At 47.3% G+C, this 50,112-nt stretch carries 48 protein-coding genes and 1 tRNA gene (1 of these 49 cut by a window edge); 25 read left to right on the forward strand and 24 right to left on the reverse strand.

The genetic code is table 11. The features are described 5' to 3' along the window. The 5 genes from M3P05_RS01250 to M3P05_RS01270 all read right to left on the reverse strand — a co-directional run. On the reverse strand, positions 1–389 hold the 5' portion of the coding sequence (locus M3P05_RS01250; protein ID WP_249697411.1) for a TetR-like C-terminal domain-containing protein. 238 nt of this gene lie to the left of the window's left edge; the window shows 389 of its 627 coding nt (coding positions 1–389); the start codon lies at positions 387–389; the stop codon falls past the left edge of the window. A 242-nt stretch (positions 390–631) separates the two neighbouring features. Continuing rightward, positions 632–1,447 (reverse strand): hypothetical protein, encoded by an 816-nt coding sequence (locus tag M3P05_RS01255; protein ID WP_249697412.1) that lies wholly within the window; start codon positions 1,445–1,447, stop codon positions 632–634. A 110-nt stretch (positions 1,448–1,557) separates the two neighbouring features. Further along, positions 1,558–2,115 carry a carboxymuconolactone decarboxylase family protein gene (locus M3P05_RS01260; protein WP_249697413.1) on the reverse strand — a complete coding sequence of 186 codons (558 nt, stop codon included), beginning with the start codon at positions 2,113–2,115 and terminating at the stop codon, positions 1,558–1,560. Positions 2,116–2,139: 24 nt separating this feature from the next. Next, a complete protein-coding gene (locus tag M3P05_RS01265; protein ID WP_249697414.1) occupies positions 2,140–2,652 on the reverse strand; it encodes an NUDIX hydrolase in 513 nt (170 codons plus the stop codon). Between the two features lie 55 nt (positions 2,653–2,707). Beyond that, positions 2,708–3,466, reverse strand: a complete 759-nt coding sequence (locus M3P05_RS01270; protein WP_249697415.1) for a sulfite exporter TauE/SafE family protein — start codon at positions 3,464–3,466, stop codon at positions 2,708–2,710. A 149-nt stretch (positions 3,467–3,615) separates the two neighbouring features. Here M3P05_RS01270 and M3P05_RS01275 point away from each other — a divergent pair, with 149 nt between their 5' ends. The 3 genes from M3P05_RS01275 (at position 3,616) to M3P05_RS01285 (ending at position 6,871) form a co-directional block, all read left to right on the forward strand. Further along, on the forward strand, positions 3,616–4,905 hold the full coding sequence (locus M3P05_RS01275; protein ID WP_249697416.1) for a 2-hydroxycarboxylate transporter family protein: 1,290 nt from the start codon (positions 3,616–3,618) through the stop codon (positions 4,903–4,905). Between the two features lie 78 nt (positions 4,906–4,983). Beyond that, a complete protein-coding gene (locus M3P05_RS01280) occupies positions 4,984–5,520 on the forward strand; it encodes a YaeQ family protein (protein ID WP_249697417.1) in 537 nt (178 codons plus the stop codon). A gap of 349 nt (positions 5,521–5,869) precedes the next feature. Further along, positions 5,870–6,871 carry an adenosine kinase gene (locus M3P05_RS01285; RefSeq protein ID WP_249697418.1) on the forward strand — a complete coding sequence of 334 codons (1,002 nt, stop codon included), beginning with the start codon at positions 5,870–5,872 and terminating at the stop codon, positions 6,869–6,871. 502 nt (positions 6,872–7,373) lie between these two features. Here M3P05_RS01285 and M3P05_RS01290 read toward each other — a convergent pair. Beyond that, a complete protein-coding gene (locus tag M3P05_RS01290) occupies positions 7,374–8,306 on the reverse strand; it encodes a hypothetical protein (RefSeq protein WP_249697419.1) in 933 nt (310 codons plus the stop codon). 191 nt (positions 8,307–8,497) lie between these two features. Between M3P05_RS01290 and M3P05_RS01295 the strand changes: the two genes are divergently transcribed. After that, positions 8,498–10,495 carry a cytochrome P450 gene (locus M3P05_RS01295; protein ID WP_249697420.1) on the forward strand — a complete coding sequence of 666 codons (1,998 nt, stop codon included), beginning with the start codon at positions 8,498–8,500 and terminating at the stop codon, positions 10,493–10,495. On the opposite strand, the gene M3P05_RS01300 is transcribed toward M3P05_RS01295, so the two are convergent. Continuing rightward, positions 10,422–11,162, reverse strand: coding sequence for a TrmB family transcriptional regulator (locus M3P05_RS01300; protein WP_249697421.1), 741 nt, complete (start codon positions 11,160–11,162; stop codon positions 10,422–10,424). The genes M3P05_RS01295 and M3P05_RS01300 overlap by 74 nt on opposite strands. A 457-nt stretch (positions 11,163–11,619) precedes the next feature. Between M3P05_RS01300 and glmU the strand changes: the two genes are divergently transcribed. Then, positions 11,620–12,987 carry a bifunctional UDP-N-acetylglucosamine diphosphorylase/glucosamine-1-phosphate N-acetyltransferase GlmU gene (gene glmU / locus M3P05_RS01305; RefSeq protein WP_249697422.1) on the forward strand — a complete coding sequence of 456 codons (1,368 nt, stop codon included), beginning with the start codon at positions 11,620–11,622 and terminating at the stop codon, positions 12,985–12,987. A gap of 80 nt (positions 12,988–13,067) precedes the next feature. Then, on the forward strand, positions 13,068–14,897 hold the full coding sequence (glmS, locus tag M3P05_RS01310) for a glutamine--fructose-6-phosphate transaminase (isomerizing) (RefSeq protein ID WP_249697423.1): 1,830 nt from the start codon (positions 13,068–13,070) through the stop codon (positions 14,895–14,897). Between the two features lie 66 nt (positions 14,898–14,963). Here the strand turns inward: glmS and M3P05_RS21175 are convergent, their stop codons facing one another. Continuing rightward, entirely contained in the window at positions 14,964–15,392 is a 429-nt protein-coding gene (locus M3P05_RS21175) for a GFA family protein (RefSeq protein WP_408635836.1), read from the reverse strand. A 224-nt stretch (positions 15,393–15,616) separates the two neighbouring features. Between M3P05_RS21175 and M3P05_RS01315 the strand changes: the two genes are divergently transcribed. Genes M3P05_RS01315 through M3P05_RS01325 form a run of 3 tightly spaced genes read left to right on the forward strand, consistent with a single transcriptional unit; the run spans position 15,617 to position 18,994 of the window. Beyond that, positions 15,617–16,627, forward strand: a complete 1,011-nt coding sequence (locus tag M3P05_RS01315) for an extracellular solute-binding protein (RefSeq protein WP_249697424.1) — start codon at positions 15,617–15,619, stop codon at positions 16,625–16,627. Next, positions 16,627–18,327, forward strand: coding sequence for an ABC transporter permease (locus M3P05_RS01320; RefSeq protein ID WP_249697425.1), 1,701 nt, complete (start codon positions 16,627–16,629; stop codon positions 18,325–18,327). The genes M3P05_RS01315 and M3P05_RS01320 overlap by 1 nt, the downstream gene beginning before the upstream one ends. After that, positions 18,314–18,994 (forward strand): ABC transporter ATP-binding protein, encoded by a 681-nt coding sequence (locus tag M3P05_RS01325; protein ID WP_249697426.1) that lies wholly within the window; start codon positions 18,314–18,316, stop codon positions 18,992–18,994. Before M3P05_RS01320 ends, M3P05_RS01325 begins: the two co-directional genes overlap by 14 nt. Positions 18,995–19,051: 57 nt before the next feature. Here M3P05_RS01325 and M3P05_RS01330 read toward each other — a convergent pair whose 3' ends face one another. The 3 genes from M3P05_RS01330 to M3P05_RS01340 form a co-directional block, all read right to left on the reverse strand. Further along, entirely contained in the window at positions 19,052–20,662 is a 1,611-nt protein-coding gene (locus tag M3P05_RS01330; protein WP_249697427.1) for a BCCT family transporter, read from the reverse strand. Between the two features lie 62 nt (positions 20,663–20,724). Beyond that, on the reverse strand, positions 20,725–21,849 hold the full coding sequence (locus M3P05_RS01335) for a mandelate racemase/muconate lactonizing enzyme family protein (protein WP_249697428.1): 1,125 nt from the start codon (positions 21,847–21,849) through the stop codon (positions 20,725–20,727). Positions 21,850–21,951: 102 nt separating this feature from the next. Continuing rightward, positions 21,952–23,307 carry an FAD-dependent oxidoreductase gene (locus M3P05_RS01340; RefSeq protein WP_249697429.1) on the reverse strand — a complete coding sequence of 452 codons (1,356 nt, stop codon included), beginning with the start codon at positions 23,305–23,307 and terminating at the stop codon, positions 21,952–21,954. A gap of 190 nt (positions 23,308–23,497) precedes the next feature. On the opposite strand from M3P05_RS01340, the gene M3P05_RS01345 reads away from it, so the two are divergent. The 5 genes from M3P05_RS01345 (at position 23,498) to M3P05_RS01365 (ending at position 27,801) form a co-directional block, all read left to right on the forward strand. Continuing rightward, a complete protein-coding gene (locus M3P05_RS01345; protein WP_249697430.1) occupies positions 23,498–23,764 on the forward strand; it encodes a CBU_0592 family membrane protein in 267 nt (88 codons plus the stop codon). Positions 23,765–23,863: 99 nt separating this feature from the next. Continuing rightward, a complete protein-coding gene (locus M3P05_RS01350; protein ID WP_249697431.1) occupies positions 23,864–24,502 on the forward strand; it encodes a GntR family transcriptional regulator in 639 nt (212 codons plus the stop codon). A 99-nt stretch (positions 24,503–24,601) separates the two neighbouring features. After that, the gene (locus M3P05_RS01355) at positions 24,602–25,240 is read left to right on the forward strand and encodes a paraquat-inducible protein A (protein WP_249697432.1); all 639 of its coding nucleotides are present in this window, start codon (positions 24,602–24,604) and stop codon (positions 25,238–25,240) included. Next, a complete protein-coding gene (locus tag M3P05_RS01360; RefSeq protein WP_249697433.1) occupies positions 25,233–25,823 on the forward strand; it encodes a paraquat-inducible protein A in 591 nt (196 codons plus the stop codon). The genes M3P05_RS01355 and M3P05_RS01360 overlap by 8 nt, the downstream gene beginning before the upstream one ends. Next, positions 25,816–27,801, forward strand: coding sequence for a PqiB family protein (locus M3P05_RS01365; RefSeq protein WP_249697434.1), 1,986 nt, complete (start codon positions 25,816–25,818; stop codon positions 27,799–27,801). Before M3P05_RS01360 ends, M3P05_RS01365 begins: the two co-directional genes overlap by 8 nt. A gap of 241 nt (positions 27,802–28,042) precedes the next feature. Here the strand turns inward: M3P05_RS01365 and M3P05_RS01370 are convergent, their stop codons facing one another. Further along, positions 28,043–29,596, reverse strand: a complete 1,554-nt coding sequence (locus M3P05_RS01370; protein ID WP_249697435.1) for an SGNH/GDSL hydrolase family protein — start codon at positions 29,594–29,596, stop codon at positions 28,043–28,045. 116 nt (positions 29,597–29,712) lie between these two features. Here M3P05_RS01370 and M3P05_RS01375 point away from each other — a divergent pair, with 116 nt between their 5' ends. Continuing rightward, a complete protein-coding gene (locus M3P05_RS01375; RefSeq protein WP_249697436.1) occupies positions 29,713–29,991 on the forward strand; it encodes a Lar family restriction alleviation protein in 279 nt (92 codons plus the stop codon). A gap of 52 nt (positions 29,992–30,043) precedes the next feature. Here M3P05_RS01375 and M3P05_RS01380 read toward each other — a convergent pair whose 3' ends face one another. The 4 genes from M3P05_RS01380 to znuA all read right to left on the reverse strand — a co-directional run bounded on the left by M3P05_RS01380 (position 30,044) and on the right by znuA (position 33,790). Further along, positions 30,044–31,096, reverse strand: coding sequence for a pyridoxal phosphate-dependent aminotransferase (locus M3P05_RS01380; RefSeq protein ID WP_249697437.1), 1,053 nt, complete (start codon positions 31,094–31,096; stop codon positions 30,044–30,046). Between the two features lie 103 nt (positions 31,097–31,199). Further along, positions 31,200–32,204, reverse strand: coding sequence for a hypothetical protein (locus tag M3P05_RS01385; RefSeq protein ID WP_249697438.1), 1,005 nt, complete (start codon positions 32,202–32,204; stop codon positions 31,200–31,202). Next, on the reverse strand, positions 32,204–32,722 hold the full coding sequence (locus M3P05_RS01390) for a hypothetical protein (RefSeq protein ID WP_249697439.1): 519 nt from the start codon (positions 32,720–32,722) through the stop codon (positions 32,204–32,206). The genes M3P05_RS01385 and M3P05_RS01390 overlap by 1 nt, the downstream gene beginning before the upstream one ends. A gap of 126 nt (positions 32,723–32,848) precedes the next feature. Next, complete coding sequence (gene znuA / locus M3P05_RS01395; RefSeq protein WP_249697440.1) at positions 32,849–33,790, reverse strand: zinc ABC transporter substrate-binding protein ZnuA; 942 nt, start codon at positions 33,788–33,790, stop codon at positions 32,849–32,851. A 108-nt stretch (positions 33,791–33,898) separates the two neighbouring features. On the opposite strand from znuA, the gene M3P05_RS01400 reads away from it, so the two are divergent. Then, positions 33,899–34,402, forward strand: coding sequence for a class I SAM-dependent methyltransferase (locus M3P05_RS01400; protein ID WP_249697441.1), 504 nt, complete (start codon positions 33,899–33,901; stop codon positions 34,400–34,402). On the opposite strand, the gene M3P05_RS01405 is transcribed toward M3P05_RS01400, so the two are convergent. Together M3P05_RS01405 and M3P05_RS01410 are read right to left on the reverse strand one after the other, a co-directional pair. Further along, the gene (locus M3P05_RS01405) at positions 34,384–34,575 is read right to left on the reverse strand and encodes a PA3496 family putative envelope integrity protein (RefSeq protein WP_249697442.1); all 192 of its coding nucleotides are present in this window, start codon (positions 34,573–34,575) and stop codon (positions 34,384–34,386) included. The two genes, M3P05_RS01400 and M3P05_RS01405, sit on opposite strands and share 19 nt — an antisense overlap. A 92-nt stretch (positions 34,576–34,667) precedes the next feature. Next, a complete protein-coding gene (locus tag M3P05_RS01410; RefSeq protein WP_249697443.1) occupies positions 34,668–35,516 on the reverse strand; it encodes an SIS domain-containing protein in 849 nt (282 codons plus the stop codon). Positions 35,517–35,801: 285 nt separating this feature from the next. Here M3P05_RS01410 and uvrD point away from each other — a divergent pair, with 285 nt between their 5' ends. Together uvrD and M3P05_RS01420 are read left to right on the forward strand one after the other, a co-directional pair. Beyond that, positions 35,802–37,985 carry a DNA helicase II gene (gene uvrD, locus M3P05_RS01415; protein ID WP_249697444.1) on the forward strand — a complete coding sequence of 728 codons (2,184 nt, stop codon included), beginning with the start codon at positions 35,802–35,804 and terminating at the stop codon, positions 37,983–37,985. A gap of 167 nt (positions 37,986–38,152) precedes the next feature. Further along, positions 38,153–39,268: a TRAP transporter substrate-binding protein gene (locus M3P05_RS01420; RefSeq protein ID WP_249697464.1), complete on the forward strand. Its 1,116-nt coding sequence runs from the start codon at positions 38,153–38,155 to the stop codon at positions 39,266–39,268. Positions 39,269–39,658: 390 nt separating this feature from the next. Here M3P05_RS01420 and M3P05_RS01425 read toward each other — a convergent pair whose 3' ends face one another. The 6 genes from M3P05_RS01425 to M3P05_RS01450 all read right to left on the reverse strand — a co-directional run bounded on the left by M3P05_RS01425 (position 39,659) and on the right by M3P05_RS01450 (position 44,555). Further along, positions 39,659–40,903: a B12-binding domain-containing radical SAM protein gene (locus M3P05_RS01425; protein ID WP_249697445.1), complete on the reverse strand. Its 1,245-nt coding sequence runs from the start codon at positions 40,901–40,903 to the stop codon at positions 39,659–39,661. Positions 40,904–40,925: 22 nt separating this feature from the next. Next, complete coding sequence (locus M3P05_RS01430; protein WP_249697446.1) at positions 40,926–41,354, reverse strand: DUF2141 domain-containing protein; 429 nt, start codon at positions 41,352–41,354, stop codon at positions 40,926–40,928. A 27-nt stretch (positions 41,355–41,381) separates the two neighbouring features. After that, positions 41,382–42,236, reverse strand: a complete 855-nt coding sequence (locus M3P05_RS01435) for a sterol desaturase family protein (RefSeq protein ID WP_249697447.1) — start codon at positions 42,234–42,236, stop codon at positions 41,382–41,384. 335 nt (positions 42,237–42,571) lie between these two features. Continuing rightward, a complete protein-coding gene (locus M3P05_RS01440; RefSeq protein ID WP_249697448.1) occupies positions 42,572–43,177 on the reverse strand; it encodes a TetR/AcrR family transcriptional regulator in 606 nt (201 codons plus the stop codon). Between the two features lie 145 nt (positions 43,178–43,322). Next, on the reverse strand, positions 43,323–44,126 hold the full coding sequence (gene murI, locus M3P05_RS01445) for a glutamate racemase (RefSeq protein WP_249697449.1): 804 nt from the start codon (positions 44,124–44,126) through the stop codon (positions 43,323–43,325). 69 nt (positions 44,127–44,195) lie between these two features. Continuing rightward, positions 44,196–44,555, reverse strand: coding sequence for a TraR/DksA family transcriptional regulator (locus tag M3P05_RS01450; RefSeq protein ID WP_249697450.1), 360 nt, complete (start codon positions 44,553–44,555; stop codon positions 44,196–44,198). 198 nt (positions 44,556–44,753) lie between these two features. On the opposite strand from M3P05_RS01450, the gene cdd reads away from it, so the two are divergent. The 7 genes from cdd (at position 44,754) to M3P05_RS01485 (ending at position 49,730) form a co-directional block, all read left to right on the forward strand. Continuing rightward, positions 44,754–45,656 (forward strand): cytidine deaminase, encoded by a 903-nt coding sequence (gene cdd, locus M3P05_RS01455; protein ID WP_283777622.1) that lies wholly within the window; start codon positions 44,754–44,756, stop codon positions 45,654–45,656. Positions 45,657–45,716: 60 nt separating this feature from the next. Further along, positions 45,717–46,964 (forward strand): FAD-dependent monooxygenase, encoded by a 1,248-nt coding sequence (locus M3P05_RS01460; RefSeq protein ID WP_249697452.1) that lies wholly within the window; start codon positions 45,717–45,719, stop codon positions 46,962–46,964. Positions 46,965–47,015: 51 nt separating this feature from the next. Beyond that, positions 47,016–47,091: transfer RNA gene (locus M3P05_RS01465), tRNA-Gly, on the forward strand. Between the two features lie 298 nt (positions 47,092–47,389). Beyond that, positions 47,390–48,355 carry a hypothetical protein gene (locus tag M3P05_RS01470; protein WP_249697453.1) on the forward strand — a complete coding sequence of 322 codons (966 nt, stop codon included), beginning with the start codon at positions 47,390–47,392 and terminating at the stop codon, positions 48,353–48,355. 128 nt (positions 48,356–48,483) lie between these two features. After that, positions 48,484–49,035, forward strand: coding sequence for a hypothetical protein (locus tag M3P05_RS01475; RefSeq protein ID WP_249697454.1), 552 nt, complete (start codon positions 48,484–48,486; stop codon positions 49,033–49,035). A 27-nt stretch (positions 49,036–49,062) separates the two neighbouring features. Next, the gene (locus tag M3P05_RS01480) at positions 49,063–49,497 is read left to right on the forward strand and encodes a hypothetical protein (protein ID WP_249697455.1); all 435 of its coding nucleotides are present in this window, start codon (positions 49,063–49,065) and stop codon (positions 49,495–49,497) included. Then, a complete protein-coding gene (locus M3P05_RS01485; RefSeq protein WP_249697456.1) occupies positions 49,497–49,730 on the forward strand; it encodes a hypothetical protein in 234 nt (77 codons plus the stop codon). The genes M3P05_RS01480 and M3P05_RS01485 overlap by 1 nt, the downstream gene beginning before the upstream one ends. Positions 49,731–50,112: the final 382 nt, after the last annotated feature.

Consider the following 50,112-nt stretch of genomic DNA (forward strand, 5'->3'; position numbering starts at 1 on the left):
CGGTCTATACGCATCTGGTGCCACTCAGGAAGAGCTTTGTGAACTGGTATTCGGTGTTCAAAGGCCAGTTGCCAGCGGTGAGGATATTTGCGGGCAAAACCCAGCTGAATTCTGGCCAGCTTTCGCAGCGCAACCTGTGGATAAACCTCCTCCCTCACTGCAACGTTAGAGAGCAAATGCAGCTCATCCAGAGTTTCAGCGTTTGCAGCAAGCAAAAGATCACCGTAACTGCCAAAACAGTTGATAATCGTTGCGGGCGAATAACCAATAAGCTTGGCAACCTTTCTCAGGCTGAGATCCTGTGAGGGATACAGGTTCAGAAAATCCTTAACGGTTGCGAGAGCCAGGCGCTGAAGTTCATCTTTACTGTGATCATTCCGGCGAGCCATATCCTTTGTCTCTTACTGGAACAGTTTATGAATACTGTTAAATATTTACAGCCTGTTAACTCAACAGTGTTCAAATCAGTTTGGAAGCTCTACGGAGGGGGAGTCAAGAAAATGGTCGAAAAACTACTGAACAGTGTTTAGTTAAATCGGAAAGAACCAAACACTGTTCGAACTGCAAATGAAAAACAGTGTTTGGTATGTTCCCTTTGTAAACGGTGTTCAGGATAACAACCTAAACAGTGTTAGATTTCATCTTCCGGCACCTCTCTTTCTTTGAGGTCTGATAATGTGAGGACCTTGATCATTGATTCAAAGTTATTCTTGAAAGAGAATACTGTTACATTCACCTGCGCCCCAATATTAGCAACAGCCTTTGCACCAATACCAAGACCAACACCAAAATTGTTTGGCATCAACTGTCTGTAACTGGAAACCTTACCTCCAACCAGCTTGGCACCCTCAACTTCGACACTGGCCCTTGGGGTGATAGAAACCGGAAGGGAGGTATAGTTGACTTTGTCATCCCATCCATAACTCATTCCTCCACCAAGGTAGGCCCCCACTCCAACACCATGATCAGCAAACGGGCGAAGCTCTATCCAGCTTTCTCCTAAGGTGCTGCTGCAGTACGCAATTTCAGCCCCGGCAGCCCAGTTAAGTTTCACCAGAGCCAAACTCCAGTAAGCACCAACCTTGGAGCAGCTATATGTTGGGTTAATAAACTCATGAAAGAGTTTCTTGATGGCAGGAGCTGTATCCAGGTTGTTAACAGATTCCTCATAAGCAATCTGTTCCTCAGCTACGGCTGTCTCAAACATCTTATGGTAGGTTCTGCACTGGTTGGTATGTTGAGCAATCTGTTCTTTGTCTTCCGGGTTCTCAATTGCGTACTGAAGACTATTGGAAAGATCAGCTAATACCTCAAAGCCTCCTGCTCGGTTGTAGAGAATATCCTTAGTACAGTCCATCAGGTCATGGATATCTCCATTTGCCTGAACACCTGCAGTTGCAAGGCACAGAGACAAACACCCAAAATAGTTTTTGATATTATTCTTCATTGCTGTCACTCAAATTCACCGCTTAGGAGGTGCGAACATTAAAGAAATAATCCAGTAACAGCAGTAACATTTTGGTCAAAAAGTGTACAGTAATACTGTGCAAAAAGTGATCAATTGTTTCTTCTTGCAGGTATTTTACACAATCCCTGAGAAGGTATATCCAAAGCAGCATTAAATCGGGCTGACATATTCTGAAACGAAATCAATGCGGTCAGCTCCATGATTTCCTGTTCAGAAAAATATTCTTTTAACCCCAAATGGAGCTCTTCTGTTACCTGGCACCCTGAACCAGACATAGCTTCTGTCCAGGCCAGTGCGGCTTTTTCCTGGGGAGTAAAAACATCGCTGTCTTTCCAGTTATCTAGTTCCGCCAGCTTTTCTTCACCACTGTGTTCTTTGGCGAGAGTCTGTCCGTTCAGGTCGATACAGAACTCGCACCAGGTCAGTTTGGCTACATAAACCTGTATCATAGCTCTGAGGACGGGAGAGAGAGGAGAGGATTTGTGGCTGAGCGCTCCCCAAAGACTGGCAAACAAGACGAAAAAGCGGGGGCGTCTGGACCATACCAGAGCTGGCTGAAGAACCTGGCCGTAGCGTTTTTCCTGTTTATTAAAAAACCAGCGCAGCCAGAAGGGTAGAGCTTCTCTATCTGCAGGTGTAACTCTCATGTAAGACCTCTAAGCAAGGGGATATCATTCCAGTTCCTTGCTTATGCCTGTAATTTGCTCACGAATCAAGCGTCTGGTCTTGATAAAGAACTCGGGATAGCGCCAATTATCCGTGTTAAGAGATAACCACGAGCGCCAGGAAACATCGCTTATTTCGTCCGGATTCAGGGGGGAAGACTCCACCGCGATAGGTTTACACCTATAGAGTTGAAAGCCATTGGAAAACTCAGCCAGCATTTCATGAACTGAAACCCGGATGCCTGTCTCCTCAAATGTCTCTCTGTAAGCAGTACAGCGCGCTGTTTCACCTTTCTCAGAGGTGCCACCCGGAATAGTCTGTTTACCGGATCGCCTCATTGTCACAATGACAACCTCATCCTCTTTGGTAATCAAGCAGCCTGCATTAGCTGGTTGATATTCATCTGTAGAATAAGGGCAGCTATCCAGAGATGGTTTCTGACAACCAGCAAGAATAAATGTAATGGGAAGAAGAGCTGCTAGAAGGGAGAAAGGTATCATCGTTTTGTAGTTGTTCATGGATTCTGCGCCGGTCGCTTTATGTAAGAGGACAATGACCTTTGACCTCTCTCCATCAAAACAGTTCCCTAACTCCCTGAAAAAATAATACAGAACCAAGGCTGAACAGGGATAGGTAACAAAACCCATAGATGATTTTCTGAGAGAGCCGATTCAGCAGGTAATAACCCAGGAAAACGCCCGCTGGAGCCGCCGGAACCAGGAACAAAGAAAACACAAGATTGCTGAAATCCAGCTGACCCAGCCAGCTATATGCCGCAACCTTACTGAAATTCAAGCCAGCAAATATCCATGCCTGAGTACCCATAAGCAGATGGCTGCTCAGACCGAGAGGTAGAAGATATATGGAAAGTGGAGGTCCTCCGGCATGAATACCAAAACTGGTAAAACCGGTAAGGCATCCCCAGAAACTGCCTTTAACTGCTGATGACTTGCTTCTGGAAGTTGAGTTTCTCTGTAACCACAGTAACAGGCAAAAACCAAGAGAGACCAGCCCAATCAATAGCCTGATGCTGGCATCGGAAAGCTGGTTAAAAATCATTGCGCCAATGGCGACACCAACAATCCCCGCAGGGAGGCAGTGGATGAATGCTGGCCAGTAAATCTGTCCCCTGAATTTCCACATGGATATGAAATCCATTAAAAGAAGGAGCGGTAACAGAACCGCAGCTGCCTGAACCGGATCCATAGCCAGAGACATTAATGGAACAGACAGGGAGCCAACAATGCTTCCAAGCCCACCCTTTGCCATACCGTTAATAATGACAGCAAGGAAGGCTAGAAGGTAAACAACAATATCCATGCTTTCAGGCATGCAGCGAGTTTCCTGCCTGTTGATGAGATCATAAAGAGTGCTTGTATTCCCCAGGAAATGAAAGAACACGCTCAACAAAATAAAAGTGACTAAACCATCAACACTTCTTACTTTTATCTGTTTCCCCAAACAAGAAGAAGGTGGTTCAAATGTTTGCCGGGCGTATATCTGGATTACCCTTGGGGCTCTTTACTGCATCTTTCCTTATTCTCTGCCTGGCGCATGTCTTTGGAACATTGCCTGCCGGTTTACCGGGAGCTTTGGCTTTTACGCTTATGCTTGGAGGCATTCTTGGGTATGTGGGTGACAGGATTCCTGTCTGGAACAAGTATATTGGTGGCGGCCCTGTTCTGGTATTTCTGGGCGCAGCATGGATGGTTTATGCTGGCATTCTTAACGAGGCTGAAGTTAAGTCAGTCACAAACCTGATGAAGAGCAGCCACTATATTGACCTGTTTATAGGTATTTTAATTGTTGGAAATATTCTTGCTTTAAAACGGACTCTTCTGATTCAGTCTCTTATTGGATATATCCCAACCATATTAATCGCGCTGGCTATGGCGACTCTTTTCGGGATATGTGCAGGAACGCTTGTTGGAATACAGATGGAAGATATTCTGATGCTTTATGTTCTTCCGATCATGGGAGGGGGAAATGGCGCGGGTGCAATCCCGCTTTCGGAAATATATGAATCTGTGACGGGTAATTCCCGGGAAACCTATTATTCAAAAGCCGTTTCAATTCTCACCATAGCCAACATTATCAGTATTATTCTGGCTGCATTACTGAACAGGGTTGGAAATATATACCCTCTGTTCAGTGGACAGGGACAGTTGGTTCGCAATGGTCTGCGAGACTTAAGAAGTGGAGCAGGCAGGGAAAGTATTGCACGGGAAGATCTTCTTGGAGGCCTGACACTTGCCGTTGTTTTCTGCGTTATGGCTGAAGTGTTTTCAAAAGTATTACTGCCGGGTTGGGGAAATATCCAGATTCACCGTTATGCCTGGCTGGTCGTGCTTGTTACATTGCTGAATGTTTCAGGAGTTATTCCAGAAAACCTGAAAGCAGGAGCAAAAAAAACTGCGGACTTTTTAAGTAAAGAACTGTTGTGGGTTCTTATGGTTGGTGTGGGAATCGCCTACACAAACCTTGGTGAAGTCATTGAAGCCATCAATCCCATCACTTTGTTTGTAGCAATATTTATTGTCGTTGGCGCAACTCTTGGAGCTGCGTTTGGAGGGAGACTGTTTGGTTTCTACGAGATCGAGTCAGCCATCACTGCCGGATTGTGTATGGCTAACCGGGGCGGTTCCGGTGATCTGGAAGTTTTGGCGGCATCAAAACGGATGAACTTGCTTTGCTATGCCCAGATATCCTCACGACTGGGGGGAGGAATTGTTCTGGTTATTGGCGCTGTGATATTTGGTGCTTATGGGTAATACCCTTCTTGTTTTGAAGATCAGGAAACAGTTAGGCTCAGCTCCATTGAAAATATTGCAAAATCATCGGGATTAAATATGGCGCTGAAAGCCACTATCTTCAAAGCCAGCCTCCAGGTGGCGGATATGGATCGTCACCATTATCAGGACTACAACCTGACTATTGCCAGGCATCCCTCTGAAAATGATGAACGCATGATGATGCGTGTTTTGTCCTTTGCCCTGAATGCTGGCGATGACCTTCAGTTCACCAAGGGCTTAAGTACTGATGATGAACCTGACCTGTGGGAAAAGGATCTGACTGGAGCGGTTAACCTGTGGATTGAAGTTGGTCTGCCGGATGAGAGACGTATTCGCAAAGCCTGCAATCAATCCAGGCAAGTGATTATTTATGCTTATGGTGATCGAGCTGCCCCAATCTGGCGGGAACAGAATGATCCTACATTTAAACGGTTTTCAAACCTGAAGGTGAATTTTGTGTCTGGAGACCAGCTATCTTCCCTGGCAGAGCATACTGAGCGAACGATGAGTTTACAGAGCACAATTCAGGATGGACATATTCTGGTTTCCAGTGATTCCGGCTCTACCGATATCGAACTCCAACACTGGGTTTGATACAAATAGATAAAAGCGAAAGGGATAACGGTCAAATTTGCAGAAGAGTTGAGAATATGTCGGAAAATACAGGGATGTATGTACGGCTGTTACTGAACTTTTAGGTTTTACTTGGAAGTTTGGGGAATATAGCCTGAGGTTCCCCCAATATACACTTCTTATAAAACTGGCGAATAATTCACCTTTGGTTTAGTGAATTTTACCTGCTTGTGGTATCGTTACCCGTTTCGCCTTTTGTAACAACTGGCAGTTGTTTACAAAAAACGTAGTCTGAATGGCTGAGCGATAGCCAGGCAATCACTGTCTGTGGCGATCTACAGCCCGTTATTCATCTATGAAAGAACACCATATGAAAAGCTACCACATCTATGGAGTAGGTGCGGCTTTGGTTGATACTGAGATTGAGGTTGATGATACCTTTCTCGCAACCAACGGAGTGGAAAAAGGTCATATGACCCTGGTCGATCAGCAACGTCGAGACGAGCTGATGGAGGCGCTGAAGGATCACCTTGTACACTCCTGCCGAGCAAGTGGCGGTTCAGGAGCAAACACAGCGATAGCAGCCAGTTACTTTGGAAGTAACGTGTTTTACTCCAGCAAGGTAGCAAATGATGATTTCGGGCAGTTCTACCTAAAGGACATGAAAGAAGCAGGAGTCACAACCTGCAAATTAAATGGAAACAATGAAGGCATTACCGGCAAATGCCTGGTTCTGGTCACCCCCGACGCAGAACGTTCCATGAACACCTTCCTCGGTATCAGCGAAACCCTCTCCACAAATGAAATTGATGAAGATGCTTTGAAACAGTCAGAGTACATCTACATTGAAGGCTATCAGGTCACTTCAGAAACTGGTCGTGCTGCAGCTATTCATGCCCGTGAGCTGGCAGAAAAGCATGGTGTAAAAACAGCCTTAAGTCTTTCTGATCCTGGAATGGTGAAGTTCTTCCGCGAAGGTCTTGAGCAGATGATCGGTGATAAAGGCGTCGATATGCTGTTCAGCAACCGAAGGGAAGCGCTGTGCTGGGCTGAAACCGATGACCTGGATGAAGCTATTGAGGCAATGAAGAAAGTTGCCCGCGCATTTGCAATTACTCTCGGCCCAAGAGGTGCGATCGTATTTGATGGCGAGAAACTGTTGAAGATCGAGCCTTATCCCGCAGAACCTATTGATACCAACGGTGCTGGCGACTCTTTTGCCGGTGCGTTCCTGTATGCAATAACTGCAGGCTACAGTTACCAGCAGGCTGGTGATCTGGCTAGCTGTGCATCTGCCAACGTTGTTTCCTCCTACGGCCCCCGCCTGTCCCCAAAAAAATACACCGCTATTCTGGAAGAGATTCTGGGCTAAAAACTATTATCTATAAGCAGTACTGTCTGGTTAATGACGTGTGATGGTATTGCTTATAGAAAGACAAACCTGAATAAAGAGGGGGTTATTCCCTGATAAAAAATAATTGGTGTGTGACTGGAGTTCTGAAAAGAACTTGAGTGATGTGGAATGTTTGCTTGTGGTTAAGGGTCTGATTTTCCTTATCAGACCCACAATCCATGTTCCCTGTTTGTAGTCATCCTGGCTATCGGTCTTTCCCTGACCTGAACCTGCTTTCCTTGCAGGTTACGTCCTTGGGATGCAGAAGGCGATCCGTGCCATTTCCTTGTCTCGTACTTGAAACATAACTGCGAAGCGGAGAATATCTCTTTGTACAAAACCTGAACAGTCGTTAACCCCGCCTGAAATAGCAGGCGAATTCTTACAAGCTTTCAGGCTCCTACCGCTAATAGTTTCGGTTATCAGCTCTAACAAAAGGTTACACAAATACTTACCGAAGTTCTTATGTGTTTCCTCCAGGTTATTCATCTTCATCTTCATCTTCATCTTCATCAAACGGGTCAGTGAGAAAACCAGAGGCAAATTCATCCTCCATATTAATCGGATTAGTTGGGACGGGTTTGGTTGTAGAGGCAAGATTATTACGTTTCAGCCATTCGCAAATATCTGGTACCTGCATCCTGAAACTATCTGGGGAGGCTTCATACCACGGCTTGAGGCTCCTAAGCTCTTTGTCGAGTTCTGAGCTGTCAAACGCCTTACCTTCACTCTCAGCCAACTTATTCATGAGAGCTTTCAAAGCACCTGAAAAGCGATCCAGATAACCTTGAAACTGTTCAGCCAGAACCATCTCACTTAGTACGATGTAACCGGGCAGATCAATATCATCTTCATCATCTGTTTCCAGATAAAAACCATTTTTCTTTAAGGCTGATATTGCTCTATAGAGGCTCTGCAGCTCATTTTTGAATTGTTCATCCCCCTTCTCCGCACCTGCTCTTAGCTGATCAATTCGAGCCTGGGCGACAAGCCTCAGGGGTTCTGTGAGGTAAGAGTCTGCGCGTATTCCCTGGGAGCTTATGAGTGCAGTTTTTTCTTCTGGAAACTCGTTTTCATCCAAATTATCCAAGTCATAGTCCCGGTCTGTAACAACGACCCGATAACCATTATTAATCATAAAAGAAACCAAATTACCCTCAGCAGAGTTAGCTGTACCTTGGTCAAGAAGTTGGTTAAGAGACTCTTCAGCCAGCATGAGTGTTTTGGGTGTTGTGCCATAACTTTTTAAAACTGGAAGGCCATGAATACTCTGATGGAGAGATAATGAAGCTTGCTGATAACTATTTGATGAATCAGAAGAAATAAGAGAATCTTGCTGAGCGACACAATAAAGAGGAAATGATAAGGACACCACTGTTGCAATAATAGTCAGTAAATTATTAGCTTTTGGCATGAGATTCTCCAAGATCAACAACTAATTTGCCTCATATTGAAAGCAAATTGGTAATCCAGATTAGCTCATCTTTATTTAATGGTTACTTGAAAGATTTAGATTACTGTAACTTTTTGTTCTTAATAAGTATGACGGTTTGATCTCTGGGTACTAGTCTTGGCTTGGTTACTTGAGCAGGCTTGGGTATAAGTATGAAGATAATCAGGATCAGGCTGTTAGCAAAGGTTATATCTGTAATCTGGTTATTGCATGCTGTCCCTGTTTTTGCCGGAGTAGAAAATGAACCTAAGAGTACACCTCCCTCTTCAATTCCTGATAAAACAAAAAAAGATAAAGTACCGGCTCCTGAGAAACGATATGTTGTTATTGAGGAAAGTGACATATCACCGCAAGAAAAGGAAAGAGCAGAATTTTTACCCCTGCCTCTTGTTGGGGAGTACGATGAAATAATAAGGAGAGTCACTCCAAAAGGAAGTGAAGCCGTAGATGTAAAACTATTGGCAGATTATTTACTTGAAAAAAGTAAAGATCACCCGATATGCAGAATGAATACCCACCCCTCTAACTGTATGTTGAGATGGCTTCTCACAACGGTATCAAGGGAATCATGGTTATACCCCTGGCTTACATATCTTAAAGACAATATGTGGGTCTGGGACTACGATATTGCATCAGGAATTCTTGCAAAGTCATTTGGTACCCATCTCGTCAAACAAGACATTTTTACGATGGTGAGAATAATCCTTGGGGAGTTCTCTCTATTTGGAACAGATGCAGGTGAAGTTCATACTGGTAAACGTCAGGTGTTTAAAGTAGCTTTTGGCCCACAATCTCTAAAGTTAATAACCTCTCAGCTTGATAAATTTTCTAAACGGTTTGTAAGTCAGTTGAGCGACTCGCTTACCGGCTCTAGTATAAGGCTGGAAGTTGGTAAGTTTTTGATGTCATCAATTATCAGTACGGTTTTTGGTTTTGATGTAAGTGCCGATGAACATCGAACGAAATTTGATGAAATAAGAGAACATTTTCAAGGGGTTGTTGAGGCTTCAGTTAAGTTACCTTTCGATTATGGTTTTCAAATGAGGCCCAGAGCTATGCGTGATTCTTACCTCAGGCAACACTATGGGGCGATTTATGATAAAAAAATCCTATTGCTAGAAGATATTAAGTGGTTGGTAGAAACAGCAAAATCTAAAGGTGTTCTGGACAACATTGACTATATGGGAGAAGCAGAAAGTGGAGAGCCTTTATTACGTGCTGTTGTTCGAAATGCTGGGGGGCACGATAAACTGACAGAGGAGGATTATCAGGATCTACTAAATCCAATGATTGCAGGAACAGATACTGGGTCGTTTTTTCAGATGGCTGTTATATCAGAGCTTGCAAGAGACAGGGAGTCATTAGAGAAAATAATAATAGAAATGAAGCAGGTTTTAACAAAGTTTGGCGTTCCTATGACTGGGTTTGGTTCTCATGAGTGGACAGATGATCAAATGACAGAAGAAAACATGCCAACACTTCATCTTCTGATAGAGAAAATCTTAATGGAGTTACCACCTGTTCCTGTCGATTCAAGGAGAGTAAAAGATGATTTTGTTATTTATTTTCTTGATCGGGAAGCAACCAAAAAACAACCTCAAGGAAGAAGGGTATTCAGAAAGCTCTTTTTAAGAGCAGGGGAAACTATGACGCTTCCAATTTATTATCTAAACCCAAGAGAGGGATCTACAAACCCTCATATATCACCAGAGTTAATGGGGCTGCCTCTCAAAGAACGTGTTAAATACAAACATACCTTTGTTAACAGAAGTCAGTTTCATGCATGTGTAGGGCAGCACTTCATAAGAAAGCTTGAAAAGCTGCTTATTCTAAATTTGATTTCTTCAGGAAGGAAACCTGTACTCGAACAGGAAATTGAGCATTTTGAGTTATCGTTTAAAGGCACTATTGCAATAGAAGATGACCTAACTATTAGATTTGAGCGGTTGAGTTTCGACGATATTCCAATCCCCCCTCAACATCAGGAAGAGGAAATGGAAGCTGAAATAGAAGATGAGGATATGAATGAACTTACAGGCCAAGTTGAAAGGTTGTCTTTAACCTCCTCCACTAGCTCTACAGGAACCCCCACAGCGCATCAAACACAACCTGTTGCGACCTTGCCACTTCTGGAGCCTCCAGAACAGTAGCAACAGGGTAGTTTTCTGAAGCCATGGAAATCATGGCAACCTTGGGCGGGTAGATAGCAATATAACTGGCATCTACCGGCCCATCTGTTTTCAGCCACTTCCGCTCTGAGTACTCGGCATCTTCACCGCCATCACCGACTGCAATCACGCGGACTTTTATCTTGCGACGAATACGCTGAAGGGTGTAGTTCGGGAAAGGCCGGTAGAGGTGATGACGAATACTTTTTGTGGAGAAAACACAGTATTCCTTATCTGTTTGCTGGCCGACAGTTGCCAGAATATCCTTCAGCACCGTCTCAATCCCATCGTCACCCTCATAAAACCGGACATTGCCAGCAGAGAAGTCCGGCTTCAGGTGATGCAGGCCTGGAATAATATTTGTTTTCAGGGAATCGATCGTTCCTTCCAGGGCTGATTTTTTCTCTTCAGCGAGAAGTAAAAGTTTGTCAGGGTCTTCTGCACGAAAGACACGACGTTTTCCTTTTGGGGCATAACTGATCAGCCCCCGGGCTGCCATCTGCTTAAGAGACTCGTAGGTTGTTCCCCTGTTTATCCCGGTGTGACTGGCTATATCGCGGATTGAGGAAGGGCCAAGCTGGAACAGAGCAAGATACAGATTGATCTCTCTGTCATCCATTCCTAGTTGTTTGAGGGCGCTGAGATCCATAGAGAAGCAGACCTTTGTCAAAAAATTAATGACAAAAACTATTGTTATCTGAAAATAACAGATTACATTGTGTAACGCTTGAGAATAATGTGTATTTTTGAAATATCCCAGTAGATAGCCTTTGAAGTAAGGTGCTGAGAAGTTATTGCTGGCTGACAGGGTTTGTCAGCCATGAATTGACAGGGTTGCATTTTACCTGATGGGCTCAACGCCCGCTCAAGGTTGTTTAATTGTCTCTGTCAGGCAGGTTTGCAGAAGTACTTGCCTTATAAGTTTGCCGAGTTAGTTTTACGGCTCTGCATCAGGCTTTTTCCACTGAAATCGCTTCAACTCGTATCTGAGTGAATCTAGTGGAAAGTGTCTGGGCTGAGCCATTTTTATTTTTCATAGCCGACCGCCAAGTATCAGCATAACGAGCCTTGGCTGGAAAGAAGCCGGTGGTTGGAAAGGATACGAAATGAAAACCGAAGTAATTATTCTTGCTGCTGGCCAGGGAAGCCGGATGAAGTCCTCGTTGCCCAAGGTTCTGCATCCCATTGCTGGTCGCTCCATGTTGGAACATGTTATCGGTTCTGCTGAACAGACCCTTGACGGACAGGAAGATATCCATGTTGTGATCGGACATGGTGCTGATACGGTTCGAGAGAGACTGGCACATTTTCCGGTGAACTGGGTTGAGCAGACAGAGCAGCTTGGCACTGGGCATGCTGTTATGCAGGCAGCACCTGCCTGCTCCCAAGCTGATGTTGTACTGGTTCTTTATGGCGATGTACCAATGATTCTGCCAAGCACATTGCAATCTCTGGTATCTGCTTGTGATGGCAAAAACCTTGCTTTGCTGACAATTGATTTGGCCAATCCCAGCGGTTACGGACGTATTGTTCGCGACACTATGGGAGCAATTCAGGCCATCGTAGAAGATAAAGATGCCACGCCTGAGCAAAAAGCTATTACCGAAACCAATACAGGTATCATGGCGATTCCGGGCAAGCGTATGGCTGAATGGCTGAACAATCTGAATAACAATAATGCTCAGGGTGAGTTTTACCTCACGGACATTGTTGCCATGGCTGTTGAAGAGGGAACCAGCGTCGTTAATGCGCGCCCCAGCAGTGAAATGGAAGTTCAGGGTGTAAACAACCGTATGCAGCAGGCTCAGCTTGAAAGATTGCTGCAGAAGCGTCAGGCAGAACAGTTAATGAACGACGGTGTTACTATTCTAGATCCTGCCCGCCTGGATATCCGAGGCAGTCTCGCATGTGGCAATGATGTGGTTATTGATATCAACTGCATTTTTGAGGGCGAAGTAAAGCTGGAAGATAACGTCCAGATCGGCCCCAACTGTCATATTCAAAATGCTGTTATCAAGGCTGGTTCTATTATAAAAGCCAACTCTGTTATTGAAGATGCTGTTGTTGGTGAAGACTGTGATGTTGGGCCTTTTGCACGTCTGCGTCCTGGCACCCGCCTCGAAACCAAAGCTAAAGTCGGTAACTTTGTAGAAACCAAAAAGGCTCATATTGGTGAAGGCAGCAAAGTTAATCATCTGAGCTATGTTGGAGATGCTGAAGTTGGCGAGGGTGTAAACGTGGGAGCAGGAACAATCACCTGTAACTACGACGGTGCCAACAAGTTCAAAACAACAATTGCTGACGGTGCCTTTATTGGTTCCAACACAGCTTTGGTTGCCCCGGTGACTGTTGGTAAAGATGCAGTCGTTGGAGCTGGCTCCACTGTGAATGATGATGTACCAGACGGTCATCTGGGTATTGCCCGTGGCAAGCAGCGCAATATTCCAGGTTGGAAGAAGCCGGCTAAAAAGTAATTCGCAATAACCCTTTATATAGGCAGCAATTCACAATTACTGCCTCGATTGAAGCTTCTGGGATTTAAGGAAAACATTCTATGTGTGGCATTGTTGGTGCGGTAGCGCAGCGTGATGTGGCGCCTATTCTGATCGAAGGATTGAAACGTCTGGAATATCGTGGCTATGACTCTGCAGGTCTGGCTGTTATCGATCGTCATAGTGTTCTCGGGCGTCTGCGCCGTATCGGCAAGGTGAGTCAGCTGGAAGATGCGCTGAATCACGAACCTGTTCGTGGCGGTACTGGTATTGCTCACACACGTTGGGCAACTCACGGTGAACCCTCTGAGCGCAACGCCCACCCACATATGTCTGGCGATATTACCGTTGTTCACAACGGTATTATCGAGAATCACGAAGAGCTTCGTGCAGAGCTGAGAGGTAAAGGCTACGTTTTTGAATCTGAAACAGATACAGAAGTGATTGCCCACCTTATTCATCATGAGCGCAAGAGTTCTGAAACCCTTCTGGAAGCCTTGCAAAAAGCAGTTACTCAATTGGACGGTGCTTATGGCACAGTCATTATGGATCGTAATGATCCCGATCTGATTGTTGTTGCGCGTTCCGGCAGCCCTCTGGTTATCGGTCAGGGTATTGGTGAAAACTATGTTGGTTCAGACCAGCTGGCTCTGCTGCCTGTTACCCACCGATTCCAGTATCTGGAAGAGGGTGATGTTGCAGAAATTACCCGGGACAAGGTTTCCATCTTCAACTTTGCCGGAGAACCTGTTGAACGCGAGCTGATTGATAGCGATCTTGATCACCAGGCCGGTGACAAAGGTGAGTTCCGTCACTTTATGCTCAAGGAAATTTTTGAGCAGCCTCAGGCTATTGCCAGCACTCTGGAAGGTCGCCTGACAGATTCTCATGTCGCAGTTGAAGCATTCGGCCATAACGCACGGGAAATCTTCGAGAAGGTTGGAGCTGTTCAACTGATTGCGTGTGGTACCAGCTACAACGCCGGTATGGTTGCCCGTAACTGGTTTGAAGATCTGGGGATTCCCTGCCGTGTTGAGATCGCCTCCGAGTTCCGCTACCGCCGTGCATTTGTTCCTGATAACTGCCTGTTTGTGACTATTACCCAGTCTGGTGAAACGGCAGATACTCTGGCAGCGCTGCGTCTTGCAAAAGAACAGGGTTTTATGAACTCCTTGACAATCTGCAACGTACCAGGCTCTTCCATGGTTCGTGAATCCGATATGGCATTTATGACCCGTGCCGGTGCTGAGATTGGTGTTGCCTCCACCAAGGCGTTCACAACTCAGCTGACTGCACTTCTGATGCTGGTGACTGCCATTGCGCGCAGCCGTGGTCGTATGACTGAAGAGCAGGAATCACAGATTGTCAGTGATCTGCGAGGTCTGCCCCATGCTATTAATGAAGTGCTGGAACTGAAAGATACAATTACTGAGCTGTCTGAGGACTTCGCTGACAAGCATCACAGTCTCTTCCTTGGCCGTGGAACCATGTATCCTATTGCTATGGAGGGTGCACTGAAGCTGAAGGAAATCTCCTACATCCACGCAGAAGCTTATGCCGCTGGTGAATTGAAGCATGGACCTTTGGCACTGATCGACAGTGATATGCCGGTAGTGGTTGTTGCCCCTAACAATGAGCTGCTGGAAAAACTGAAGTCCAATATGGAAGAAGTGCGCGCCCGTGGCGGACAGCTTTATGTCTTTGCAGACCGTCATGCACGACTGGTTGCCGGTGAAGGTGTGAAAGTGATTCCTCTGGGAGAGATCAGCGATCAGATTGCTCCGATTCTCTACACTATTCCTCTGCAACTGCTCTCTTATGATGTGGCACTGATCAAGGGAACCGATGTTGACCAGCCCCGTAACCTGGCAAAATCTGTAACCGTTGAATAGAAGCATCAAATATAACTAAGAAAGCCTGGGAGTGTCCCAGGCTTTTTCTTTTCTGAAAAAAAATGCTTAAGCCAAATATTTCAACACAGCTCTGGGCGGACCCGGTTCCTGTGACAGGTTGTCAGATATTGCAAAATGAAGGTTGAGCGAGCTGACCCACACATGAGTTTCCGGGGAAAACTGTGAAGGGTTATTTAGTGTGGATGCCGGTATCGCAAGGATATCCTGCAAAACCTTTAGTTCAGTGAAAACCGTGGTGCCACATATAGAGCAGTGATGCTCAATCATAGGTTTTCCAGATCCCCCAGTGTCTTTGAACTGTTGACTTTGACCAGTAATATCCAGCTGCTCTTTTTTAACCATTAGAAAGCCAGCGCAGGGACCACTGGTGCGCTTTTGGCAGGCATGGCAGTGGCAGAAGCCACTAAGCACAGGTTTACCTGAAATTGTGAACTGAAGTTGGTCGCAGCGGCAGCTTCCAGACATCTGACTCATGACATCATTCTCTTATTCTTCTTGGGAGGTCAGAAGTTTACCTTGCCATTTAACGGCCTAACACCCCCCTCTATAACACTGCTTTCAGCTAATACATCACCACATTGTTGTTTAGCAATCTGGTATCAGATCAAAACATCGCTAACTTGCCATTGAATTTTAAAAACACATATGTAACATGCAAATGATAATGTTTATCATTAAGTTTTGCGTTTGGTGCTTCGATGAAAAAAACAACTGTTCTCCTCGCCGGTACTGCCTTAACAATGGCTTCCTTCTCTTCTCTGGCTGCAGAGGAAGTTAATGTTTATTCCTATCGTCAACCGTTTCTGGTTGAACCTATGTTTGAGTCTTTCACAAAAGATACCGGCGTTAAGGTGAACGTTGTGTTTGCCAAGAAAGGACTGGATGAGCGTCTGGTTCGTGAAGGCAAGTACAGCCCGGCTGACGTTGTACTCCCAACGGATATCAGCCAGATGGTGAAGTTGGTAGAGAAAGGTGTGACCCAGCCTGTACAAAGCGATGCGATCAACAAATCAATTCCTGAGCAGTATCGTGACCCTAACGGTCACTGGTATGCTCTGACACTGCGCATCCGTAACATCTACAGCGCCAAGCGTAACGGCAAGCCTGAAGATATCTCCTATGAAGATCTGGCAAAGCCTGAGTTCAAAGGCAAGGTCTGCACCCGCAGCGGCAAGCACCCATACAACCTGTCTCTGGTTTCTTCCATGATCGCCTATAAGGGTGAGCAGCAGACCAAAGCCTGGCTTGAAGGTGTGAAAGCTAACCTCGCACGACGCCCACAGGGTAATGACCGTGCCCAGGTAAAAGCCATCAAGGAAGGCGTTTGCGATTACTCTCTGGGTAACAGCTACTACTTCGGACAGATGATGAAGCGGGACGATCAGCGTGAATGGGCTGAATCTGTTTACATCAACTTCCCCAACCAGGGTAATCGTGGCGCAAACGGTAACGTGAGTGGCATGGTGATGGCCAAGCATGCTCCTAACAAAGCTAATGCACAGACGTTAATGGAATATCTGGCTGGTGAGAAAGCACAATCAGTTTATGCTGAAGTGAACATGGAGTACCCAATTAACAAGTCTGTACCTGTGTCCAAAACCGTTGCAGCCTGGGGGGATTTCAAAGCTGAAGATATGTCTCTTGTTCAGATCGCTGCCAATCAAGCTAAAGCTCAGAAGCTGATTGATGAAGTCCAGTTTGATCATTAATGAAACATAATCTTCCTTACGCATGGAGAGTCGGCAGCTGGCTGCTGGCTCTTCTTCTCTTCCTTCCCGTTATTGCTCTTATTGTTGAAGCCTTTGCTCCGAGTGGAGATATCTTCAACCACCTTTGGCGCACAGTACTTGGCAACTATATTGCCAATTCTGCTCTGCTGGTCGCAGGTGTTGGTGTTCTGGGAACAGTATTGTCTGTCCCTGCAGCCTGGATTATGGCCCGTACAGATATTCCCGGGCGAAAAGTCCTCCAGTGGTTGCTCATATTGCCGTTGGCCATGCCAGCCTATGTGATTGCCTATATCTACACTGATCTTCTGGAATTCTCCGGACCCATTCAGGGATTATTGCGTCATGTAATGGGGTGGGAATCTGCGGCAGATTACAGTTTCCCAGAAATCAGAAGTTTGCCTGGGGCTGTGATAGTTCTTTCCCTGGTTCTCTATCCTTATCAGTATCTTCTGGTACGAACAGCATTTCTGGAACAGTCCCAAACTCAGGCAATGGCGAGCCGCCTGCTTGGCTGTACTCCTCTTCAGAGTTTTCTTCGAGTTGCCATTCCCATGGCCCGCCCGGCAATCATCACAGGGCTTGCCTTGATGGGGATGGAGACATTGGCTGACTTTGCCACCGTCAGTTATTTTGCCGTGCCGACGATGACTACGGCTGTTTATGACACCTGGCTCGGCTACGGAAGCTTAAGTGCGGCAGCAAGATTATCAGCACTGATGCTGCTTGCCGTTGTTCTCCTGATCTCAATGGAAAAATACAGTCGCCGTCGCCAGTCTCTGTTTCAAAGAGATTCTGGTTACGATAAGGCATTGCTGATAAAACTCAGTGGCAGTAAGAAGTTTCTGGCTCTGATATGGTGCTGGATGCTTGTCGTATTCGGGTTTGTCCTTCCTGCGTTTATGCTGCTGAAGTACCTGCTCAGTTTTTATAAAGTCAGCTCGATCTCAGATCTTCTAGTTGATGGCACCAACAGCCTTATCGTGGCTGGAAGTACTGCCCTGGCTGCTGCAGCCGCGGCCATTCTCTTTGGTTTTTACCAGCGTTTTCAGCCTGGCATGGTTTCCCGTATTCCCGGGCGGCTGATTTCAACTGGCTATGCTTTGCCCGGAACAGTGCTGGCTATAGCTGTTTTGATTCCTTTGTCTTTGGCAGACACAGGAATTAATGAACTGCTTATAGCTTTAGGGCAAAAACCGGTTGGCCTGGTTTTCAGTGGCTCAATCTTTGCTGTGGTGCTTGCCATGGTTATTCGTTTCTCAGCAATAGCTGTCGGGAGCGTTGAGGCCAGCCTGGAACGAATATCTCCTTCTCTCGATATGGCAAGCCGTACGCTGGGGTGCACTATTCCAGGGATGGTGCGGCGGGTTCATCTGCCACTTATGCGCAAAGGCATACTCACAGGTCTGCTTCTGGTTTTTGTTGAAGCCATGAAAGAACTGCCAGCCGTACTGCTGTTAAGGCCTTTTAATTTTGAAACGCTGGCGACATCTGTCTTTCAGTATGTATCGGATGAAAAACTGGAGTATGCCGCTCCTGCCGCAATCGCTCTGGTTGTCGCCGGATTAGTGCCGCTGATAGTTATGAACTGGTCTATGGATAACTCCATGGGTTCTAATTCCCCAGAACCATCACCGCAGCAAACAAAGCAACAGGAGGCGGGGCATTTTGAGTGCGCTTGATATTAAGGGATTAACCTGCAGTTATGGTCTGACCAGGGTTATTAGCGATCTCAATCTCAAGATTGCTAATGGTGAAATCATCTGCCTGCTGGGGAAGAGTGGTTGCGGAAAAAGCACGCTGCTTAAAGCCATATCTGGTTTGCTCCAGCCTGAAAATGGAAGTATCACTGTTCACGATACTCTGGTGAGCTCTTCTGAAATGATGGTTTCTCCCGAGAACAGAAACATTGGTATGATCTTTCAGGATTATGCTTTGTTTCCTCATCTGGATGTTTTCCATAACGTGGCTTTTGGGTTGAAAGGGCAGCCTCGCTCAGACATTAAAAAGAGAGTGCAGGAAATGCTTGAGCTGGTAAGCCTGGAAGGGCTTGAGAAAAGATATCCTCACGAGCTTTCCGGAGGACAGCAGCAGCGGGTGGCCATAGCCCGTTCTCTTGCAAGAAAACCTTCTCTTCTTTTGCTGGATGAGCCTTTCTCCAACATCGACAGCGAAGTACGCCAGCGACTGATCAGAGATATTCGTCAGATCCTGAAACAACAACATGTTGCCGCATTGTTTGTAACTCATAGCAAGGAAGAGGGTCTGGATTTTGCGGATTCAGTTGCCACTATGGAGCAGGGTCGTATACGGCATGTGACCACAGCAAAAGAAGTTTCCTCCATATAAAAAAGGCCATGCTATGCATGGCCTTTCCAAGTAGAGAAAACTGAAAACGGGTAAAGTTTACGCCGCTACAGCCTCCTTGAGAGGCTCTTCACCCTCAGCAGTTTCAACAGCTGTGTCAGTCAGCTTGTGCATGTTCTCAATTTCCATGGAAGTCATGTGGCCGTAGTCTTCACGCATGTACACGAAAGTCTTGTACAGCATGTAGGAAGTGAGAAGGAGCAGAGGTAGTGCGAAGATCAGAATTGCAGCCTGCATGGAGCCTACCGGCGCATTTACCGATATAAACACAGCCGGGATAGCAACAATTACCAGACACCAGAAAATCTTCAGAGCGGTAGCCGGGTTATTGTTCTTATTCAGTTTCTTCTGTGTCTGACAGGCCACTGTAAATACGGAACCGTCCAGGGTGGTTACCAGAAGCAGGAAGGTTGCAACGATAAACAGGCACAGAATTATTGAAGAGAGAGGAAGCGTATTCAAAGACTGAACAATGGACTGGCTGGCCTGACCGTCGGAAACCATCTGGCTGATATTCACCTTACCGTCCAGCTGCGTCTTCATCATGAAGGAACCTACGATGGAGAACAGCGCTGCAATACCGGCAGTACCACCACCAATCATGCAGACGATAACTTCACGGATGGTGCGGCCTTTGGAAACCTTGGTGGTGAACACACACATCAGCGGAATGAAGATCATCCAGTAAGCCCAGAAGTAGGCAGTCCAGTTCTGTGGGAAACCAGCTTTCTCAATAGCGTCTGTGTACAGACTCATCTTCACAAAGTTGGAAGCCCAGATCGCGATGGAGGAACTGGTGTTTTCCAGGATGAACTGGGTTGGACCCATGATCAGGATGTAAACCGCAAGGGCAACAATGCAGTAAGTGCCGTAGCTACTGATGTTCTGCATACCTTTCTCAATACCGAGGAAGGAGCTCATGATCAGCAGAGCTGCAACAATTGCTACCATTCCCAACTTCAGCGCCAGCGTGTCTGCAATACCGGTCAGCAGAGAAACCGCAGCAGAAATAATGGGAACACCCAGGGAGAGAACGATAATCAGGCCGAATACCAGGGCGATCGGGTAAGTGATATCGATGATGCGTGCAACAACGGAACCGGAGCTGCTGTTACCCATCATGTTTTTCACAATATCACTGATCTTGAGAGAGCCTGATTTACGGATATAAAACGCATACATAACCGGAATGGCTGTAATCGCGTAAATCGCCCAGGCAGTTATGCCCCAGTGGTGCAGGCTGTAGGTGACAGCCCATTCGTGCGCCAGGGTGCTGCCGGCTTCAATGGCGAATGGAGGAGTCTTGATATAGTAAGACCATTCCAGGAAGGCCCAGTAAACAGTACCGGAACCAACACCCGCCAGCGCCATCATGGTGATGTAGGCAAAGGTAGAGAACTCGGGCTTCTCATTACCCATACGGATGCTGCCGTATTTACTGAAGCAGAAGAAAGCGCCAATAATCACCAGGCCAAAGGCATACCACAGGATTGGGGTACCCAGGTTACTGGCAATCAAAGTAAAAATATCACCGGCAACGCCAATGGCGGTTTCAGTGTTTGTCAGAAAGAACCAGGAGATCGCACTCACAATTACCATTGAGACCGCGATCGTGACCTTATCGAAATTTCCGCTCGTCTGTGTCGTCATGTTTAACTCCTATGCATTCACCCACTTCCCTGTAAGCAAATACGGGGACAGCCTTTTGGTAGTTATTCGATGATGTAACTCAGAATGGATGCGTCACGTACCGCAGCCCAATCCATCTCAACGCCCAGACCATCGCCTTCAGGGGCGTGAACAAAGCCTTCTTTGTCGGTGCGAATCACATTCTTGGCACCGTACTCGAAGTTCTCGTAAGGGAATGCCTGCTCGAAGTACACACCGTTGTTGTGTGCCAGGGCCACATGCAGGTTGGCCGCCTGGGTAATGGTGTAACCCCAGGATTGGATTTCCAGAGGCTTGCCGTGAGCTTCAGCGATAGCGAAGCACTTGTTCAGAGGAGTAATACCGCCGCAGACAGTGGCGTCCTGACGAACATCGGACCACATGTCGTTTGCCAGAGCATATTCAACTTCAGGCAGGGTCAGCAGGCAGTTACCGTGGCTGGAAATTTCGATATTGGTTTCTTTAACCAGCTTCTGGTAAGTCTTGAAGTCGTAGTCGGAGCAGGGCGCTTCGTACCAGTACCAGCCCAGTTCGTCGAGCAGTTTGGCCATCTTCAGGGACTGCTCGCCGTTGTAGTACATGGCAGTGTCGAGCATCAGCTCAATGCCGCGCCCCTTGAAGTGTTCATCAACAGCCTTTACCAGAGGAACATCTTTCTCAAAGACACAGTGACAGTGCAGCTTAACGGCAGTGAAGCCTTCATCAATACACTTCTCGATGAAGTCGAAGTATTCCTGATGGCTGTGGAACAGAGGAGTAGATGCGTAAGACAGCATCTTGTTGCGAGCGCCGCCCAGCATCATGTAGATAGGCATGCCGAACTTCTTACCCTTGATATCCCAGGCGGCGATATCGAAAGGAGATTTGGCAACCAGGCCACCCCAGGTGCAGCGACCCTGCAGCCAGGTATGGAACTGCTCAGTCATCAGAGCGTTCTTGCCGATCATGCCGGGAGTAACGCTCTTCATGGCTTCCAGCACACACTTGTCGAAGTCTTCTTCGGTGTAGCTGATGGTTGCGCCAACACCTTCCAGACCATCATCAGTGATCAGGCGAACGATGTTGTTGGTGTAGTACAGAGGCTCCTGGTCATCCGCCCAGGGTACTGGGTCAGCTTTGCGGTCAGCGACAGCGTACAGTTCAATTCGTTTTATATTGCTTTGTTTCACTCTTATACTCCAGGTCGTGCTGGGAGAGATCTCCCGATCCAGCGGCGCAACTCTGTGGAAGGGGGGGCGTGAACCGCTGGCGAAAAAGAGGTCTTAAAGCGCTCAGATGTGGCTGCCTGCAGCCACCATCTGATCTCTAACGTCCTTGCCACTCAGCTCACGGAAGCTGATGTTGTTTTTCAGGGACAGCACACAGGCCTGACCGGCTGCGTGGCCATATTCAAAGGTCTGTGCGGTAACACGGGCAGAAGCGAGAGCTTCGTGCTCTGCAGAGAGACAGCGGCCGGCAACAATGATGTTTTCGCCAAACCTGGGCAGCAGTGTGCCGTAAGGTACGTCGTACCAGTCTTCAATCAGCCAGTGCAGTTTGGGTTTGGTGCCGGAGTGCAGTTCGATCGGCCAGGGGCTGCGGCAGATGCTGTCTTCATATTTACGACAGTTGACGACATCGTCGTTGCTGAGCTTGTCGACACCTTCAATAGAACGGGTCTGGCGGATACCAACTTCAACACTGGTATCAACCACGTAGGATTCTTCACAACCTGGAACAAAGTTTTTCAGGAAACGGGCATATTCCCGCATCTGCTTACGGCCGAAGACTTCAGCTTCAGTGAAATCAACCGGATCAATTACGTTCAGTACACGTCCATCCTGTCCGGCCAGACGGGTTGCGTTGACCATCAGTTCGCCAGGACGTGTGGTTGGGAAGATCCAGATTTTGTGGCGGGGCAGGGCGTATTCACCGGAGGCGTTCAGCTCAAGGATCTTGGCGGTCATATCCGGTGGACAGATGGTGTCTTCGCCGTAGTAATCGAGGTAGGTGTTCATATCGACACCACCCAAGCGGAAGAACATGGTGGGATTCTGGATAACACCGTTATCCCCGAAGAAGTATTCACCACCTGCACGGGCAACAACAGCAGCGTCGCCGCTGGCATCAATAATGCGTTTTGCCAGAATAATGGTGCGGCCGGCGTTGGATTCAACGACAACACCTTTATAGGTTTGGTCATCCATGACCACGCCTGTTACGGCGGAGTGGTAAAAGATTTCTACCCCAGCTTCCATTAGCATTTCATCTGCGACTTCACGCCACATTAAAGGGTCGTGGGTTACGGTGAAGGTTTTGCCGTAACGCAGCGGTTCGGTGACACCACCCTTTGCTTTTAAGTTCTGACGGAACTCTTCGGTGAATCCGAATACAACCTGTTCCGGGGCTTTAGCGGGATCATCGCTTCCGAGATACATGCCACAGATTGTGCCGGACATACCGGCTACCGCTGAACCGCCACAAAAGCCATATTTCTCAATCAGAGCTGTTTTCAGTCCGTTGCGGCCACAGGTTGTTGCGGCTGCCACACCAGCTGAACCTCCGCCAACAACCAGAACATCCAGCTCCCGCAGTACCGGCAGGTCTGAAATTTCGTTAAGCCGGCTTTCTAGTTTCCAGCCTTTCATGACAACCTCTTATTCTAAAATGCATCTGATATATCAGTGGTGTACAAATAATATTCTGCTGGTCGTATCAGTGGCTTGACGCATATCAACAAACGAGAAAAGAGGACTGGTTAATGTCTAATCGCCTTGGAGTGGAAGGCTCTTTTAAAGCGTTTAGTCGTTTGAAACTCGGGACAGGAGTTAAGAATTCGTGAATCCCTATGATGCAGTCGGGCTGGTAGGTGTTATTACGTACCTCACACCTTTCGTTTTGGTGCAGATGAAAAAGATGGAACCGAATGAACTGTCTTATTCGCTACTGAACCTGTGCGGCTCTTCATGTTTTCTTATTTCTTTGACCAATGACTTTAACCTTTCAGCAGCCATTGCTAATACAATATGGGTCTGCTTCAGTTTGCTGGGGATTTTCCGTTTCTTTAGGGACCGAACCAGAGAAAAGCAACTGCAGGTCTCCTAGCGTTATCTGGCACGGCAGGTAGTAGTTGTGCTGTCAGAATAAATAAACCTGTATGGAACAGCTGCCATACAGGTTGGCATTGTGATTAATTGAGAATTTATGGGTCCTGAAAAGTCGTTGACAGATATTGCCTGTGAACAACTGGAGAGAATGATTGTTTTCCAGGAGTTGAAACCAGGCATGATGTATTCAGAAAAAAAACTGGCAGAGCTGATGGATGTCGGGAGAACACCCGTCAGGGAAGCTCTGCAGAAACTGGCGTGGGAGCAAATGGTGGTTATCCACCCTCGCAGAGGAATTCAAATACCGGTTGTTTCTGTTGAAAGTCAGTTGAAGCTTCTTGAAGTGCGGCGTCCACTGGAAGCTCTCTGTGTGAAGCTTGCTGCACAGCGGGCCACACTGGAACAGAAAGCTGAGATGAAAAATCTGGCTGATGGCATTATGCAGTGTGCCAAGTACCATGAAGACGAACACTTCATGGATCACCTGCGCGGTTGCCATGAAGCGCTGGTTGAGGCTGCCCGAAACGAATACATCAGCAAGGTTATGCGCCCGCTGCAGGGACCATCCCGATTGTTCTGGTTCCGTCACCGTGAAAGCAATACCGACCACCCGGCCAGTCTGCACGCCGCGATCATGAACCGGGTTGCTGCTGGTGACAGTGAAGGTGCTGAAGATGCATCAAACACCCTGATTCAATATCTGTCTGACTTTGCTGTTGCCCGCCTGAGGATGTGATTTTAAGTCGACCGACATTGGGGCCGTTGGCTTGCCTAAACAAAAGCTGAAGCTATAAATACAAAGCAAAGTGGCAAGCCATGGCTTCTGGTCATCTGAATGTCGGTGGATGAAAACTCTGATTTCAACAAAACGGCAAATGGGAATCATCTCTGTCCCGATTGTGATCTTCTTCTCAGTTATGATGATCTGCTTCCTGGTAATGCCGGGAAAACTCTTCGCTGCCCCAGGTGCCACCACCACTTTCGCTGTTTGAGTGGCTCTCTTTCTACATGTCGCGCTTTAACTCTGTCCGGGTTGATTCTCTACATTCCTGCCAACCTGGAACCCATTCTTGAGATTGAATTAAGCGGTCAGCCTAGTGCTAATACTGTGATATCGGGCGTTGCTGCTCTCTGGGAAGGAGGGCTTTTCCTTGTTGCTGTTGTGGTGTGTTTATTTGCATTGGTTGTTCCCCTTCTTCGGCTGGTTATTCTGGGCTTAGTCCTTCTTCCTCAAAACGTTTTTGATCGTGAAACCGGTTGTTCCCTGATGCGATGTCATCACCTTCTACATGGCTGGGGGATGATGGATATCTTTTTGCTGGGTTCTCTTATAGCAATTATCAAAATTCAGGACTTTGCCGAGGTTATGCCTGGACCTGGAATGCTTTGCCTGGGCCTGATGATGTTTATGGAAATGCTGGCTTCGCGAAAACTGCCTGTTGAACAGCTGTGGGCAGGGTTTAGTCATGAATAAACCTGCCCGCATTTGCAGTACCTGTCACCTGACAAGTATCACCAGCAATGCATTTTGTCCCCGTTGTCGACAAAAGCTCTATGTTCGAAAACCGGACAGCCTGAAAAGAACCTTGGCTCTACTTTTGAGCGCAACTCTGCTCTATATCCCTGCTAATGTGCTTCCCATCATGATCATCGAAAAAATGGGACAGGGGAAAAGCGACACAATCATGACTGGAGTTATAGCTCTGGCTGGCAGCGGCATGGTTCCTATAGCGATTGTGGTCTTTGTGGCAAGTATCGTGGTGCCGCTGTTCAAGATTATTGGGATAACCCTTTTGCTCCTGCATGCTTCGGGTTTATGGCATGGCAACACATTAAGGCTGCAGAAACTCTACCGCTTTATTGACTGGGTTGGTCGCTGGTCCATGCTGGATATTTTCATGATTTCCGTACTTATCTCTTTGGTGCAGTTCCGGATTCTGAGCATCTATGCGGGGCAGGGAGCAACAGCTTTTGCGGCTGTTGTCGTATTAACCATGTTGGCCAGTCACACTTTTGATTCCCGTCTGCTTTGGGATAGATGGCAAGCCCATGAGTGAATCATTTCAGACAGAAGAAGAGGGGAAAAAGTGGTCGCCGGTATGGCTGATGCCAATCATAGCCTTGATGATTGCAGCCTGGCTGGGCTGGAAAGCCTGGGAAGAGCGGGGGATCACAATCAAGGTCGTCTTTATTGATGGCAATGGTATTGAGGCTGGGCGAACTCCTGTCAGATTTAATGGCCTGCAGGTAGGAAGAGTTGAGTCGGTAAAGCTGAAACCTGACCTAAAAGGGATCACTGCAAGAATACAGATGCAGAAGGAAATGGAGCCATGGCTGACAAAAAAGACCCGGTTCTGGCTGGTGCATCCGGAAATATCCATGGCTGGAATAACCGGATTGGATACGTTGCTTTCCGGTAACTACATCACTCTTAAGCCTGGGGCGGGGCAGTTAACCCGGGAGTTTCAGGCGCTGGAAGATGCTCCTCCCCTGGCAGAAGGAAAGGAGGGACTGCATATCAGGCTGCTAGCGGATGATGCCAGCTCTCTGATACCGGGAAGTCCAGTTTACTACCGGCGAATTGCCGTTGGTGAGGTTGAAGAAGTAGCTCTGGCCAGCAAAGGGCATATGGTTCGTATTGATGTCTACATTAAGCCTGAGTACGCAAACCTTGTTCGCAAAAACAGCCGGTTCTGGAACATCAGTGGCGTTCATATCAGTGGTGCCATATCTCGCCTGCAGATCCAGACAGACTCTCTACTTTCAATTCTGAAAGGAGGCATCGCTTTTTCAACGCCAGGGTGGGAGCCGGAGTATGAGCCTGCTCCCCAGGGTGAAAAATTTCATCTCTACTCCGACTATGACTCGGCAAAAAGCGGTATTCCCATCCAGATAGAGTTTCCCCTTGGCTCGGATATTGTGCAGGAAGGTGCGCGCATAATGTTTCATGGCGTTGAGGCTGGGATGGTAAAAAGCTATTCGATCAAGAACGACCTGTCTGGTTTTATTGTTGATGCATCCATGAATCCTCAGGCTCATCCGGCACTGGTGAAAGGAACATCATTCTGGATTGTTGAACCAAGAATAACTCCCAGGGGCGTTGAGGGAATGGATGCACTTCTGTCAGGTCGTTATGTCGCAATGGATGTGACGATTGAAGCTATTAGAAAAGGAGAGCAACTACGGACGTTTGCCGGTTCAATGTCTCGGCCTGCGATTGGGATAGATACACCGGGCCTGCACCTGAAGTTGTTTTCAGATGCGCTGGAGGGAATTTCTGAAGGGAGTGAAGTCTGGTTGAGAGGGATCACTATTGGCAGTGTCAGTAGAGTCAAGCTTCACCCTGATAAAACAAAAATGCAGGTAGAAGTCTCTGTCCATATAGAGCCTGAGTATCAGTCATATATTCGGGAAGGTATTCGGTTCTGGAAAATAGCAGGGTTTAGTTTTTCTGGAGGTTTGTCAGGCTTTGAATTTACCAGCCGCCCTCTGGACTCAATGATATCGGGTGGGATCAGCTGCGATATCCCCAACCTGAATGCCGGGCCTATTAACCACGAAACCAGTTTCACTCTTTATCCAAGCAAATCAGAAGCATTTAACAAAGGCAGAAAAATTATCCTCTACAGTGGTGATTTGGGTTCTATTCAGACTGGAAACCCGGTTCTGTATCGGGGTGTACAGGTTGGGGAAGTGGCAGGAACCCGGCTGGCCAACCCTGCAGACCGTGTTGAGATAGAGCTGAATATTGAAGACGATTTTGTTCCCCTGGTCACAAAGTGCAGTCGTTTCTGGAATGTCAGCGGAATTGATATTGATATCGGTCTTTTCCGGGGAATACAGGTTCAGACTACTTCCATTCTGTCCCTATTACGTGGAGGAATAGCGTTTGCTACCCCTCATTGTGATAGTCCTGCCCCCCAGGGAGCCACATTTGTTCTTCATGACAAACCCAAAGGAGAGTGGTCAAACTGGAATCCTCCGATTGAGTTGAAAAAAGATGCTCAGCTCTCCAGTCTGTCTGCCGATAAGTAACCCTCCTGTTTATGATTTCAGGAACTTTAAGGGAGAGATAACGGTCAAATATCGTCTCCCGAAAAAACTTTCATAAAAACATCAAGATACGGAGTCACCTTTTATGTTGACCAAGCTAGAAGAAAAGAAAAGCAAGCAAGGCAACCGTTCCTCGTCCCTGTTCAAGTTTGGGACACTACGAAGAAAAGTTGCTGAGCAAAAGAAAGGAGGCCAGCAGTAGCTGGCCTCACTGTTTTCAGCTTCAGAAAAAAGCTTTCCTGCACGAAATTTTATAACCTTGTTCTTCCAGTCTTCTGCAAACAGCACCGGCAATCAGACTGTGTGCTTTGTCTGTCAGATTAAAGCCGTCGTAAAAGTAGTACTGGTTGGGTTTGTTGCAACGGGCAACAGTTCTACCAATAAAACGGCTGGCAGCACTGAGTGAAGAACCATCCTGGACAATGGTATCTGTCAGCTGTGTTTTCTTGCTCATAGATGGAATCTTTAAAACGGTATGTGTTGGTGAACTTCTTTCTTTGTGCTCGGCCAGCCTCAGGCAGGGTTCACTTGACAGGTTGTTTTTTCTGATAAGTTCTGAGTGGTTGGCTTTGTCTGAAATAAGCGTGATAGCAACACTTGGAAAGGTGTCCATTAAGCGTCCGATCATATCTTCGAGCAGGTCGTTATGGCGGTTGACCTTTTCCTGAATATCCTGCTTTCGGCTATCCAGAAAGTTTCGGGTAGAAGGGAACTGCAGAGGATCCTGCAATTCGGTAATCAAAAAGTGTTGGGCATTATCCCGGGCTATTAGTTTTTCTATTCCATCCCTGAGGCTATCAATAACATCCTGGGGATCAGCCTCATCAATAACGTAGTCATCAGCGCCGTAGCTGATCACATAGAGTGTTGATTCTGGTTCCCTAACATCCGCGTATTCACTGCGGTCGCCATAATCTTCGACCATAAACTCAAAGCTGGGAGGAATACCGTCTTTAAGAAGGTTTTTAAAACGTGACTGTCCTTCCGGAGTCATGTTGTCTGCAACCTGCCCCCAGAAACCTTCACGCTCAGATGAAGAGGCTCCCTTTTTAAAGAGGGTTGAAGCGATGGTCATTCCCATATCAATGTTTGCCAGCAGGGCGCTGAATGAAATCATGTCATCTTCAGAAAGGCGCTGGCGGACATGGCTTCCGGCATAAGCCATGCAGACAAAGTCACTCTGTTTATCCGGATCAAGCCCAAGCTGCTTTGCCAGAACTTCTGCCCAGACCCTTGAGCCATTAGTGAAACGGCCTGACTTGTCGTAAAGCTTTCCTGGAGGAAGTACCGGTAAACCTATTGATGGGTAAAGCCAGAGAATAGCGTTCAGAAGGATCTGCGAGCGATCAATAAATAGATCAAGGGGACGGGAGAGGATGTGACCTAGCCCCGTCTGGTTTAATAACAATGATGCCCCGGTAATCGCCATAAGACGTTTGGAAACGGTGTAGTCAGCAAGAACAGGAATACTGTCGAGCCAGAAGTCCCAGCCGTAATACCAGATGGGAACCCAGGCGATGGAAGTCATGGCAAGGGACGATGCAGCATCAATAACATCCGGACCATGATAACGGATGTCCTGCCTCAGGCGGGATGGTTTCTTTCTTCCGGCAAGTTCATCAAACAACTCCCGCGTATTTCCGGTGTCACTGTGTGCATTTCCAAAGACAACCATATGTTTGATGGTGACAGGAGAAAACGGCTGATCATCTGACCATGCAGGTACCAGGAACCAGAGGGTGAACAATGTCACTAATACAGAGCGTACAGTTGTCATGGCAGCCTTCACCTGAAAAACGCAGGACAGTGTAGATAGGGTGCGCACGCTGTCTCGTTGAATCGCTATGCTGGTTAGATAAAGACTAAATAACGGAACGACTCGTGAGAGCATTCGTGAGAGCACTGCAGGAGTGCCCCTCCTGCGGAGGGCGAGCGGAAATTCTCGACTTTGACGTGTCAGGCGACAAGCTCTGGCAGGTTTCCTGCGGGAAGTGTGGTTTGGCAACTGAAATGGACGATGAACGCGCTATCTGCATTCAGCATTGGAACAGGCGTGATGGTGAGGAAAAACTGCGTACCAAAGTCACAATTCTGGGTGTGCTTGTTCCTTTGGGAATGGCGATGTCTTTTCTGGTGGGATTATTGTTTGGCTTACTGGGAGGGGGGCTTTAACAATGCCGCAAGCTTGCAGCATTGTTAAAAAAAGAACCCGATCAGAACAGGCTTATGCAAACTTGTTCAGGCAACTGATCAGCTTTTCGGTTTGCGCAAGGGTTCCAATCGTTATTCTCAAACCAGGATTTCCATCCCTGTCAGCTTTTGGCCTGACAAGAATATTTTCCTTAATCAGTTCTTTATTTATATCTTCCGGGTTTTTAAAGAAGATCCATAGATAGTTGGCAGAACTGGGCCAGAAAGTAATGTTTCTTTCCTTAAGCCAGCCTTCCAGCATCGGCTTTGATTTGTTCATGACTTCGCTGACATAGCTGTGCGTGTATTCAGGGTGATCAAGCGCCGCCCGGGCAGCAACAAGTGCTAACTGGTTTACGTCATAGGGGCCTCGGATATTCAGCAGCGCAGAAATATTTTCTGCGGCAGAAAGAACGTAACCAAAACGAATAGAGGGCAATCCCCATGTTTTGGAAAAGGTTCTGGTAACCAGAATATTTCTGTGCTGCTCCAGAGCGTCACTGACGGTTGCGCGGGTGTACTCGAAGTAGCATTCATCTACCAGAACCGTGCAACCTGGAGCAGCAGAAGCAATTTTCAGAATATCTTCCCGGCTGACTTCAGTACCGCTAGGGTTGTTTGGATTGGAAATAACAATCACTCGGGTTTTGTCAGTAATAGCTGCCAGAACTTCCTGGGTGGGAAAACCATTTTCTCTGGAATACTGGGGTTCAATAATGTGCAGGTTTTCTACTTTTGCGCATTGGGTGTACATGGCAAAAGAAGGCCCTGGAATAATTGCTTCATCCCCTGCAGAGCATGAGGCACGAATAATCAGATCAATACCCTGGTCTGAGCCGTTGGTGATCATGACCTGTTCCGGATTGACACCACAGTAATTTGCGAGCTGTTCTGTGATATCGCCATAATGGGGGTAGGTCTGCAGTGAGCCACTATGAATATAATCAGTCAGTGCCTGTACTACATGTTCGCTGACAGGAATGGTTCTTTCATTAAAATCAAGCAGGGTGTGACGCTGTGGACTGCGTCCTTCCAGGGGCGGCCTATATGCACCCATCTGACTTAAGTGTGCCTTGAAAATACTCATTATTGGCTCGTTGTTGTGGTTCTATCTGGACAGGCAGATTGTTGTAATGCGTGAGGCCAGTAACTGCATCATATGCATCATGATGCAGTATTGCCAGCCTGGATTAAGGTCCTTCCGCTGGGGGAACAAGAGGAGGGTTGGGGTTAGGATTATTCAATGCCTGCCTTTCAGCAGCGGTAAGGCGGGAGTTTTCAATTTCGTGACGGTTCGCATTAATACGAAGATCAATAGCAGGCTTGTTTAGAGCGGTGCTTGGTGTTTCTTTTTTGGGTTTATTGTTTTTCTTCTTCGATTTTTTCTGCGGCATGATGTTCTGCTTGCTCTTTCCACTGTTAAGAGCCTTTCTCATATCATTCAATTGATCTGCATGCTTAGGGTCAGGCTCCTGACGCGTCAGTGAGAAGGATACGCCTCCTCCTGAAAACTCTTTGGTAATACTACCGGTTAACATGGGCTGGAAGACCTCAGCCCAGTCAAACAACTTGCCCTTGGAATGTGCCTCAGCTTTACCTAGCTCAAATACTTTGCTTCTGTGCAGCACATAAGCACTGTAAAGCTGGTGATCTGGCATATCTTTGAGTTTTTTATCCAAGGCTTTTTGAGCAGAAGCTTTCAAAGGCTCAAGGTATCTTGGAAGGTGGTGAGGGCCGATTTTTCCAGTTAACGGATATACCTGAACAGACTCTGTGGTGTTGGGAAGTTTGACTTTGATAACACACCCAAGAGCTGCCGCGAGCTCAGGGTGATCGACAATCTTCGTGATAATCTCAAGCTGATCCCTTACCCAGAGCTCATCAATAACTGATTTGACCTGATTCTTTGCTTCTTCAAGGGTGGTACTGTCATCTTCTGGGGGGGCTAATTTGCTTGTAAGTGGTGCTTCTCCAGGCAGGGCGGAGGGTTTTCTGTCCTTTAAATTCTGTCGAGGAGTGGGGTTGTTGTTTGGTTGGGCTGCAGGTATTTGTTTTCGGGCTTGTTTGTGTTGCCTGATGTTTTTCCGACCTGCAGCCGTGTTTGGGTCGAAGTTGTTCTTGTCATTGTTGTTTGGAGGTGGGTTAGGAATATTTCCTGGACCTGGAGGGGTTACTCCACCGGTTGGTTGACTCATTATGGCTGCTCCCCATCCACAAGATCTATGACGGTAAAGTCGCTGATATCATATTTATCCACATTGGAAGAAAGCGGGACGATAAAAGCTTTTTGAGCAACCTTCCCTTTATAAATGGTTCTGAGCTTCAGAACAGGCTTTCTTCCCTTCAGGGCGATATAGCTCAGTACATACAGATCTGGATCTGGAGTAATAGAAAGTGCCGGGTCAGTCAGATACTTACCCTTGACCAGTTGAACGGCATCTCCGGCAAGGGATTCTGCAAATATTCCGTCGGAGTGATAGCTCAGGGCCACAAGAGACCGCTCGGATTTCTTCAGCTCAGGATATTCCCCCAGAATGGGCTCATCGCTGAAAACCACTTGAACACCGATAACGGCAACATAGGGTTCTCCCTGCAGGTTTTGATAAACCAGTGTTGCCGAGAAGTTTGATCCTGGAAATTGCGGTTTATCCGGAGTGCTTTGACATCCGGTAAAAAGAAAAACCATCAGAAAAACAGGTAGTAAGCGGTGCATTGAGGTAGTCCTGTCAGTATGACCCTGGTCAGCCTGAGGCTGGCTTTCCAAGATCATCGGCAGGGAGTGGGTGAAGTAGAGGGAAATTGATGCAGGTATAGCAAATAGCCATACCTGCAAATGGAATTATTGAGCTGGGGTTGTCAGACAGGCGCTGATTTTGAGGGCAATAGCTTCCAGGAACCGCGGGTAAGACATCGGATCTGAAGGCAGATATGTAGCGAGAGGATCAAGCTCAGCAACCCTGACATTCAGGCCGTTGATAACGTTGTCCAGATAAGCCGGTTTGAACTGAGGCTCCCTGAAAATACAGGTGTTTCCTTCGGTCTTAATTTTTTGGCGAATCTCGGCAATATGGCGGGCACCAGGCTGAATCTCCGGGCTTATGGTAAAGACACCAGCCACTTTCAGGTTGTAATGGTTGGTGAAATAACCCCAGGCATCATGAAAGGTAAAGAATCCCCTGTCTGAAATGGGTTTGAGAATCTGCTGGTTCTTCAGATTTACGGCTTTTAGCTGCTCTTCGAACTGATATAGGTTGAGCTGATAGATATCAGCATGCTCTTTATCCCCGGCCTGAAGGGATCTGGTTATGGTCTTTGCAATGGCCAGGGCATTGTCCGGTTCCAGCCAGATATGAGGGTCATGATTGCCGTGGTCGTGGCCTTCGTGAGCATTATGGCCGGCGTGTTCATCACCATGCTTATCCTCTTTTTCTGAGAGTTTCCTGACTTTGACCCCGGGAGCATCCATTACGGCCAGAACGGAGGATGCACTGGAAAAGCGATTAAGTGGCTTTTCCAGAAAACGTTCCAAGTCTTCACCAATCCAGAAGACAAAATCAGCATTAGCGATTTTGCGAACATCTGATGGCTTCATGCTGTAATCGTGAGGAGATGTTCCCGGCTGCAAAAGCAGCTCTGGCTCTGTTACACCGGAGGTTATCGCTGCAGTAATCATCTGCAGGGGTTTTATGCTTACCAGTACTTTGGGAGGAGCGCTGAAACCTGGCAAAGAAAGGGCCAGAGTGGCTGTAAACAGGATGGTTTTCTGGAAGATATACCGCATATCCGACTGCTGATTAATGTTTTTGAATTGTTATGTTATTACACTTCCTTTGAATGGCAAGAATTGGTTTCTACGTCTTATATGGTTTCTATGGAGATCATTATTATCATGGCCTTTCTGATGGCTTCAGCCATCGTTGCATACACCATTATCAATGGAATAGGGCCAACCCCAACTAATGGGCGAGTTATTCGGCAGCTGGATAAAATACTCCCCGAAAAGGCTGACGGGGACGTTATGGATCTGGGGGCAGGCTGGGGCAGGGTTGCAATCTACCTTGCGCGAAGGTATCTCGATAACCGGGTACTGGCCATAGAGAACTGTCCTCCGGTCTGGCTTGTCTGTTGGATAAGGGCAAAATTATCGGGTAACACCAACCTGACAGTGAAGCTGGGAAATATTTATAAGGAAAGTTTGGAAGATGCCGGGCTGGTGTACTGCTATCTCTATCCTGGCGCGATGAAGAAATTAGCTCCCCAGCTACGATTCATGCCGCCAAGGAGCGTAATTATCAGCAATACATTTTCACTGCCTGACTATGAAGTCGATAAGACCTGTCAGGCAAAAGATGTGTGGAAAAGTCCTCTCTATCGCTACAGGTTGTCCCAGTAGTTGTCATCTGACATGGCTTTCAGGCGCTTTTTTTCAGCACGATCTTCAAGTGCACGACGAATATAAAGTTGTTTCTGTGATGCTTTTTCCGGCATCTCGGTTGTCGTCTCTCCAGTGTTGAGATCGTACTGATCGTCCTGTTGTTCATTCTTCTCAGCAACGGCTGTAGCCATGATGATTCCCTCTCTTCATTATTGTAATTTTCAGCTCATGGCTGTTTGAGGAAAGTATTGCCTGTCCTTCCTCGGACAACTTCAAACTACTGTCAGTTCACCCTTAGACTGCGAAGGTTGTGTTTTACATTTTCCAGCTGTTTTGCAAGTTCCGGGCCACGGGAACGTGCGACACCCATCGCCAATATATCTATCACGGTCAGATGAACGATTCGTGACGTCAATGGCGTATAGATATCAATGTCCTCGGGGACATCAACGGCAATAGTGATATCTGAATGTGATGACAAGGGAGAATTGCCCGGGCAAAGGGCTATTACCTGGGCACCCTGCTTTTGGGCAAGTGTTACCATATGTAGCAGTTCGCGGGTGCGCCCTGTCTGGGAAATTGCCAAAACGGCGTCGTCCTTATTCAAGGTTGCAGCAGAAATTGATTGCATATGCGGGTCTGAATATGCGGCAGCATTCACCTGTAAGCGGAAAAACTTGTGTTGTGCGTCAGAGGCGACAATGCCTGAGGCACCGAAACCATAAAACTCGATGCGCCGGGCACCACTGAGAACCTGAATGGTTTTCTCAAGCGTCTCACTGCAGATACTGTCCCGCTCTTCAAGAAGACTATGGACTGTTGCGTCAAAAACCTTACGGGTCAGAGTGCGGGTGTCGTCATTGTCGGCAACTACAAAACGGGAGAAATCATTTCCCGCAGCCAGCGTTTCAGCAAGCCGCAGTTTGAAATCCTGGAATCCTTTACAACCCAGAGCGCGGCAAAAACGCACGACCGTTGGCTCACTGACTTCGCAATGAACGGCCAACTCGGCAATACTGGTGCGAACAACCCCGGCTGGATTATTTTCAATATAATCCGCGATTTTCTGCTCAGAGCGTGTCAGTTGTGCACGCCTGGCTTCAATTTGTCTCAGCAGGTTTATTATTGGCATACCTGCGCTCGTCACACTCCGGCGATCTGTTGTTATTGTCCATGAGCTAGCACTCTCGCCCCCTTGACTGCGAAAATTCTTTTTATTTCCACTCATGGCTTTCTGGTGGGATTTATACAGGAAAATACGGTTTTCCACTACATATAGATTAACGATGTTCCGCTGTAGTTCATATATGTTCTGTTAATTTTGCAGATAATCTGAGGCAAAATGACAATAACTGGATAAAACACAGCTCTATTTTCGTTACACTTGCGCTTTGATCATTTTGCCCAGAGCGCACATATGGACGTCACTGCAATTCTCGATTCCCTTAATGATGCCCAGCGGGACGCGGTAACCCTGCCGCTTGGTTCCGGCCTGGTGCTGGCTGGTGCTGGCAGTGGCAAAACCCGTGTGCTGGTACATCGCATTGCCTGGCTGGTACAGACTGAAGGTTTGTCGCCCTGGTCAATTATGGCGGTAACCTTTACCAATAAGGCTGCTGCAGAAATGCGGGGACGAATCGAGGAAATGCTGGATATGCCGGTACGCGGCATGTGGGTGGGAACATTCCACGGTCTGGCTCACAGATTGCTGCGCGCCCACTGGAAAGAAGCCGGGTTGCCGGAAAACTTCCAGATTCTCGACAGTGATGATCAACTGCGCATTATCAAACGCATCATGAAGTCCATGGGGCTGGACGATAACAAGTGGCCGCCCCGTCAGGCTCAGCATTATATCAACAGCAAAAAAGACGAAGGCCTACGTCCGCAACACTACGAAGCTGGCTATGACATGTTCGAGAAAACGATGCATGGCATCTACCTGGCCTATGAAGAGCAGTGTCGTGTACTGGGTGTGGTCGACTTTGCTGAACTGTTACTTCGTTCCAATGAACTCTGGCTCGGCAACATCGAGTTGCGCAATCATTACCGTGAACGTTTCCGTTACGTGTTGGTGGATGAGTTCCAGGATACCAACTCTGTTCAATACGCCTGGCTGCGCAACCTGGTAGGCGACCAGGATAACCTGATGGTTGTTGGTGATGATGATCAGTCAATTTACGGTTGGCGTGGTGCCAAAATCGAAAACATTCTGAAGTTTCAGGATGACTTCGAGAAAGCCAAGATGATCCGGCTGGAGCAGAACTACCGCTCAACCGGCAGTATCCTGAAAGCAGCAAATACATTGATTGCCAACAACCCTGGCCGGCTCGGTAAGGAATTATGGACTGATGGTTCAGAAGGTGAGCCAATCCATGTTTATGCCGGTTTCAACGAAGTGGATGAGGCCCGCTTTATTGCTGACCGTATCCAGGATGCCACCTCCAAAGGCATGGACCGCAGTGATATCGCATTGCTTTATCGCTCAAATGCCCAGTCCCGCGTTTTGGAAGAAGCTATGTTGCGCTCCGGCATTCCTTACCGGATTTATGGCGGCCAGCGCTTTTTCGAGCGGGCTGAAATCAAAAATGCCATGGCCTATCTGCGCCTCTCCAGTAATGCTGATGATGACACATCTCTGGAGCGGGTTATTAATGTTCCGCCTCGGGGTATTGGTGAGAAAACAGTTCAGGCTATTCGTGATGTAGCCCGAGATGGCAGTGTTTCCATGTGGCGTGCAGCGCAGCAGATGATTACCCAGAAGCTTCTTCCAGCCCGGGCCTCAAATGCGGTTGCCGGTTTTGTGGAGATGGTTGAAGGTATGTCTTCATCCGGAGATGATCTGCCGCTGCATGAGTTTGCTGATCACTGTATCCAGATGAGTGGCCTGATTGAGCTCTACAAGAAAGAGAAAGGCGAAAAGGGCCGGGCTCGTATCGAAAACCTTGAGGAACTGGTTTCGGCCTGTCGGGAGTTTGATCCAGAAGAGGCGTTCGATACCGATGAACAGGAAGCCATGTCCCCATTGGATGCCTTCCTGGCCCATGCAGCTCTGGAAGCGGGTGAAACTCAGGCAGACCAGTTCACCGACAGTGTGCAGATGATGACCCTGCACTCGGCAAAAGGTCTGGAGTTTCCGCTGGTATTTATGGCTGGAATGGAAGAAGGCCTGTTTCCCCATAAGATGTCCATGGAAGACCCTGACGGCCTGGAAGAGGAACGGCGTCTTTGTTACGTAGGTATTACCCGGGCACGTGAACAGCTGTATATGACTTACGCTGAGAACCGTCGCCTTTATGGACAGGATACTGTTAATCGTCCATCTCGCTTCCTTCGGGAAATCCCCCGTGAACTGCTGGATGAAGTGCGCCTGAATGCCAGTATCAGCCGTCCAGTAACGGCAGCAAGGCGAGCCATTGCCAGTGCTGATGTACCGGGAACCGATCTTCGCCTTGGTCAGCGGGTTTTCCACGAAATGTTTGGAGAGGGCGTTGTTCTGAACTTTGAAGGGCAGGGAGCACAGGCCCGTGTTCAGGTGAACTTTGATAATGAAGGCAGTAAGTGGCTGATGGTGGCTTACGCCAAGCTGGATGTCTGTTCCTAATGTTTTTATTAGCAGGAGTGGCTAATAACCACTCCTGCAGCTTTGAAAGTTGGCTTTGATAAGCCTGAGCAGATAGTATGTCTGCGTCTTCTATGGCAAAAAATGCCAAGAATAAAAACGATCCAATACGAAGACCCGATAAAAAGAAGAAGAGGAACGAGGCAGAGATGAAACGTCGTCAGATACTCACTGCGCTGGGTGTTGGAGTATTAAGTGCAGCACTGGCAGGCTGCGGTGGTTCCAATGAAGAATCTACAGTCACATCAACAGATAGCATAACCCCAAAACAGAAAACCTATAACTGGAAACTTGTTACATCCTGGCCCAAGAACTTCCCCGGCCTGGGAACTGCACCTGAGCGTTTCGCTGATATGGTCACAGAGATGAGTGGCGGGCGGCTGAACGTAAAAGTTTACGGTGCTGGTGAGCTTGTTCCTGCTCTTGAAGTCTTTGACGCCGTGCAGAATGGCACAGCTGAAATGGGGCACAGTGGAGCCTATTACTGGAAGGGAAAGAACCCGGCCACACAGTTTTTTACCGCCGTACCATTTGGTTTGAATGCTCAGGAAATGAGCAGCTGGCTCCACAATGGGGGCGGTATGGAACTGTGGGACGAGCTATATGCCCAGTTCAACCTCAAGCCTTTTGCCGGCGGCAGCACGGGTGTTCAAATGGCTGGCTGGTTTAACCGCAAGATCGAATCTCTTGAAGATCTTAAAGGTCTGAAAATGCGCATTCCCGGTCTGGGTGGTGAAGTCTTGAAACGCCTTGGCGGTTCACCCGTTAACGTTCCTGGCGGTGAGTTGTTTACCGCCTTGCAGACTGGCAGCATTGATGCGACCGAATGGGTTGGCCCCTACAACGATATGGCTTTTGGTCTTTATAAAGCCGCCAAATATTACTACTACCCTGGATGGCATGAGCCTGGTTCAACGCTTGAGTTCACTGTGAATCTGGAAGCATGGAATGCACTTCCGGATGATCTGAAAGCAATTGTTGAGGCTGCAACAAAAGCCACTCACCTTTCCATGCTGGATGAGTACACTGCCCGTAATAATGCAGCACTTCAGCAGCTGAAAAATGACCATGGTGTTGAGGTTCTGAAACTGCCGGATGATGTCTTGGCTGGTTTGCATAAGGTGGCAGATACAGTTGCTGCAGAAGTTGCAGCCAGCAACCCTTCTGCTGGAAAGATTTATGCCTCCTTCAAGAAATTTGCTGAACAGGCACAGGAATATCACCAGATTTCTGAAATGGCCTATTACGACGCACGTCAGCTATAGCTGGCAGATCTGGCAGGTTGCTGAATAAGCTACCTGCCAGAGCTTATGTTTTGATTTAAACCTTACCGCATGAATAACATATAAACAGCGAAAACCAGCCAGGTAATAGTGATAAACCAAAATGTCACAGGGTTATCTTTGCGACTGACTGATTCAAAGAGATGAGTGTGGCCACTTCTTATGTCTGGTACAACCATCAGAAAAATTAAGATGCCCCAAAGCCAGTAAATTCCAAAAACAACAGCGGTAATAATTGACAGCATGCCAATCAAGGCACGCCACTTAACAGTCTTCAACAACAAACTCCATTCACAGCTTTGGGTACACCTTTCAGGGCCATGAAAACTTTACCACACGAAAGAACGTGCTCTCTTGGTTTGCTAGCAGAATCTAAAAATACATCGCATTTTCAGGGCCAATATTCCTGATTCTTGCAGATTTTCTCTTCGCAGCTCTTATCCATCCGTTGTATTTCCGGTGATACCAGTCGGCACCTTCTTCCAACTCCCTTGCGGTCATGTTCTTGGGTTCAAAAACTGCATTGCTACAGTCGTATTTTGACCAGTCGCGCGTGAGCAGACGGCCTTCTCTTTCCATTTGCTCAAACAGGGCCGTTCCGGGAAATGGCGTCACAATCGCAGCCGCACAGGAGTCCAGCTCGATCTCATCCACAAAATCCAGTGTCTCTTTGAAAATATCCGGCGTGTGCTCATCAAAACCAAAGAGCATCGCAGAGTCGACGGCTATCTGATATTCATGCAGTTTGCGAACATTCTCCTTGGCCTTGTCGACCTTGATAAAGTTCTTTCCACAGGCTTTCAGCGCTGCCTGACTGGGAGTTTCGATACCAACAAGAAGGTAGAAAAGGCCTGCTTCAGCTGCAGCTTCGAGAATGTCGTCGTACTGAGCCAGATTGAGTGTTGCTTCAGCCATCCACTTAACATTAAGAGGTTTAAGGGCCTGAAACAGTTCCATTGCATAATCGCGGTCAGCAATCAGGTTGTCTGCATGCAGTTCCAGATACTCGAGGCCTGACGCCCTGATCTCATCAATGACTTCACCAACCGGACGGCGGCGGAAGGTGGGAAAGAACTTGTGAACAGTGCAGTAGGTACATTTAAACCTGCAGCCCCGTGACACCATGACAGAACCCATTCCATCGTATGCCTGCATGTTTATTGCTTCATGGGGATAACGCTCCATGTTGACCATGGAGGGTGGCTCTGCATTTTTATAAATCTTTTGGAGTTGTCCGGCACGTAAATCCCTGAGAACAGAAGGCCATAGTAAGTCTTCCTCTCCTTTCATGACCGCATCGGCATGTTCCAGAACTTCTTCTGATACGAATGATGCATGCAGGCCACCAAAAACAACAGGAATCCCTTGTTTGCGGAAATGATCTCCCAGTTCATAACCACGGTAAGCATCAGGGGTCGACATAAAGATGGCGACCAGATCTGCTTTTTCTCTCAGGTTGGCTGAGCCCTCAGATGTTTCATCTGTAATTTTCAGATCAACATCTTTAGGAGTGACCGCAGCCGCAGAGTAAATGCTCTGGGGAGGAGCGGCCATAAAGCCTTTATATTCCTTGAACAGGCTGTGCTTTGTGGATGCCTTGATAATATAAACTTTCATTTTCAGCGCCTCCCCATAGTCACTATTTGGCCAGATAAATCATGGACAGGCTTTCACTGTTGCTGCCCTCTTTGATCTCAATGCTGGCCTGTGAAAAATTAGGTATGTTTTTCCGGCCTGCTCCCTTGCTAAAGGCATAACCTTCCCTGGGGTTGGCTCCCTGCATGTTAAGCACACCATCTTTATTCTCATCATGGTGAACCATCAGTGCATACCTTCCCGGCCGCAGGTTTGAAAAGCGAAACTTCATCGTTCCGGACTTCGATTTTTGGACAATAGATGACTCGGCATCAGGGAAAACCTGCTGCTCAAATGCACTGGCATTATCGAATAACGACAGAGTCACGGTTCCATTGCTGTTCTTGATGTCATTAAGCTGGATATCCAGTACAGCAGCTTGTAAAGAAAGTGGGATGCAGGCAAATACAAACAGGGCCAGGTGACGAAACATTAAATACTCTCCAAAAATTTTTCGCGTTTAATCCGGTTTCCAGCCAGGGCTTCGCAGCAAATAACCAAACACTGCTGACAGGCTTTTGGCTTTGCGTAAATCTTTAAACAGGCCTGGGAATTCAGAAAATTGGACGGTAATAGGGTTCTTGCTGGTCATTGGGGTTGTTAACCCATAAGCAGGGACTTCTTCCTCTTTCTGGAAGGTGCCAAACAGGCGATCCCAGACAATCAGAATTCCACCGAAGTTCTTATCCAAATACTTTTTGTCTGACCCGTGATGAACTCTATGATGCGATGGGGTATTAAAAATCCATTCCAGCGGACCAAGCTTCCCGATCATTTCATTGTGCAGCCAGAACTGATACGCCTGGACAATAACTTCTGCAGAGAGAACCAGTATCGGATTGAAACCCATCAACACCAGCGGCAGGTGGAAAAACATGGGTGCAATGGGGTCAAACAGGCTGAACCGGAAAGCAGTGGCTGTATTCATGACGGGTGAGCTGTGATGCACGGCCTGAACCATCCAGAGTAACCGGATTTTGTGGAGAGCGTAGTGCTCCACGTAATAGGTCAGGTCAGCCAGGAAAAGCACCAGAATAATGGAGTGGGTATCAATCGGCTGTTTCCAGGGGACGTATTCATAAACCGTGAAGAACAACACGACCGTGCCGGAAAAAATCATGATTTCCGCAAGGTAATAGGGCACTTGGGTAAACAGACTGGAAAGAGTTTCCAAAAAGCGGCTTTTATTCAGTCGGCGAGTTATTAATTCATCTGCGAGTTCAAGAAAGAGAAACAGAGCAGCGAAAATCAAAACCCACTCGTAAATGCCAAAAGACACATACTCAATATATTCGAGCCAGTCTGTTTCAGTCATTGAGAGACTATCCTCACCTAGTAATAGAAATATGCGTCAATGTACTCAGGCATCAGGGCCCATAAACCAAGAAAAACAAACATCGCAACCAGAAGCAGGCAGTAACAGGCTTTGATAAAAATGTTGTGTTTGGGAAGAGCCATCGTTTTCACCTACCAATAGAAGCAAGAGACAGCGACCATTAGCCAAACCACGATCAGGCTCCAGTAGGCGCAAAAGGCTCGTACTTGCGATGGTATTCCCTGTGCAGCCATACGCTTCCGCTAAACAGGTCCCATGCAACCCAGAGCATGAGGGCTATACCCAAGTAATAAGTCCACGACATGATAATTACCTCAAAATAAAAGAGTGTCTGACTCTGTTTCCTTCAAAGTGCTGACAAGTTTGGTCGCAGCTTTATGAGCTGGCGGGCGATAGTGGTCGTCCAAGTCCAGCGGTGTCAGGGAATCCAGATTTAAGTACAAAGAAACAATGCCAAAGGCTGTATTGTGGATGTCTTCCTTGCTGGCAGTAGAAAAGTCTCTTTGGAGAATTTTTTCGATATCACCAACAAATTGTTGAAACCACTTCTGCATAGCCTTTTTGAGAACGTCATCTCGTACGGCTGCAGAAATCAGCGAACTCACAATCAGCATTGTTTCCGGTTGTTCGTCTTTATAAAAAAACAAGCATTGAAGAAGCGTATCCACAGCATTGGTTTCAGGAAGCTGCTCAATTAACAGCTGCCACTGCAGGTCCGACTGTTCAATAACTCTGGCAGCCAGGCTGTGTACAAGATCAGTGCGGTTGCCAACAAAGTGTCTGACAAGACTGCGCTGCAAGCCTGACTCTTCAGCAATCCGTTCTAATGAGCTGCCGTCCAGCCCATAGCGTGCAACGCACTTCTGAAAAGCCTGCAGAACCTGTTCGGTGCGTTCTTCTTTCAAACTGGGACGAGGCATATCAAACTCGTTTATTGTCACATATGACAATTTATAGTGCCTGCTTAGTTTATTGTCAACTATGACAATAAACTAAGCAGGGCTATTTCTTGGCAGAATCAGCCTTTGCGAAATAGTCGATTTTATTGATTCAAAATGACCAGATTTACCTGAAGCCGGGTAGGTCCAAGGTATCTACTGAATGAAATCCCATGGATTTCAGGGCTGAGTCATAAGGTGCTTCCTGGGATGTTAAGGGATCAGTGAACAGCGCTTTATGCAAAAGTGCCGGACTATCACCATTCAGCTGGTTTTCCAGAAGGCTCAACACCCTTCTGGCAATAGCTTCACCTGAATCCACCCAGTTAATTTCTGGTGCACAGAGGTTGAGTTCTTCTTTTAGCAGAGGGAAATGAGTGCAGCCAAGAACAGCCTGATCAGGAATTTTCTCAGCTTCTAAAAATGGAGAGATGATGGACTTAATCTTCTCCAGGTCGGGAGCAATCCCCTTGAGCTTGTTTTCAGCTATCTGTACCAGTTCGGTTGTGCCGACCCGAATGACTTTGCATTGACTGGCAAAATCATGAATCAAATCATCAGTGTATTGGCGCTGAACTGTGCCTGGTGTGGCTAGAAGGCCGATGCATTGATTCTCTGAGAGGTTCGCTGCTGTCTTTATCGCAGGAACAACACCAACGACCGGAATAGGAAGTTCTTCCCGAACCCGGGAAAGAGCGACTGTACTGGCAGTGTTACAGGCAATCACGGCCAGAGATGGCTGAAATTGTTCACAAAGAGTTCTCAAACACAGGCTGACCCTTTGAATCACTTCTTCCTGCGGGCGGGGGCCATAAGGGAAGCCTTCATTGTCGGCACAGTAAATCACCGGAAGCCTCGGCATTATCCGGTTGATTTCATTGAAGATTGTCAGGCCGCCAGCTCCGGAGTCCAGCATTATGATGGGAGACACAGGCACTCCACGCCAATTAACAGAACGGGCATTTTAGCGTGCCTGAGCAAACCGCCAATACGGAGATACTCATTGCTGTTCTGCATTCGCCTGGCAGGAGAGACACAAGGGAGTCTCAGGTCTGACTTTCAGCCGTTTGTAACCAATCGGTTCATCACAGGATCGGCAATAGCCATACTCTTCATCATCAAAGGAAGACAGAGCTCTCAAAACCTGCCTGAGACGGATTTCACACTGTTGCTTCCCGGCAACAGCCATGCTCTGCTGCTGAATGGCATCAATGCGGGATACTCTGCCCACAGCCTGCTGATCAAGACTGACGACCTGTGAGGATTGTATTGCCTGTTCCAGCTGCTGTTGTAACTGAATCTTCAGCTGTTCAAGGTCTGCCTTAAGCTCATGACATTCTTCGGGGGTTAATTCATCCATCCCTCTATTTTCCTGCTCATATAATTTCTGGAAACAATCATACTCATATTGGAAGGCTGAGAGAGGTAAACAGGTGGTGAAAAGTTGATCTGAGTATATATTGTGATCAGATAACTCCCTTTTTTGAGTCATTTGTTTGCATTTTCTCAGTAGTTCGGTTAATTCATTCCTCCCTTAAACAATCTGGTTTTGTTGTAGATGCTTTCCTTCCCGTTTGATCGTCAAGTGCTGGAAACCTTTCCAGAGGAAGCTCAACCACTTCTTAATACCCTCGTCTTTGAGCAGGCTTGTATGCTCACAGCTGAACAGGCTGATGAGTTAGCCAGTATTCTTTCCATTTCAATTGATAAACTTCCAGAAATGCTGTTACCCGTTGCAGCAGCAACTGCAGTTGTTCCTGTTTCCCATTTCCATGTTGGTGTTGTTATCCGTGGTGGCAGTGGAGCTCTGTATCTTGGCTCCAATATGGAGTTTGATAAAACCTTCCTGGGCATGTCTCTTCATGGAGAACAGTCAGCAGTAAATAACGCCTGGCTGCATGGCGAAACATCAATTATTAATCTGGTTGTGAATGCTGCTCCATGTGGCCACTGTCGTCAGTTCCTGCATGAGATCGGAACTTCCGAACAATTGGATGTAAACATTGTTTCCTCTGCTGGTGAAAGCAACCGTTCTCCTTTAACTGGATTCCTGCCATCAGCCTTCGGTCCAGTTGATCTGGGCGTTGATGGAGGCATTCTGAGCTATGCCAAGCAAACTCTTAAGTGTGAAGAAAAGAGCGAACTGGTACAGCTGGCACTTGAAGCTGCTAACTCAAGCTATGCACCTTACTCCAAAGGCTTTGCTGCTATTGCGCTGGAAACAACAGATGGTGTGAAAGTTTGTGGTCGTTATGCAGAAAATGCTGCCTACAACCCAAGCCTGCAGCCAATGACTTCTGCAATTGCTCATCTGCGCTTTGCATCGCTGGGTAAAGATGTAGAAATTAAGAATGTCGTTCTGGTTGAAACTGATTCTCCGGTTAGTCATGCAACACACCTCGCTGCACTGCAGAAGACTGTCCTGAAAGATGTAACCGTACAACGCTACCTGGCCTCTTGAGTAGAGACGCCGGGTGGGGCACAGTAAGTCAGATCAGGAACCGCGAGAAAGGTGACAGGTGTGGGACAATATGATGTTGTCATAGCGGGGGCCGGAATGGTCGGTGCTGCAATTGGTTGCGCACTGGGACAGGCCGGAATGAAAGTGGCTCTTGTTGATCCTGTTCAACCCGAGGCATTTAACCCTGAATCAGTGCCTGATCTTCGAGTATCAGCATTGAGTCCTGCGTCAGAAGCATTTCTACATAAGTTAGGTGCATGGAATCATATAAGGAGCATGCGTCTTTGTCCTTATCGAAGAATGGCCGTATGGGAAAAGCTGAAAGAGCCTCTTTCCACGCGTACAGTTTCTTCCCGCTTTAATCAGACAATGTTTGACTGCACGGAAGTCGATACAGATCGGCTTGGATATATTGTTGAAAACAGGGTAACCCAGCTCGCACTTCACAGTGTTATGGAAACCTGCAGCAATATTGAACTGTTTTGCCCAGCCTCTCCCCGGAAGCTATCACTCAATCAGTCTCTACCAACACTCTCTCTGGATAATGGAGAAGAAGTAAAAGGAAAACTGATTATCGGTGCCGATGGTGCCAACTCATTTATTCGCCGTGAGGCGGGTATTGGTTTATCCAGTGAGGACTATGAACAACGTGCGCTGGTTGCGACCGTTGAAATCCCGACAGGGCCACTGGACATAACCTGGCAGGCATTCACTGCAACAGGTCCGCTCGCTCTTTTACCTTTACCCAATATTGGGCATAAAAGTTATGCCTCCCTCGTCTGGTACAATCAGCCTGAAGCAGTGGCTGATTTAATGGAAAAAACAGACGAACAGTTTTTAGAAGCTGTCCGCAAACAATACCCTGAAGAGCTCCCTGAGATGCTCAAACTAAATGAACGCGGATGGTTCAAGTTAACTCGTCGACATGCCTCTACATATATAAAGAAAGGTGTAGCGCTTGTTGGTGATGCTGCCCATACCATTAACCCGCTTGCCGGGCAGGGCGTTAAACTCGGGTTTCAGGATGCAGAATGTCTCACTGATCTGTTAATTAATGCCTGGGAGAACGGGCATGACATCAGTGATAAGTCCATTCTCGAAAACTACGAACTCAAGCGTCGTCCTGAAAATAGAAAAATGCAGCTGGTGATGGATGGTTTCTATCACTTATTCAGTAATGAAAACGCACCTCTGAAGTTTGTCCGCAATATTGGACTCACCGTTGCTGGTCACTTCCCCTATGGCAGAAAGAAAGTCATGCGCTACGCCATGGGTTTGGAAGAAGCTCCCCGCTGGCCTTTAGGTTGATTCGGGTCATAACCCGCAAAACTCTATATAAGTAGAATCACAGTCGAGAGTGCGGGAATAGCTCATCCGGTAGAGCATCAGCTTCCCAAGCTGAGGGTGGCGGGTTCGAGTCCCGTTTCCCGCTCCATCTATCCCCCTAATTTTCCTACAGATTATTTTATACGTCAGCGGTCTGGGGCACATAAGGGGCAGGGAGTTATTGTTCAGGCGGCTTGCAGCGGAATCTGTCGAAGATATTGAGCTGTTGCTTTCCTGGTATTAAATGATTCCATGAATCAATGGGTAATAAGCATCCTTTGCAAGTCTCTTATCAAAAAACCTACTTTTTGTTAGCAACACTGACATTATTCATTGCCTTAGTGAACCTTGAGGAATTCCTATTGCCTACCTAGTTCTGAAACCCATGAACTAAGCAGGTAAACACTATGGACGCAGGTCGAATTTCCCCATCAGCATCTACGGATAAGTTAGCTATACAATTAACTGCCCCTCAACCTAGCTCTGCTGTGAGTAGTGGAGTAACAGCTGTTACACCGCATGTGAATATCCCTCAAGGCGAATGTGATTCCTCAGTGTTGAGTGCCGGTGAACGACCTGTAGAGATCATCTCCCATGATGGAGGCAGCGATGATGGCAACGACGCAGTAAAGCCGGACGAATCAATAGGCAAAAATTATGATGTAACTAAAGATTCGGAATTTATGTCACTTACTCGAGAGCAACAAGTAAGGGTTGTGAGCTATGAATTGAGTGATATCAGGGAATTATGCGGGGAAATGACTGAGTCACTTGTTGCTTTAAGCGATAGAGTTGTAAAATTACAAGAAGATTTACTAATAGACATCAAAGACCACATGTCTTCTTCTGATAGAAAGAAAATAAAGAAAATAAAGAAAAGCCTCTCTACTTTGAAAAACTATGATGGTTCCCTCGAAACAGAGAAGAGAAACCTCAGCAAGTCAAAAACAAAATCGATATCAGTTAGCTCCATACCGACACTATTTAAAAGGCAATCGAGTGATCCTTCGGATATTAAAGAGGACTCGAGACAAGGGGGAAGGTGTTTATCATCGGAAAACATAACATATCGGCAACCGTTTCGACGAGGTACCGTGTCATCATCATTCCTAGAACGGTATAGAGGTTCTAGCTCGAACTCCTCATCAGAAGGTAATTCTCCTGTAGGTCATCATACTCGATCTTTACATGTGAGATCATTATCGAACCCTGACGAGCCAGTATCCGGTGAAGGGAGTGATGCTTTAAGTTCTGGTGCACCTCTAACCTCTGACACGCGATCAGGATCAGGATCATTATTAGAACAAGTAGTACCACTTGCCCCTATAAGGGAAAGGTATCTTTCTGAGTCATCTCAACAATCTCAGGATTAACAATAATAATCATTTAACCCCCTTAGTCATCGTCAGGGTGGCAGTAAAGGGGTCGCATCCCATACAGCGGTGAGAAAGATCCAGAACAGCCACCAGAACCTGCAGAAAACAAGGACTGCTATCTGCTTATGAACACCGTCAATGTTGTGCGTGTATCAGATGATGCACCAATAGAGCTTCTGGATATCAGCATCGAGCTGGATATCGATTCATTCACCTGGCGACTACAAGGCACCGTGGCTAATCGGGCGACACTAATGTTGATTGAACCGGATGCGACAGACACCAAAGATATCCGGGTCACCATCAACGGCTGGAAGTGGGTCTTTGTGATCAACAGGTACAATGCCCAGCGCAGCTTTAATCAAGAAAGGTACACCGTACAGGGCGAAAGCCGAACAAGATTATTGACGGAGCCATACGCTCCCCCTCGTACCAAGACAGGAGCCTCTACCATCAATGCAAAACAGACTGCAGAGGCCGAACTCAACAACACCGGGTTCACTCTGACATGGGATACCAGCAACTCCGGCGATACACCGGACTGGATTTTCCCAGCAAAGGTCTTCAGTTATGTGGATCAAAGCCCGATGCAGGTTGTCGCAAAGATTGCGACCACCGTTGGTGCAGTCATAGTATCTACCACAGCAAACGACAATATCCTGGTACAACCACGGTAAAAATTCAGCCCTTGGGTGTGGGGCGATGTGGGGACACCTATTGATCACTCTGTACCGGAAAGCATGATGCTGAATATGAGCGTGGAATGGTCACCTGAACCTGCGTACAACGCCGTGTATGTCTCCGGTACCTATGAAGGTGTGGCTGTGGAGGTCACCCGCAACGGCACAGTTGGGGATGAACCAGCACCGGATATTGTGGAGAACTGGCTGGTGGATGTGGCAGTAAATACTGAACGTGGCAGAAATCTGTTATCAGAAGGAGGTCAGCAGGGAGTGGTCAGTCTCGACATTCCCCTGACCTCGACAGATGAAGAGCCTGGTCTTGTTCTACCGGGAGAGTTGGTGGAGGTTATGGTAACACCATCATGGGTAGGACTTTGCCTGTCTACCAGTATTCAAACACCTGGAAGTGGTACAGGCCGGGTTATCCAAACATTAAGTGTGGAGCGACACTATTAATGGCGACTACAAACCCGTGGAAACAGTTTTCCAGTCTGCTTCCCAAATCATCTCGGGTGATTGGAACCGTTAGCAGTCACAACGCTAATGGCACAAGCACCTTAACTCTGCGCAATGGCTCCACTTTCACAGCTAAGGGACAGGAGGTGCCAGTAAACAGTAAGGCGCTGGTAGAAGGTGGGGTTGTTGTCAGGCAAGTACCGACCCTACCCTTGTTTACTTCCGGGGTGTAGAGGGTGAACTTAAGGAGCTGTTGTGGGGCAAGAGAGGGGAAAGCAGGAGCTGATTCGGGCAGGTGGAGGCTGATATGTATCCATCCTATATATGGGAGCAGCTCTTTGATATCACAAAGAATTAATGGCTTGAGTCTGCCGATGTCTGCTTTAACCTTCTTATATATATGGTTGTAGAAATATGGCTAGATGGAATTCGAGTCCCGTTTCCCGCTCCAGTTTCCTTTCCTGTTTATTCCCTTCAAACATTGTTTCCCGAATTGGTAAAAGTGCTTATCGGTAAAGCCTTGAACTTAATCCGGATCACCCTATAATGCCGCCTCGTTGTCACAGACGGCTCAGCCAGAAGGCTACGGAATACCGAACGTTGACAGTAACGGGA

It is taken from the genome of Parendozoicomonas callyspongiae (assembly GCF_023502345.1).
GTDB classification, from domain to species: domain Bacteria; phylum Pseudomonadota; class Gammaproteobacteria; order Pseudomonadales; family Endozoicomonadaceae; genus Sansalvadorimonas; species Sansalvadorimonas callyspongiae.

Excerpts from the sequence above, each read along its gene's own strand:
- M3P05_RS01475 (WP_249697454.1), top strand. The coding sequence starts at position 48,484 with ATGAACACCGTCAATGTTGTGCGTGTATCAGATGATGCACCAATAGAG.
- M3P05_RS01320 (WP_249697425.1), top strand. The coding sequence starts at position 16,627 with ATGAAACATAATCTTCCTTACGCATGGAGAGTCGGCAGCTGGCTGCTG.
- M3P05_RS01470 (WP_249697453.1), top strand. The coding sequence starts at position 47,390 with ATGGACGCAGGTCGAATTTCCCCATCAGCATCTACGGATAAGTTAGCT.
- M3P05_RS01260 (WP_249697413.1), bottom strand. The coding sequence starts at position 2,115 with ATGAGAGTTACACCTGCAGATAGAGAAGCTCTACCCTTCTGGCTGCGC.
- M3P05_RS01380 (WP_249697437.1), bottom strand. The coding sequence starts at position 31,096 with ATGAGTATTTTCAAGGCACACTTAAGTCAGATGGGTGCATATAGGCCG.
- M3P05_RS01255 (WP_249697412.1), bottom strand. The coding sequence starts at position 1,447 with ATGAAGAATAATATCAAAAACTATTTTGGGTGTTTGTCTCTGTGCCTT.
- glmS (WP_249697423.1), top strand. The coding sequence starts at position 13,068 with ATGTGTGGCATTGTTGGTGCGGTAGCGCAGCGTGATGTGGCGCCTATT.
- M3P05_RS01425 (WP_249697445.1), bottom strand. The coding sequence starts at position 40,903 with ATGAAAGTTTATATTATCAAGGCATCCACAAAGCACAGCCTGTTCAAG.
- M3P05_RS01285 (WP_249697418.1), top strand. The coding sequence starts at position 5,870 with ATGAAAAGCTACCACATCTATGGAGTAGGTGCGGCTTTGGTTGATACT.
- M3P05_RS01430 (WP_249697446.1), bottom strand. The coding sequence starts at position 41,354 with ATGTTTCGTCACCTGGCCCTGTTTGTATTTGCCTGCATCCCACTTTCT.
- M3P05_RS01440 (WP_249697448.1), bottom strand. The coding sequence starts at position 43,177 with ATGCCTCGTCCCAGTTTGAAAGAAGAACGCACCGAACAGGTTCTGCAG.
- M3P05_RS01385 (WP_249697438.1), bottom strand. The coding sequence starts at position 32,204 with ATGAGTCAACCAACCGGTGGAGTAACCCCTCCAGGTCCAGGAAATATT.
- M3P05_RS01270 (WP_249697415.1), bottom strand. The coding sequence starts at position 3,466 with ATGCCTGAAAGCATGGATATTGTTGTTTACCTTCTAGCCTTCCTTGCT.
- cdd (WP_283777622.1), top strand. The coding sequence starts at position 44,754 with ATGCTTTCCTTCCCGTTTGATCGTCAAGTGCTGGAAACCTTTCCAGAG.
- M3P05_RS01280 (WP_249697417.1), top strand. The coding sequence starts at position 4,984 with ATGGCGCTGAAAGCCACTATCTTCAAAGCCAGCCTCCAGGTGGCGGAT.
- M3P05_RS01365 (WP_249697434.1), top strand. The coding sequence starts at position 25,816 with ATGAGTGAATCATTTCAGACAGAAGAAGAGGGGAAAAAGTGGTCGCCG.
- M3P05_RS01435 (WP_249697447.1), bottom strand. The coding sequence starts at position 42,236 with ATGACTGAAACAGACTGGCTCGAATATATTGAGTATGTGTCTTTTGGC.
- M3P05_RS01410 (WP_249697443.1), bottom strand. The coding sequence starts at position 35,516 with ATGCCAATAATAAACCTGCTGAGACAAATTGAAGCCAGGCGTGCACAA.
- M3P05_RS01485 (WP_249697456.1), top strand. The coding sequence starts at position 49,497 with ATGGCGACTACAAACCCGTGGAAACAGTTTTCCAGTCTGCTTCCCAAA.
- znuA (WP_249697440.1), bottom strand. The coding sequence starts at position 33,790 with ATGCGGTATATCTTCCAGAAAACCATCCTGTTTACAGCCACTCTGGCC.
- M3P05_RS01330 (WP_249697427.1), bottom strand. The coding sequence starts at position 20,662 with ATGACGACACAGACGAGCGGAAATTTCGATAAGGTCACGATCGCGGTC.
- glmU (WP_249697422.1), top strand. The coding sequence starts at position 11,620 with ATGAAAACCGAAGTAATTATTCTTGCTGCTGGCCAGGGAAGCCGGATG.
- M3P05_RS01405 (WP_249697442.1), bottom strand. The coding sequence starts at position 34,575 with ATGGCTACAGCCGTTGCTGAGAAGAATGAACAACAGGACGATCAGTAC.
- M3P05_RS01355 (WP_249697432.1), top strand. The coding sequence starts at position 24,602 with ATGTCGGTGGATGAAAACTCTGATTTCAACAAAACGGCAAATGGGAAT.
- M3P05_RS01340 (WP_249697429.1), bottom strand. The coding sequence starts at position 23,307 with ATGAAAGGCTGGAAACTAGAAAGCCGGCTTAACGAAATTTCAGACCTG.
- M3P05_RS01370 (WP_249697435.1), bottom strand. The coding sequence starts at position 29,596 with ATGACAACTGTACGCTCTGTATTAGTGACATTGTTCACCCTCTGGTTC.
- M3P05_RS01290 (WP_249697419.1), bottom strand. The coding sequence starts at position 8,306 with ATGCCAAAAGCTAATAATTTACTGACTATTATTGCAACAGTGGTGTCC.
- M3P05_RS01265 (WP_249697414.1), bottom strand. The coding sequence starts at position 2,652 with ATGAACAACTACAAAACGATGATACCTTTCTCCCTTCTAGCAGCTCTT.
- M3P05_RS01275 (WP_249697416.1), top strand. The coding sequence starts at position 3,616 with ATGTTTGCCGGGCGTATATCTGGATTACCCTTGGGGCTCTTTACTGCA.
- M3P05_RS01315 (WP_249697424.1), top strand. The coding sequence starts at position 15,617 with ATGAAAAAAACAACTGTTCTCCTCGCCGGTACTGCCTTAACAATGGCT.
- M3P05_RS01390 (WP_249697439.1), bottom strand. The coding sequence starts at position 32,722 with ATGCACCGCTTACTACCTGTTTTTCTGATGGTTTTTCTTTTTACCGGA.
- uvrD (WP_249697444.1), top strand. The coding sequence starts at position 35,802 with ATGGACGTCACTGCAATTCTCGATTCCCTTAATGATGCCCAGCGGGAC.
- M3P05_RS01350 (WP_249697431.1), top strand. The coding sequence starts at position 23,864 with ATGGGTCCTGAAAAGTCGTTGACAGATATTGCCTGTGAACAACTGGAG.
- M3P05_RS01295 (WP_249697420.1), top strand. The coding sequence starts at position 8,498 with ATGAAGATAATCAGGATCAGGCTGTTAGCAAAGGTTATATCTGTAATC.
- M3P05_RS01360 (WP_249697433.1), top strand. The coding sequence starts at position 25,233 with ATGAATAAACCTGCCCGCATTTGCAGTACCTGTCACCTGACAAGTATC.
- M3P05_RS01450 (WP_249697450.1), bottom strand. The coding sequence starts at position 44,555 with ATGGATGAATTAACCCCCGAAGAATGTCATGAGCTTAAGGCAGACCTT.
- M3P05_RS01300 (WP_249697421.1), bottom strand. The coding sequence starts at position 11,162 with ATGGATCTCAGCGCCCTCAAACAACTAGGAATGGATGACAGAGAGATC.
- M3P05_RS21175 (WP_408635836.1), bottom strand. The coding sequence starts at position 15,392 with ATGAGTCAGATGTCTGGAAGCTGCCGCTGCGACCAACTTCAGTTCACA.
- M3P05_RS01420 (WP_249697464.1), top strand. The coding sequence starts at position 38,153 with ATGAAACGTCGTCAGATACTCACTGCGCTGGGTGTTGGAGTATTAAGT.
- M3P05_RS01400 (WP_249697441.1), top strand. The coding sequence starts at position 33,899 with ATGGCCTTTCTGATGGCTTCAGCCATCGTTGCATACACCATTATCAAT.